The organism is Pseudomonas sp. BT-42-2, from assembly GCF_025847435.2.
GTDB classification, from domain to species: Bacteria; Pseudomonadota; Gammaproteobacteria; order Pseudomonadales; family Pseudomonadaceae; genus Aquipseudomonas; species Aquipseudomonas urmiensis.
Genome location: NZ_JAOYTM010000015.1, coordinates 115,344 through 171,683 on the forward strand (window position 1 = coordinate 115,344; position 56,340 = coordinate 171,683).

General features: G+C 61.0%; 52 protein-coding genes (1 of these 52 cut by a window edge). 14 read left to right on the forward strand and 38 right to left on the reverse strand.

The annotated features are described in order from the left end of the window. Together OIU19_RS18965 and OIU19_RS18970 are read right to left on the reverse strand one after the other, a co-directional pair. Positions 1-1,740 carry the 5' portion of a dermonecrotic toxin domain-containing protein gene (locus OIU19_RS18965; protein ID WP_264236315.1) on the reverse strand. 2,550 nt of this gene lie to the left of the window's left edge, so only the first 1,740 of its 4,290 coding nucleotides appear in the window; the start codon lies at positions 1,738-1,740; the stop codon falls past the left edge of the window. Between the two features lie 168 nt (positions 1,741-1,908). Further along, the gene (locus OIU19_RS18970; RefSeq protein ID WP_264236317.1) at positions 1,909-2,439 is read right to left on the reverse strand and encodes a hypothetical protein; all 531 of its coding nucleotides are present in this window, start codon (positions 2,437-2,439) and stop codon (positions 1,909-1,911) included. A 406-nt stretch (positions 2,440-2,845) separates the two neighbouring features. Between OIU19_RS18970 and OIU19_RS18975 the strand changes: the two genes are divergently transcribed. Continuing rightward, the gene (locus OIU19_RS18975; RefSeq protein WP_264236318.1) at positions 2,846-3,841 is read left to right on the forward strand and encodes an alpha/beta fold hydrolase; all 996 of its coding nucleotides are present in this window, start codon (positions 2,846-2,848) and stop codon (positions 3,839-3,841) included. Between the two features lie 34 nt (positions 3,842-3,875). On the opposite strand, the gene OIU19_RS18980 is transcribed toward OIU19_RS18975, so the two are convergent. From OIU19_RS18980 to OIU19_RS19010, 7 genes are all read right to left on the reverse strand, one after another. After that, positions 3,876-4,211, reverse strand: a complete 336-nt coding sequence (locus OIU19_RS18980) for a GlpM family protein (protein WP_264236320.1) — start codon at positions 4,209-4,211, stop codon at positions 3,876-3,878. Between the two features lie 25 nt (positions 4,212-4,236). Further along, positions 4,237-5,565: a sigma-54 dependent transcriptional regulator gene (locus OIU19_RS18985; protein ID WP_264236321.1), complete on the reverse strand. Its 1,329-nt coding sequence runs from the start codon at positions 5,563-5,565 to the stop codon at positions 4,237-4,239. Further along, on the reverse strand, positions 5,562-7,466 hold the full coding sequence (locus OIU19_RS18990; protein WP_264236322.1) for an ATP-binding protein: 1,905 nt from the start codon (positions 7,464-7,466) through the stop codon (positions 5,562-5,564). Before OIU19_RS18990 ends, OIU19_RS18985 begins: the two co-directional genes overlap by 4 nt. Positions 7,467-7,534: 68 nt before the next feature. After that, entirely contained in the window at positions 7,535-8,269 is a 735-nt protein-coding gene (locus OIU19_RS18995; RefSeq protein ID WP_119138855.1) for an amino acid ABC transporter ATP-binding protein, read from the reverse strand. Then, complete coding sequence (locus tag OIU19_RS19000; RefSeq protein WP_264236392.1) at positions 8,266-8,937, reverse strand: amino acid ABC transporter permease; 672 nt, start codon at positions 8,935-8,937, stop codon at positions 8,266-8,268. Before OIU19_RS19000 ends, OIU19_RS18995 begins: the two co-directional genes overlap by 4 nt. Beyond that, positions 8,937-9,683 carry an amino acid ABC transporter permease gene (locus tag OIU19_RS19005; RefSeq protein WP_186556195.1) on the reverse strand — a complete coding sequence of 249 codons (747 nt, stop codon included), beginning with the start codon at positions 9,681-9,683 and terminating at the stop codon, positions 8,937-8,939. The genes OIU19_RS19000 and OIU19_RS19005 overlap by 1 nt, the downstream gene beginning before the upstream one ends. A gap of 145 nt (positions 9,684-9,828) precedes the next feature. After that, entirely contained in the window at positions 9,829-10,749 is a 921-nt protein-coding gene (locus OIU19_RS19010; RefSeq protein WP_186556196.1) for a glutamate/aspartate ABC transporter substrate-binding protein, read from the reverse strand. A gap of 337 nt (positions 10,750-11,086) precedes the next feature. On the opposite strand from OIU19_RS19010, the gene OIU19_RS19015 reads away from it, so the two are divergent. Beyond that, on the forward strand, positions 11,087-15,475 hold the full coding sequence (locus OIU19_RS19015) for an NEL-type E3 ubiquitin ligase domain-containing protein (RefSeq protein WP_264236323.1): 4,389 nt from the start codon (positions 11,087-11,089) through the stop codon (positions 15,473-15,475). Between the two features lie 57 nt (positions 15,476-15,532). Here OIU19_RS19015 and glpD read toward each other — a convergent pair whose 3' ends face one another. The 4 genes from glpD to OIU19_RS19035 form a co-directional block, all read right to left on the reverse strand. After that, positions 15,533-17,071 (reverse strand): glycerol-3-phosphate dehydrogenase, encoded by a 1,539-nt coding sequence (gene glpD, locus OIU19_RS19020; protein ID WP_264236324.1) that lies wholly within the window; start codon positions 17,069-17,071, stop codon positions 15,533-15,535. A 203-nt stretch (positions 17,072-17,274) separates the two neighbouring features. Then, on the reverse strand, positions 17,275-18,030 hold the full coding sequence (locus OIU19_RS19025) for a DeoR/GlpR family transcriptional regulator (protein WP_264236325.1): 756 nt from the start codon (positions 18,028-18,030) through the stop codon (positions 17,275-17,277). A 170-nt stretch (positions 18,031-18,200) separates the two neighbouring features. After that, positions 18,201-19,700: a glycerol kinase GlpK gene (gene glpK / locus OIU19_RS19030; RefSeq protein WP_186556200.1), complete on the reverse strand. Its 1,500-nt coding sequence runs from the start codon at positions 19,698-19,700 to the stop codon at positions 18,201-18,203. Positions 19,701-19,775: 75 nt separating this feature from the next. After that, complete coding sequence (locus tag OIU19_RS19035; protein WP_264236326.1) at positions 19,776-20,627, reverse strand: MIP/aquaporin family protein; 852 nt, start codon at positions 20,625-20,627, stop codon at positions 19,776-19,778. 305 nt (positions 20,628-20,932) lie between these two features. Here OIU19_RS19035 and ybaK point away from each other — a divergent pair, with 305 nt between their 5' ends. Beyond that, on the forward strand, positions 20,933-21,403 hold the full coding sequence (gene ybaK, locus OIU19_RS19040) for a Cys-tRNA(Pro) deacylase (RefSeq protein WP_264236327.1): 471 nt from the start codon (positions 20,933-20,935) through the stop codon (positions 21,401-21,403). A gap of 82 nt (positions 21,404-21,485) precedes the next feature. Here the strand turns inward: ybaK and OIU19_RS19045 are convergent, their stop codons facing one another. Then, positions 21,486-22,595, reverse strand: coding sequence for an ABC transporter ATP-binding protein (locus OIU19_RS19045; RefSeq protein WP_186556203.1), 1,110 nt, complete (start codon positions 22,593-22,595; stop codon positions 21,486-21,488). Further along, positions 22,592-23,512, reverse strand: coding sequence for an ornithine carbamoyltransferase (gene argF / locus OIU19_RS19050; protein ID WP_264236328.1), 921 nt, complete (start codon positions 23,510-23,512; stop codon positions 22,592-22,594). Before argF ends, OIU19_RS19045 begins: the two co-directional genes overlap by 4 nt. A gap of 363 nt (positions 23,513-23,875) precedes the next feature. On the opposite strand from argF, the gene OIU19_RS19055 reads away from it, so the two are divergent. Next, positions 23,876-25,984, forward strand: coding sequence for a molybdopterin oxidoreductase family protein (locus OIU19_RS19055; RefSeq protein ID WP_264236329.1), 2,109 nt, complete (start codon positions 23,876-23,878; stop codon positions 25,982-25,984). A 361-nt stretch (positions 25,985-26,345) separates the two neighbouring features. After that, complete coding sequence (gene grxD / locus OIU19_RS19060) at positions 26,346-26,681, forward strand: Grx4 family monothiol glutaredoxin (RefSeq protein ID WP_054899444.1); 336 nt, start codon at positions 26,346-26,348, stop codon at positions 26,679-26,681. Positions 26,682-26,769: 88 nt separating this feature from the next. On the opposite strand, the gene bfr is transcribed toward grxD, so the two are convergent. Both bfr and OIU19_RS19070 read right to left on the reverse strand, forming a co-directional pair. After that, positions 26,770-27,243: a bacterioferritin gene (gene bfr, locus OIU19_RS19065; protein ID WP_186556206.1), complete on the reverse strand. Its 474-nt coding sequence runs from the start codon at positions 27,241-27,243 to the stop codon at positions 26,770-26,772. Between the two features lie 203 nt (positions 27,244-27,446). Beyond that, positions 27,447-27,668, reverse strand: a complete 222-nt coding sequence (locus OIU19_RS19070) for a bacterioferritin-associated ferredoxin (protein WP_186556207.1) — start codon at positions 27,666-27,668, stop codon at positions 27,447-27,449. A gap of 211 nt (positions 27,669-27,879) precedes the next feature. On the opposite strand from OIU19_RS19070, the gene OIU19_RS19075 reads away from it, so the two are divergent. Then, entirely contained in the window at positions 27,880-28,482 is a 603-nt protein-coding gene (locus tag OIU19_RS19075; RefSeq protein WP_112897608.1) for a peroxiredoxin, read from the forward strand. Between the two features lie 135 nt (positions 28,483-28,617). Here OIU19_RS19075 and rnt read toward each other — a convergent pair whose 3' ends face one another. Together rnt and pyrC are read right to left on the reverse strand one after the other, a co-directional pair. After that, positions 28,618-29,229: a ribonuclease T gene (rnt, locus tag OIU19_RS19080; protein WP_189661901.1), complete on the reverse strand. Its 612-nt coding sequence runs from the start codon at positions 29,227-29,229 to the stop codon at positions 28,618-28,620. A gap of 56 nt (positions 29,230-29,285) precedes the next feature. Further along, complete coding sequence (gene pyrC, locus OIU19_RS19085; RefSeq protein WP_264236330.1) at positions 29,286-30,332, reverse strand: dihydroorotase; 1,047 nt, start codon at positions 30,330-30,332, stop codon at positions 29,286-29,288. 130 nt (positions 30,333-30,462) lie between these two features. Here pyrC and OIU19_RS19090 point away from each other — a divergent pair, with 130 nt between their 5' ends. Beyond that, positions 30,463-31,410 carry an OmpA family protein gene (locus tag OIU19_RS19090; protein ID WP_264236331.1) on the forward strand — a complete coding sequence of 316 codons (948 nt, stop codon included), beginning with the start codon at positions 30,463-30,465 and terminating at the stop codon, positions 31,408-31,410. A gap of 152 nt (positions 31,411-31,562) precedes the next feature. Next, a complete protein-coding gene (locus OIU19_RS19095; protein WP_027594196.1) occupies positions 31,563-32,780 on the forward strand; it encodes an argininosuccinate synthase in 1,218 nt (405 codons plus the stop codon). Positions 32,781-33,024: 244 nt separating this feature from the next. Here the strand turns inward: OIU19_RS19095 and OIU19_RS19100 are convergent, their stop codons facing one another. After that, entirely contained in the window at positions 33,025-33,495 is a 471-nt protein-coding gene (locus OIU19_RS19100) for a hypothetical protein (RefSeq protein ID WP_264236332.1), read from the reverse strand. Between the two features lie 335 nt (positions 33,496-33,830). On the opposite strand from OIU19_RS19100, the gene OIU19_RS19105 reads away from it, so the two are divergent. Further along, positions 33,831-34,457: a response regulator transcription factor gene (locus tag OIU19_RS19105; RefSeq protein ID WP_186556212.1), complete on the forward strand. Its 627-nt coding sequence runs from the start codon at positions 33,831-33,833 to the stop codon at positions 34,455-34,457. A 110-nt stretch (positions 34,458-34,567) separates the two neighbouring features. Here the strand turns inward: OIU19_RS19105 and OIU19_RS19110 are convergent, their stop codons facing one another. The 7 genes from OIU19_RS19110 to metG form a co-directional block, all read right to left on the reverse strand. Next, positions 34,568-34,747, reverse strand: a complete 180-nt coding sequence (locus OIU19_RS19110) for a PA3496 family putative envelope integrity protein (protein ID WP_186556213.1) — start codon at positions 34,745-34,747, stop codon at positions 34,568-34,570. A 104-nt stretch (positions 34,748-34,851) separates the two neighbouring features. Continuing rightward, positions 34,852-35,490 (reverse strand): endonuclease III, encoded by a 639-nt coding sequence (nth, locus tag OIU19_RS19115; protein ID WP_186556214.1) that lies wholly within the window; start codon positions 35,488-35,490, stop codon positions 34,852-34,854. 4 nt (positions 35,491-35,494) lie between these two features. Beyond that, positions 35,495-36,019, reverse strand: a complete 525-nt coding sequence (locus OIU19_RS19120; protein ID WP_264236333.1) for an Rnf-Nqr domain containing protein — start codon at positions 36,017-36,019, stop codon at positions 35,495-35,497. Next, positions 36,012-36,614 (reverse strand): RnfABCDGE type electron transport complex subunit G, encoded by a 603-nt coding sequence (locus OIU19_RS19125; RefSeq protein ID WP_264236334.1) that lies wholly within the window; start codon positions 36,612-36,614, stop codon positions 36,012-36,014. The genes OIU19_RS19120 and OIU19_RS19125 overlap by 8 nt, the downstream gene beginning before the upstream one ends. Next, positions 36,611-37,582 carry an RnfABCDGE type electron transport complex subunit D gene (locus OIU19_RS19130; RefSeq protein WP_264236335.1) on the reverse strand — a complete coding sequence of 324 codons (972 nt, stop codon included), beginning with the start codon at positions 37,580-37,582 and terminating at the stop codon, positions 36,611-36,613. The genes OIU19_RS19125 and OIU19_RS19130 overlap by 4 nt, the downstream gene beginning before the upstream one ends. Then, a complete protein-coding gene (locus OIU19_RS19135) occupies positions 37,579-38,127 on the reverse strand; it encodes an Rnf-Nqr domain containing protein (protein WP_264236336.1) in 549 nt (182 codons plus the stop codon). Before OIU19_RS19135 ends, OIU19_RS19130 begins: the two co-directional genes overlap by 4 nt. Before the next feature lie 91 nt (positions 38,128-38,218). After that, positions 38,219-40,261, reverse strand: a complete 2,043-nt coding sequence (metG, locus tag OIU19_RS19140; RefSeq protein ID WP_264236337.1) for a methionine--tRNA ligase — start codon at positions 40,259-40,261, stop codon at positions 38,219-38,221. Positions 40,262-40,416: 155 nt separating this feature from the next. On the opposite strand from metG, the gene apbC reads away from it, so the two are divergent. Next, positions 40,417-41,511, forward strand: coding sequence for an iron-sulfur cluster carrier protein ApbC (gene apbC, locus OIU19_RS19145; protein WP_264236338.1), 1,095 nt, complete (start codon positions 40,417-40,419; stop codon positions 41,509-41,511). A 145-nt stretch (positions 41,512-41,656) separates the two neighbouring features. Here the strand turns inward: apbC and OIU19_RS19150 are convergent, their stop codons facing one another. Continuing rightward, complete coding sequence (locus tag OIU19_RS19150; RefSeq protein WP_043197576.1) at positions 41,657-41,866, reverse strand: cold-shock protein; 210 nt, start codon at positions 41,864-41,866, stop codon at positions 41,657-41,659. A 327-nt stretch (positions 41,867-42,193) separates the two neighbouring features. Here OIU19_RS19150 and dcd point away from each other — a divergent pair, with 327 nt between their 5' ends. Further along, positions 42,194-42,760 (forward strand): dCTP deaminase, encoded by a 567-nt coding sequence (gene dcd, locus OIU19_RS19155; protein ID WP_186556221.1) that lies wholly within the window; start codon positions 42,194-42,196, stop codon positions 42,758-42,760. A 97-nt stretch (positions 42,761-42,857) separates the two neighbouring features. Beyond that, positions 42,858-43,082 carry a hypothetical protein gene (locus tag OIU19_RS19160; RefSeq protein WP_186556222.1) on the forward strand — a complete coding sequence of 75 codons (225 nt, stop codon included), beginning with the start codon at positions 42,858-42,860 and terminating at the stop codon, positions 43,080-43,082. Here the strand turns inward: OIU19_RS19160 and pdeM are convergent, their stop codons facing one another. The 10 genes from pdeM to OIU19_RS19210 form a co-directional block, all read right to left on the reverse strand. Next, positions 43,083-43,742, reverse strand: coding sequence for a ligase-associated DNA damage response endonuclease PdeM (pdeM, locus tag OIU19_RS19165; RefSeq protein ID WP_264236341.1), 660 nt, complete (start codon positions 43,740-43,742; stop codon positions 43,083-43,085). Positions 43,743-43,803: 61 nt separating this feature from the next. After that, a complete protein-coding gene (locus tag OIU19_RS19170; RefSeq protein ID WP_264236343.1) occupies positions 43,804-46,254 on the reverse strand; it encodes a ligase-associated DNA damage response DEXH box helicase in 2,451 nt (816 codons plus the stop codon). A 64-nt stretch (positions 46,255-46,318) separates the two neighbouring features. Beyond that, positions 46,319-47,434 (reverse strand): succinylglutamate desuccinylase/aspartoacylase family protein, encoded by a 1,116-nt coding sequence (locus tag OIU19_RS19175; protein ID WP_264236344.1) that lies wholly within the window; start codon positions 47,432-47,434, stop codon positions 46,319-46,321. A gap of 97 nt (positions 47,435-47,531) precedes the next feature. After that, complete coding sequence (locus tag OIU19_RS19180; protein ID WP_264236345.1) at positions 47,532-49,190, reverse strand: ATP-dependent DNA ligase; 1,659 nt, start codon at positions 49,188-49,190, stop codon at positions 47,532-47,534. Further along, positions 49,187-50,203 (reverse strand): ligase-associated DNA damage response exonuclease, encoded by a 1,017-nt coding sequence (locus OIU19_RS19185; RefSeq protein WP_264236346.1) that lies wholly within the window; start codon positions 50,201-50,203, stop codon positions 49,187-49,189. Before OIU19_RS19185 ends, OIU19_RS19180 begins: the two co-directional genes overlap by 4 nt. Positions 50,204-50,391: 188 nt before the next feature. After that, complete coding sequence (locus tag OIU19_RS19190; RefSeq protein WP_264236348.1) at positions 50,392-52,830, reverse strand: penicillin acylase family protein; 2,439 nt, start codon at positions 52,828-52,830, stop codon at positions 50,392-50,394. Between the two features lie 179 nt (positions 52,831-53,009). Further along, positions 53,010-53,213: an SEC-C metal-binding domain-containing protein gene (locus OIU19_RS19195; protein WP_033694179.1), complete on the reverse strand. Its 204-nt coding sequence runs from the start codon at positions 53,211-53,213 to the stop codon at positions 53,010-53,012. Positions 53,214-53,219: 6 nt separating this feature from the next. Next, positions 53,220-53,693 carry an LEA type 2 family protein gene (locus OIU19_RS19200; RefSeq protein ID WP_186556229.1) on the reverse strand — a complete coding sequence of 158 codons (474 nt, stop codon included), beginning with the start codon at positions 53,691-53,693 and terminating at the stop codon, positions 53,220-53,222. A gap of 2 nt (positions 53,694-53,695) precedes the next feature. Continuing rightward, a complete protein-coding gene (locus OIU19_RS19205; protein WP_264236349.1) occupies positions 53,696-54,172 on the reverse strand; it encodes a YchJ family protein in 477 nt (158 codons plus the stop codon). 4 nt (positions 54,173-54,176) lie between these two features. Then, complete coding sequence (locus OIU19_RS19210) at positions 54,177-54,671, reverse strand: DUF6231 family protein (protein ID WP_264236350.1); 495 nt, start codon at positions 54,669-54,671, stop codon at positions 54,177-54,179. Positions 54,672-54,819: 148 nt separating this feature from the next. On the opposite strand from OIU19_RS19210, the gene OIU19_RS19215 reads away from it, so the two are divergent. Then, the gene (locus OIU19_RS19215) at positions 54,820-55,512 is read left to right on the forward strand and encodes an OmpA family protein (protein WP_264236352.1); all 693 of its coding nucleotides are present in this window, start codon (positions 54,820-54,822) and stop codon (positions 55,510-55,512) included. Positions 55,513-55,600: 88 nt separating this feature from the next. Further along, positions 55,601-56,323, forward strand: coding sequence for an OmpA family protein (locus OIU19_RS19220; RefSeq protein WP_264236353.1), 723 nt, complete (start codon positions 55,601-55,603; stop codon positions 56,321-56,323). Positions 56,324-56,340 lie beyond the last annotated feature (17 nt).

A 56,340-nucleotide genomic window follows, 5' to 3' on the forward strand; every position in this document is an offset into this window, starting at 1 on the left:
ACGGATGCGCGACATATGCGCCTGAAGGTCACCGTGCAGCGCCCTGCCGGCCAAGTAGTGGCTTTGCGTTTCTTCGCGACTGCGTTCGTAGAGACTGAGCCTGGCCGCCTCCAGGCTTGCATGCTGAGCCAACGGGTGGCTCGCATGCTCAGGCAGATACAACAGCGTAACGCCTGAGCGACGGTCTTCGATGAACATGACGCCGGACAAGGTGGTTGGACCAAAATCGGTGTCGGCGCCGCCTGAGGTCAGTGTCGCCGACAGCAGGCGGATGTCATAGCCGTTCGCTTGATAGGCCGAACGGCTGTCGGCCTGGATGGCGATCTGCAGGATGGCCAAGCCTTGATCATCCAATACGCCTTTTCCGTGCAACAGCAGGCCCTGCATACGCAGCATCAACTGCACCGGCATAGTCAAGCATTCGCGTCGATACTCGGCCTGCAAAGGGCTGTCGTCTAGACCTTTGTAGGCAGCAAGGATCTGCTGTTCATAGGCGTTGGCTAGGTCTAGCTCCTTGACCAGGGTTTGCAGGTACTTGGCATCAAGTCCCGCCGTTAGCATCGATTTCAGGGCAGTATCGTCGGAGGCTAAATCCAGGCGCAAATGGTTTAGCCGCCTCAGCATGTTCTCGTCGATGTTTTCCAACAGCAAGGTAACAAGGCTGATCGTTTCTCGTTCACGGCTGGGTCTGTAGACTTTTCGGGTCACCGTGCCTGGTGTGCCGCCAGTGACAATATCCGTGACCAGATCGACGCTACGTGGCAGGTTCAGGCCTATGTCGCTGTCGTCATAGAGTGGAAAGTCGCGTTTCAGGCGTTGCCTGATCAGCGGCCGGGCAAAAGCCTGGCACTCCTGTAGATCCTTGGTCAGTAACGCTTCGCTGCAGGTTACTGCGTGTATGTATTCGGGCATCAGACGGCTCAGCGCCTGGCAAGTAGTCGGTGACAGTCGAGTGAAGCGGGTTGCCTGCGCCGCAGCCATGCTCACCACCTGATCTTGCTCCTGGACAAGGCGAAGCGCCGCTTCGCGTGCGGCATGGCGAGGTATCTGCAAGCGTTGTTCGAGTGTTTCCTGCAGGCGCGGAAGCTGCGCGGCTAAGGCTTCCAGACCCTGCTCATTTTGTACCTGCTGCGTGAGCGTGCGCATATGGCTGAGCGTGGCGTTGAGGGTCTGCGCCAGCACATCACCGTTGATCTGCAGCAGCTCCAGCGACTGATGCGCTTCACTCAGGCCCAGGCAGCTGGCAAGGGCCAAGCGGTTCGGGCAATGCATAAGCCCGCCGTGTTCTCCTGGCCAGTACAGCAATATCGGACCGTCTGCTGCAGCGCTCAAGGTCGCTGCGTCGGTTACCAGTAGTACTTCGCGCAGGTGCTGTTCACCGGCGCTGTCAGCGAATTCACCATGAGCTTGCTGTTTTAGCAGTGGATAGGCCGCGCGCACATTGCTGTCGCTGGCAGGAAAATCCCCGCCCAGATCGAGAATGGATTGCACAGCGCTAAGTTGCGCACTACTGATTTGCCCGAGCAGCTGCTGGATTTGCGCGTGAACTTGCAGTCCTTGGCGATGGGCCTGGAGCAATGCCGGGTTGGTTTGCAGGTTGGCGGCGGCCGAGTGCCAACGGGGCGAGTGCAACAGCGTCTGCGTGGCTTGCCTGGCGTTTTCCTGTTGTTCTTGTAAGGACTTTTGCAGCGACTCAAGTTTTTTTGCGTCGCTGTCGCTCAATTCGTCGATCAACTGCATCTGCCTGGCAACTTGGGCCGACGCGGCTGTGTCTGAACTTTCCGGGCCCAGGCCACCTAGGTCAAACAGCGACAACTGCGCTGGGTGTTCGTTAGTTTGCGCGAGGGCAGGGCTTGGCTCAGTGAAAAACAGCTGCGGGTTAGGATGTGCCGTTTCCCACGCTAGCGCCTAGCTGAGGGCCACCGAGGCGAGGTTGCCAGGGTTATCTGCGCTGGCGTTTTCTAGGTTGTCGAGTGCGGCTTGCAGATAGTTATCGAGCAAAACGCTAAAGCCCTGGGCTACATCATCCAGCACTCGATAGGTGATGCTGCCTGTGTGGTCGGGCAGTTGGTTTTCCAGGTCTTGGCGTGTGGCATGGCTGCTAAAGGCTGCTGCACGTCCAGGCAGGTAGAGCAGCTGTGGCGCTTCACCCTGGACCGTGAATACCAGGGCCCCAGAGGCGCCGGAGGGGCTTTCGATGGTAATGGGTTTGCCGTCGAGCATTTTCCATTCAGGATCGTTCTGCAAGCCGCTGACTGGCCGTAGCTGAGCCTCATTGATCTGTGTGTCAGCCCAAGCCAGGCTCAGCGCGGCGTGAAAGTAAATGTCATAGTATTGCTGTGCATGTTGTTGACGGCTCAAGGGCGTGCCCTGCGCGCGGCCCTGCCAGTAAGTCTGCCAGCGTTGGCGCAGGGTGTCTGGCAGATTCATGTCCGCCATTGTCAGTTCGTTCGGATCAGTTGCAGGTTTAGCGTCAAGCAGCGAGCGAATGATCAAACTGAGCCGTGGAGCTTGCTTGAGCAGCGCGTGGCAAATGTCTCGTGCTTTGTGGCAAGTGGCTTTTGCTTGCAGCGTCGTGCGGGTTAGGGGTAGCGGCTGGGCCGCGATGAAAGGTGAGGCGATAACTGAGGGAAGAGTGTCGGTCATCGAGGGTATCCATGAGTGCGCCTAAGCCGAAATTGGCCTGAGCATTAGAAAAGCCGCGATGCAGACCAGGGAGGTAGATAGTTATCCGAAAGACCGTTGGGCGAGGTTCATCAAACTGTCACTGAACTGTGGCAGCGCGATTGAACAATTTTCATCAGACTCGCGCTCTACTGGGGATCTGCATTCTGGTGTTTATTTCATGCGGGCTTTTCTGCTGTTTTTATTTTTCCTGTTCAGTGTGCCGGGTGCTTTCGCCGCCCAGCGTTGCGACGCTCAGGTACCGGTACAGCGGGCCGAGCTTGGCCAGGTCAGCTTGGTCTATCAAAGCGTTGGCAAGCCTAGCGATCCGGTGTTGCTACTGGTCATGGGCTTGGGCGGACAGCTCATTCACTGGCCCGACGATGTGGTCCAAGCGCTGTGCATGCAGGGTTTTCGGGTGATTCGCTACGACAACCGCGATGTCGGGCTGTCGCGCTGGAACCAGCTACCGCCCTCGGCCAATCTGACGGTCGAGCTGTTGCGCTACAAATTCGGCTTGTCGGTGTCGGCGCCTTACACCCTGACCGATATGGCCGGCGATGGCCTGCGTCTGATGGATACGTTGCAGGTCGAGCAGTTTCATGTGCTGGGGGTGAGTATGGGCGGCATGATCGCCCAGCACCTGGCGGCGATGGCCCCAGAGCGGGTGCGCAGTTTGACCTTAGTCATGTCCAGCTCTGGCGCTGCCGGATTACCCGCGCCGAGCCCGGCATTGGTGCAGTTGCTGGCGCGGCGCAGTGCGCCGAGTCGTGAAGTGGCGATCGAGCAGCAGGCTGATCTGTTGGCTGCGCTGGGGAGCCCGCAGGTGCGCGATGATCGGGCGGTGCTGTTGCAGCAAGCGGCTTTGGCCTATGACCGGGCGTTCAATCCAGAAGGGGCCAAGCGCCAGATCATGGCGATTCTGGCCGAGCCGAGCCGGGTCGAGCTGTTGAATCAGTTGCGGGTGCCGACGCTGGTGGTGCATGGCACGGCTGATCCGTTGCTGCCGGTGATGCATGGGGTGCATCTGGCGGCGCATATCCAGGGCAGTCAACTGCGCTTGATACCGGGGTTGGCCCATCGGTTTCAGGAGCAGTTCAAGGCGCCGCTGTTGGGGGCGGTATTGCCTTACCTGAAGGCGCATCGCGAAGATCTGACCCATTTGGCCCGGCTGTAGATTGTCGAGGGCCGCAAAGCGGTCCCAGACAATCTCAGTGGAAACGCACCCAAAGGCTGACCAGCACTGTCGCGGCCACCAACCAGGCAACCGTGGCCAGCGCCAACGACGCTTCCAAGCGCATCCGATCGACCAGCACATACAACGTCGCCAGATACACGAAATACGGAATGATCGACCACATGCCAAACAAGATGGTGGTCTTCAGATCCTCTAGCGAGCGCCCCTTGCCAACGATGTAGTGCGCAATCAGGGCGAAGGTGGGGAACAGCGGCACCAGCCCGGCAATGTAGTAGTTGCGCGTCTTCGACAGTATCGCCAGCAGTACCACCACGCCCGCGCCCAAGGCGGCTTTGAATAGCAGATCCACAATGTCATCCAGGTTGAGATCGAGTTCAGCCGAGGCCGTATTTTTTCACTTTGTCGAACAGCGTGGTCTTGGCCATGCCCAGCTCCAGGCTGGCCTGGCTGAGGTTGCCGCCGCTGCGCTGCAAGGCATCGCTGAGCAGGTTGCGCTCGAACGCCTCGACCGCCTCGGCAAAGCCCAGGCCCTGGCTGGCGCCACTGGTGCCGGATTTCTTGAACGCCGGCAAGCCCAGGGCATAGCGCTCGGCGACGTTACGCAGCTCACGCACGTTGCCCGGCCAGTCGTGGGCCATCAGCCGCGACAGGGTCTGACTGTCCAGCTCCGGCGCTTCGCGGTCAAAGCGCAGGGCCGATTGCTGCAAGAAGTGTTCGAACAGCTGCAGGATATCTTCCCGACGCTCGCGCAGGGGCGGTAGCTCCAGGGTCACCACGTTCAGGCGGTAATACAGGTCGCTGCGGAACTGGCCGCTCTGACCCATGGCGTCGAGGTCGGACTTGGTCGCGGCGATCACCCGGCAGTCGACCGGGATGCTCTGGTTCGAGCCAAGCCGCTCCAAGGTGCGTTCCTGTAGCACGCGCAGCAGTTTGATTTGCAGGTTCAGCGGCATGCTCTCGACTTCATCGAGGAACAACGTGCCGCCGTTGGCGTGCTCGATCTTGCCGATGCGGCGCTTGCCGGCGCCGGTAAAGGCGTTGGCTTCGTGGCCGAAGATCTCGCTTTCGAACAGGTTCTCAGGCAGGCCGCCGCAGTTCAGCGCTACGAACGGCTGGCCCTGGCGCCGACTGAAGTCGTGCAGGCAGCGGGCTACCAGTTCTTTGCCGGTACCGGTCTCGCCTTCGATCAACACGTTGGCCGAGGTATCGGCGACGTTGGCGATCAGTTCGCGCAGGTTTTGCATGGACGGTGAGCGGCCGATGATGCGCCCTTCCAGGGTGCTTTGGCCGGCCAACTGGCGGCGCAGCGAAAACACCTCGCGGGCCAGGCCACGTTGCTCCAGGGCGCGGCGCACCACTTCGACCAGGCGTTCTGGCGAGAAGGGTTTTTCCATGAAGTCGTAGGCGCCGTTGCGCATGGCGCCAACGGCCATGTCGATATCGCCGTGGCCAGTAATCAGCACCACCGGCAGGCTGCGGTCGCGCGCCTTGAGGCGGCTGAGCAGCTCCAGGCCATCGATGCCCGGTAGGCGGATATCGCTGACGACGATGCCGGCAAAGTCATCGCCAATGCGTTCCAAGGCCTGTTCGGCACTGCCGACGCCTTCGCAGGCGATGTCTTCCAGGGCCAATGCCTGTTGGCAGCCGAGCAGTACATGCGGGTCGTCTTCGACGATCAGTACAGTTAAAGGCGCTTGGTTCATGAATGCTCAGCCGTTTCGCTAGGGGCGTTGACCAAGGGCAGGGAGAGGACGAACGCGGTACCGCCAGTGGCGGGGTGTTCGACGCTCAGAGAGCCTTTGGCGGCGGCGGCCAGGCTCGCCGACAAGGTCAGGCCCAGGCCCAGGCCATGCTCGCCCGGTTTGGTGGTGAAGAAAGGTTCGAACAGGTGCTTGCGCGCCTCGGCATCGATGCCGTGGCCATTGTCGCGCACGCGCAGGCGATACTTGTCGCCCTGCAGCTCGCCCTCCAACCACAGCTGGGGGTGCGGCTGAGTGGCCATGGCGTCCAGGGCGTTGCCAATCAGGTTGACCAGGATCTGCTCCAGGCGGGTCTGATCGATGGCCAACTGCTGGTCATCATACTGGCTGTGCAGTTGCAGGTGGCAACCGGCGATGCGATTGCCCAGCACTTGCAGGCTGGCGTCGATCGCTTTGCTCAGCGAGGCTTGGCCGCTGTCGTCGCCGCGGCGGGCGAACGAACGCAGGCTGGCGGTGATGCGGCCCATGCGGTCGATCAGGTCGTTCATGGTGCGCAGGTTGGTGCTGGCCGTTTCCAGCGCGCCGCGCTCCAGAAAACGCACGGTGTTGCCGGACAAGGTGCGCAGCGCCGCCAGCGGTTGGTTCAGCTCATGGGCAATGCTGGTCGACATCTGGCCGATGGCCGCCAACTTGCCGGCCTGGACCAGTTCGTCCTGGGCGTGGCGCAGGGTCTGCTCGGCATGCCGGCGTTCGCGGATCTGGCCCTTAAGACGCTCGTTGCTGGCGCGTAGGTCGGCGGTGCGTTCGGCGATCTTGCGCTCCAGATGGCTGTTGGCTTCTTCCAGCGCTTCACGTGCGGCCAACCGCGTGGCGATGACTTTGCGTCGTTCGTTCCAGGCAATCGCCAGGATCGCCAGCAGGGCGAAGGCCACCCCGACCAGGATGCCCTGGACCATCGACTCGCGGCGCAGGTCCTGCAGCGGCGTCAACAGGGTGAAATGCCAGGGGGTGTCGGCCAGGCGCCGAGTCTGCGCCAGGTAGGACACTTCATGGGGCTTGCCTTGGGCGGTTTCGCTGTTTGCCGGGAAAGTCAGCTTCTCGACGCCATCGGCCAGGGTTTCCCGGGCCAGGGGCTGCAACTCGTTCAGTGGCCACCAATAGTATTGCAGGCTACGGGCCAGGCGTTCTTTGGTCTGCGGGGTCAGCGGGCGTACCGACTTGAGGCGTCTGGCCGGGTCGCTGGAGAGGATGATGATGCCGTTCTCGTCGCTGACGAAAGCTTCCAGCCGCGCACGTTGCCAGCGCTCTTCAAGGGTGTCCAGGCGCACCTTGATCACCGCTACGCCAATGATCTTGCCGTGTTCTTCCAGGCCGTGGGCCAGGTAATAGCCGGCTTCGCCGGTGGTACTGCCGATGCCGTAGAAGCGTCCAGGCTCGCCGCGCACGGCATCCTGGAAATAGGCACGAAACGACAGGTCTTCGCCGAGGAACGAGTCGGCATCGCGCCAGTTGCTGGTGGCTTGTACCCGGCCGCTGGTGTCGAGGACGAAGATCGCCCGGCTGCGACTGCGGCGGTTCAAGCCTTCCAAGTATTCGTTGACGGTCTGGCGGGAGCCGCCGTCGGTGTCGGTCAGCAAGTGCGAGACGCTGTCTTCGAGCTCCAGCAGGCTGGGCAGGTAGGTGTACTTGCTGATTTCACTCTCGACCGTGCGCGCGTGCAGCTCCAGCTGGCGCTCGCCATTCTCGCTCAACGCGCGCACGCCATTGCTCTCGCTGACCAGATAGCCAAGCAGGCCCAGGCCGACCATCAGCAGGACGATCAAGGGGGGCAGCAGCAATTGACGGATCAGGCGGGATTTCACGGCGGGTTGGGCAGGGCGCAGGAGCGAGGGGTCGCATTTCATCACAGTGGCCTTGTCACGACCAGCATCGGCTGCCCGGTGGGGACCGGACAGCCGCTGCCGTGGCCGACTTAGTGTTGCAGGATCTTGCTGAGGAAGTGCTGGGTGCGTTGGTCGCGGGCCGTCTGGTCGCCGAAGAACTCTTCCTTGGTGCAGTCTTCGATGATGTTGCCCTTGTCCATGAAGATCACCCGGTTGGCGACCTTGCGGGCAAAGCCCATTTCGTGGGTCACGCACATCATGGTCATGCCTTCGTGGGCCAGTTGCACCATCACATCGAGCACTTCACTGACCATTTCCGGGTCCAGCGCCGAGGTCGGTTCGTCGAACAGCATGACGATCGGGTCCATCGACAGCGCGCGGGCGATCGCCACACGTTGCTGTTGGCCGCCGGAGAGCTGGCCAGGGTGCTTGTGCGCGTGCGCCGACAGGCCGACTCGCTCAAGCAATGCCAGGCCTTTCTTGGTGGCTTCTTCCTTGCTGCGACCGAGCACCTTGATCTGCGCGATGGTCAGGTTCTCGGTGATGGTCAGGTGTGGGAACAGCTCGAAGTGCTGGAACACCATGCCGACCCGCGAGCGCAGCTTGGGCAGGTTGGTCTTGGGGTCGGAGATCGACGTGCCGTCGACCACGATGTCGCCTTTCTGGAACGGCTCCAGGGCGTTGACGCACTTGATCAGGGTGGATTTACCCGAGCCGGATGGGCCGCAGACCACCACCACTTCACCCTTTTTGACATCGGTGGTGCAGTCGGTGAGCACCTGGAAGTCGCCGTACCACTTGTTGACGTTCTTGATGGAAATCATACGGTGATCCTTTTTTGCAGGCGCTTGACCAGCCATGAAGCGGAGAAGCTGATGAGGAAGTAGACGACACCGGCGAAGATCAGGAACTCATGCGAGCGGCCAATGATGTCGCCGTTCGAGCGTGCCGAGTTGAGGAAGTCGACCAGGCCCACGGTGTACACCAGCGAGGTGTCCTGGAACAGGATGATGCTCTGCTGCAGCAGCAGTGGGGTCATCTTGCGAAACGCCTGCGGCAGGATGATCAGGCGCATGGTCTGGCTGTAGTTCATGCCCAGGGCTTGGGCGGCGCCCATCTGGCCCTTGGAGATCGACTGCACGCCAGCACGGACGATTTCGCAGAAGTAGGCGGCCTCGAACATCATAAATGCCACCACGCACGAGGTGAAGGCGCCCACCGGGGTGTCTTCGCCGGTGATCCAGCGCAGCACGAACGGCACTGCCAGGTAGAACCAGGTGATCACCAACAGCAGCGGGATCGAGCGGAAGTAGTTGACGTAGGCGCCGGCGAGATTGGACATCAGTTTGTTCGACGACAGGCGCATCAGCGCCAGGATGGTGCCCAGGGCGATACCGCCAACCACGCCCATGACCATCAGCTTGAGGGTCATGACCATGCCTTCCCAGAGGGCCGGCAGGGCAGGGATGATTTCACTGAAATCCATTTCCATCATTTACCCCCCACGGAGATCAGGCCGGGCACCGAGACTTTCTTCTCGACCATGCGCATCAGCAGCATCAGGCCCATGTTCAGGGTGAAGTAGATCAGGGTAGCCAGGGTGAACGCCTCGAACAGGTTGGCGGAGAACTCGGCGGTTTGCTTGGTCTGCGCCAGCAGCTCCATCAGGCCAATCAGCGAGGCCACCGAAGAGTTCTTGAACACGTTCAAGAATTCCGAGGTAAGCGGCGGAATGATGATCCGGTAGGCTTGCGGCAGCAGCACGTTGTTGTAGATCTGCGCCAGGCTGAAGCCCATCGCCCGGGCGGCGGCTTCTTGGCCGCGGGGCAGTGCCTGGATCCCGGTACGCACCTGTTCGCAGACCCGCGCAGCGGTGAACAGGCCCAGGCAAATGACCACGCTGATCAGCGCCGAGGTGGTCGGGTTGAGGTCTTGCTTGAACCATTCCTGCAGGCCTTCTGGAAGCAGGTCCGGTACCAGGAAGTACCAGATGAACAGCTGCACCAGCAGCGGTACGTTACGGAACAGCTCGACGTAGGCGGTGGCAATCCCTGACACCAGGCGGTTTGGCACGGTACGCATCACGCCGAGCAGCGAGCCCAGCAGCAAGGCGATGATCCAGGCGGTGATGGCAATGGCGATGGTCCAGCCTAGACCGGTGATGTACCAGTCCAGGTAGGTTTCGCTACCCACGCCGGTGGACTTGAAGAATACGCCCCAGTCCCAGTTGTAATTCATCGGGATTTCCCCTCAGACGGTTGTTTCACGGGCACCTTCGAACATCCAAGGGCGGCGAGCGCCCTCGGATGAAAGGTTAGACACTAACGAGTGGCCTGCAGGGTTAATTCATGCGCATGTTGAGCGCCAGGCCACTATTTGCGACTCAGGACTTCTTCTCGTCCGCCGCTTTGTCGGTCGGGTTGGCGATCAGTTCCTTGAGCTCGTCACTCATCGGGAACTGCAGGTTCAGGCCTTTTGGCGGGATTGGCTGAGAGAACCACTTGTCGTAGATCTTGTTGATCTCGCCCGACTTGTACAGTGCAACGATGGCTTCATCGACGGCTTTCTTGAACGCGTCGTCACCCTTGCGCACCATGCAGCCGTAGATTTCGTAGGACTGTGGAGTACCGGTGATGACCCAGTCGGCAGGCTTGCGCGCCTTGGCCATTTCGCCGGCGAGCAGGGCGTCGTCCATCATGAAGGCTACGGCGCGGCCGCTTTCGAGCATGTTGAAGGCTTCGCCGTGGTCTTTTGCCGAGATCACGTTCATCTTCATCTGCTTGTCGGCGTTCATCGCCTTGAGGATACGCTCGGAGGTGGTACCAGCGGTGGTCACCACGTTCTTGCCAGCCAGGTCGGGGAAGTCTTTGTAGGCCGGTTGACCGTCCTTGACCTTGGTCAGCAGGCGGGTACCGACTTCGAAGATGCCGACCGAGAAGCCGACTTGCTGCTGGCGTTCGACGTTGTTGGTGGTCGAGCCGCACTCGACGTCGACAGTGCCGTTTTGTACCAGTGGGATACGGGTCTGCGAGGTGACCAGGTTGTAGCGGGCCTTGAGGTTAGGAGCGTCGAGTTGCTTTTTCAGGTGCTCGACGATGGCCAGCTGGATGTCGTGGGAGTAGCCCACGGGTTCCGGCTTGCCTGCCAGGTAGGAAAATGGAATGGAGGAGTCACGGTGCCCCAGGGTGATGGTGCCCGAATCCTTGATCTTCTTCAGGGTGCCGGTCAGCTCTTCAGCCATGGCCGGCGAAGCGATCACAGCGGCCGCGATGGCGGCGCCCAGCAATTGACGAACGATACGCATCAAATTTTCCTCGACGTGTTTGTTTTTTTTATGGAGCCGTTGGCGGACTCTTTCGTTCAACGAATACAGCATGAAGCGGTGCATTCGGCTTCCAAGTGTAGAGCATGAGTCGTGCCAAGCTCTGTCAGAGATCATAACGCCCCGCAGACGCAGGCGATCAACAGTTTAGCGGTTGCCCTGTAACAGTTTTTTGTACGGATCTCCGAATGAATTGCGGCTGAGTCGTTCGGGAATCCGAATGGATTCGTTCAAGCAGGGCTCAGTCCTATCTAATTAACACCTTGTCCCAGGCCGTTCGAGGCTTGCTGTTCGCTTCTCAAGAATAGAGAGGCACCCTATGAACGATACCCCTGAGCAGGCTGTTCACGAACTTCCCTCCGACTCAATAGATGCGTTGATCGCCAAGCAGTTACCCGATTGGCTGAAAAATGCCCCCGGTGATGCGCTCGAGGAGCTACATCTTGCGTTGATTGGGCAGCAGCAAAGTGCCGAACGATTGAAACGGCTGCTGAGTGGTCTCCCCGAGCTGGCAGCGTTTTGCGCACCGCTGTTGGAGCAAGCCCTTACCCAGAAATACAACTTCCATGTCGATGTAAGGTCGGCGCAGCTGTGTACAGTGGTACGCAAGTTTTATCCAAGCATTTTTCCTCTGCCCCCTTTGGAGATCACGGTGCGCACAGACTCAGTGCCACTGCTGTCTGCGGCAATGCACAACTTTGCTGCAGATGAAATTGTCGCCAGGCCGCGTGTCCGCCGGCGGGTAGAGGCTGCATCAGGCACCTTGCTGCCCATTTCGTTTGCGTTGTTCGCCAAGCTTTGCCGTCAGCTGGACTTAGGCGGCAACTATCAAAGGGTATTGCGTGAGCACTTGCTGCCGGCTGACAAGGAGGGCGGCACCCCAGGGCATGCTCGGCGAGAGATCGAGATAGTGTTTGAAGAGGCGCAGCGCACGGCATTGGATGCTGCGGTACGTATCGCCTTTTTCAAAGCAGACATTGATGAGCGCAGCTATCTACAGATGCTCAGAGTTGTCGCGCCAAAGCCGATCGTAGCTGCCGACACCACGGTGCTTGTCTGTAGGCAGCTGTTCGTGCTTGGTAAATGTGTCAAAGGGGTGGTGGTGGTCGAAACGCGTGACCACAGAGATGCTGCCCCTAGCGGTCTAATCGTTTGGATTCCTGGCGATGCTGACAAGCCGGTTCGGCAGTATGCCTCCTGGGCCGCACTCTATGCAGATTTGGGACAGCGCTTGCGTGAGTCGAGTTATGAGACGTTTTTTATGCGTTTCATTGGCGAGCGCGAGCGTATGGACTTCAGTGCCAAACTTGAGCGTCTTCGGGCCAAGACCGCGACAGGCACCGCACTTGAACTCGATGGTCGCCATTTTCCCCTAGACCAACCGTTGTTTGCTCATCTTCGAGCCTTGTACATCGACAAGATATTCGACGATGCCAGGGTGCTGGTGGTGCCCACAGACGATGAAGATGCCGCCAGCCGACGTCGGCGCCTGGCCAACTATGAAAATACCGGCCTGGCGCTGTTGGGCTTGGCCGGGCTATTCATACCTGTACTGGGCGAGCTGATGCTGGGTGTTGCAGCGTTTCAGGTCGCCGACGAAGTCTACGAAGGCTATCAGGATTGGCGGCTAGGCGACCGTGAGGCTGCCCTGGGTCATGTGTTTGCGGTTGCGCAAAACCTGGCGCTGGGAGCGGCGGTGGGGGTCGGGGTGACCTTTTTGCGCAAATTGACCCCTGTGTTAGTTGAGAGTGGGCGATTGAAACTGTGCTCGTTTGACATGACGCCTTACCAGGTCGACCAATCTCTGGGCCTGTCGCCGGGGCAGGGCGAGAGTTACCTGGGACGAACTCAAGTGCAATTCCACGAGGGCACCTTCCAGATGGCGCGTTCGCAAAACGGCAAGGATTTGGTGATCCGCCATCCAAAGCGCGATGGTGCATACAGGCCGTTGCTTGAACGCAATGGCAGTGGTGGGTGGCGTCATGCGCTGGAGCTGCCTCAGGAATGGACAGGTGAACTGCAATTGTTGCGTCGGCTGGCAGCAGCATTTTTTGACATGAAGCCGGAACAGGCAACAGCGGTACTCGATTGCACAGGTTTTGACGAGGAGCGGCTGCGCCAATTGCATGTGGAGCACGCCCCGGCGCCTGCTCGGCTACTGGATGCGTATGATCGCCATCACCTGCACGCCCTCCATCCCGCCATGGAGGCGGATGCATTCGAGCTGCTGGTCGCTGCGGCCCAAGAGGTGGAGGAAGTTGAAGATGCATTGATCCGACGATCATTTCCTGGGCTTTCGGTGCGAGGGGCAAAGGAGATACGCAAGCAGGTCGACAATCTGCACCTTGAACAACTGCGCTCCAGCGGGCGCGTACCGTTGGTGATGGCTGAGAGAATTCGCTGGTTCCTGCATGACAGTCGGCTGGATCGTGCATGCGCCGGTTTGCGTCAGCAGCAGGCGATCAATGGCGATACTGAAAGGCTGGCGATCGGCTTGGTCCATGAGCTTGCTCCCTGGCCAGATAGGCTGCGTATCGAACTTCGTGTTGGTTCAACGCAGGGCCTCTTGCAGGGGCAGGTGGGCTCAGGGGTGGCACAACAAACCCGTTACATCGTGCGGGAAGGGCACGGCTACAGCGTTCATGACGCTACCGTAGACTCCCGCCGTCCGGCAACACCCAGCAACAGCCTGATGCACGCTCTTCTTCTGTGCATGAGCGATGAGCAGAAAGTGCGCCTAGGCAATGCCATGCTGGACGATCAGCAATTGACCGACCGGCTGGCGGGGCACGCGCGAGTTCACCGTGACTTGGCATCGAGGCTCATAGGGCAGACGCCTATCGCCGGTGGTGTTCGCCCCCCCTTGCGCTTTGCCGATGGTCGGCTCGGCTACCCGCTCAGTGGGCGGGGCGAAACCCGAACCGCGGCTGCCAGGCGCGGAATTCTGCAAGTATTCCCAACCCTCGACGATACGCAATTGCAGCGGTACATGCTCAATTTGACTGCCCAAGGTGTTGATCCGTGGACTCACTACCAAGCGTTGCATGAGCAATGGATGGCATTGAGCGAAGCGCTGACGACTTGGCAGTCCGATTATGGAAACGTATTGGATCTTCTCAGGCGCAGCAGGGTGGCCAGCGCTATCAGGCGCTGCTGGCGGCGCAAGTTGCGACTGCGGATGGATGGCAGCTATGAGCTGGAAATCCGTGGCGAGCGTGTAGCAAGCCTGCCTGACTTGCCTTCAGACATTACCTTCAACCATGTGACACGCCTGGCGTTGCTCGATATGGATCTGGAGACTGTCGATGCTGATTTTCTCGGGCGTTTTCCGAACCTTACGGAGCTCTATCTGAGCAGCAATCGGCTGGTGTCTATCCCGTCGGGTGTAGAGCAATTGACCGAGCTTCGCATTTTACGCCTCGATAACAACCAGATAGTGATGACGCCAGCGGACAGCCAACGGCTCAGTACGTTGTTGCATTTGGAGATACTTGGGCTCAATTACAACCCGTTGCGAGATGCACCGCAGGTGAGGCACTTACTCAACTTGCGTTGGGTACAGATGCGTGGGGCGGCCATTACAGAGCTGCCAGCTGAGGTTCAGCAGTTGCCTTGGCGAGGCATTGCCGATCTGCGAGAGAACCAGATTCGCGAAGTCAATCGCGACCTTCAGGGGCTGCAGGCCCGCTTGCGGCAAATGGCACTGCACGACAATCCATTGAATGAGGCCAGTGAGGCTCTGCTGAATGAACAACCGGCTCCATCGACTGCGTCTGGTCATGCTGTTCAACACAGTCCTTATTATCGGCATCACCTGATTCTGCAAGCTGAGATGTCTAGATGGCTGGTAGGTTCGTCCTCAGCATTGCGCGCTGAGCGCGAAGCGTTATGGAGTAACCTGCGCAGTGAGCCTGGAGCGAATGACTTTTTCCGCTTTTTGCGTGATTTCGCACGATCTTCTGATTATCTGAAACATCCCGCGTACTACCGGGCAAGGGTGTGGAACATCATCGAGGCATGCGAGCAAAATGGCGAGTTGCGCGAGCTATTGTTCGAACAGGCGGGCGGAATGGCCACCTGTGAGGACAGGCTGCTATGGCTACTCAGCCAGATGGAAATCCGTGTACTGGTTCATCGCGAGATGGCAGGTTTGGCCCAGATGCAGAGTGAGGCCGCTTTGATAAGGCTTGGGCGTTCGCTGTTTCGCTTGCAGCAGGTGGACAGGATTGCTGCACGTAAACTGAAGTGGCTGAGGGAGGTGAACGCGAACGAGCCGCGCAACCTGGAGCGGATCGACGACATCGAAACTTACCTGGCATACCGAACAAGGCTGGCCACGCGGCTGAAGTTGCCAGCTCAACCGCTGCGTATGCACTTTGAGGATCATTCTTTTGTGACGGCGGAAGATATCGACAGTGCCAGGGTCGAAATTCTTTCTGCGGAATCCACCGAGCAACTGGTGCAATCGCTGGCAGATCAGCCCTTCTGGCAGGATTACCTGCGACAGATCTATTTCTTGCAATTCAGAGCATTGGTCGATGCTCAGCAGCAAACGCTGGAGCAGTACGCATTACAAGTGGAGAGTAATCAGATTGATGAGAACACGTACCTGGAGCGGTGTAATGAGTTAAAGCAGCAGTTGGAAACGCAGGAAACCGCACTCATCAAGCGTTTGACGGTAGAGGCGTATGCGCGTTGGCCCTTGTAAGGTGCTCAGGTATTGACGCAGCACGTCGCGATAGGCGAAGCGCTGCGTCAATTCCCGTCAGGCAGCGCGGATCCCCGCGCTGTGATCTGCTACTTGCTTCAGGTAATCGACCAGCGCCTGTTGCTCCGCCGTAGAGGTGAACAGGCCCAGCTTGGTGCGGCGCCAAAGAATATCTTCGGCAGTCACGGCCCATTCTTGGTTGCGTAGGTAGTCTACCTCGCGTGTGAACAAGCCGCCGCCGATCGTCTGGCCCAGGTCAGCCGGCCCTTGAGTATCTTCCAGCAGCCGCCATACGCGGCTGCCATAGGTGCTTGCCCAACGTTTGGCGATGTCCACAGGCAGCCAGTCATGGTGTGCGAGGAGGGAATCGACCAGGGCTTGTGTTTCGGTCATGTTCTCGCCGCCGGGCAGGGGGCTCTCGGCGGTCCAGCTTTCGCGCATCTGAGTGAAGAAGGGCTTGAGTTCGGTCATGGCCGACTCAGCCAGTTTACGGTAGGTGGTAAGCTTGCCGCCAAATACTGACAGCAGTGGCGCCAGGCCTTCACTGGCGGACAACGCTAGGGTGTAGTCACGGGTCACTGCCGAAGGGTTATCCGATTCGTCATTGCACAGCGGGCGCACGCCGGAGTAGGTGTGCAGGATGTCGGCACGGCTGAGTTGGTGGTTGAAATGCTGGTTCACCACCTTTAGCAGGTAGTCGGTTTCGGCTTCGGTGATTTTCACTTGCGCCGGATCGCCGCTGTATTCACGGTCGGTGGTGCCGATCAGGGTGAAACGCCCGAGGTAGGGGATAGCGAAAACAATGCGCTGATCTTCATTCTGCAGGATGTAGGCGTGCTCGCCTTCGTATAGGCGCGGCACGATGATGTGGCTGCCTTGAATCAAGCGGATACCGTATGGCGCATCGAGCTTGAGATCGTCTTTGATGAAGCTGGCGACCCAGGGGCCTGCGGCATTGACCAAGGCGCGGGCGCGGATGGTCCGCAGGCTGCCATCGGCGTGCTGCAATTCAACTTGCCACAGGCCATCGATGCGCTCGGCACGCAGGCAGCGGGTGCGGGTATGAATATCGGCGCCTTTTTCACGCGCAGCCATGGCGTTGAGTACCACCAGGCGCGCATCGTCGACGGCGCAGTCGGCATATTCGAAACCGCGGGTGATGGCCGGATTGAGCGGGTTGCCAGGGCCAAAGCGCAGGCTGCGCGAAGCGCCCAGGCGTTTACGCTTGCCCAGGTGATCGTAAAGGAACAGGCCGGCGCGAATCATCCAGGCCGGGCGCAGGTGCGGGCGATGAGGCAGGACGAAACGCATCGGCTTGACGATATGCGGCGCCTTGGCCAGCAACACTTCACGCTCGGCCAAGGCCTCACGCACCAGGCGAAACTCGTAGTGCTCCAGGTAACGCAAGCCGCCATGGATCAGTTTGCTGCTGGCGGAGGAGGTATGCTGGGCCAGATCGTCCTTTTCGCAAAGGAACACTTTCAGGCCACGTCCGGCTGCATCGGCGGCAATGCCCACGCCATTGATACCGCCACCGATCACGGCAAGATCGTAGCAGTCGGCGAGGGTAGGCTGGGACGAAACGGGCTGGGACACGGGCAGGCCTCCTGAAGGCTGTTCACATCGAATATGAACATCAATGTTCGTTTCCGAAAATACTAGCGCAACAGAACGGCTATCGCCAGTCAGTCTTCATAGAAAAAACTGATCAGATGACAAGAAAGTGAACATTTATGAACATTTGCGACGAGCGTGCTTGAGCCCAGGATCTTGGGGCCGCAAAGCGGCCCCAACGCCGCTCACACCACTTCGAGGCGAATCTTGTGCTGGGCCAGTAACTGGTTCAACGCGGGGGAGGGGGGCTGGTCGGTCACCAGGCAGTCGACCAGGTTGATCGAACCCAGGCGGACCATGGCATTGCGTCCGTACTTGCTGGAGTCGGCGGCGAGGATGACCTGGCGTGCATTGGCGATGATCGCCTGGGATACGCGCACTTCCTGGTAATCGAAATCGAGCAGGCTGCCATCTTCATCGATACCGCTGATGCCCACCAGGGCGAAGTCGACCTTGAACTGGTTGATGAAGTCGACGCTGGCCTGACCGACCACCCCCCCATCGCGGCGCACCGTGCCGCCGGCCACCAAGACTTCGAAATCGTCCTTGGTGCTGAGGATCGAGGCGACGTGCAGGTTATTGGTGATGACCTTGAGGTGGTTGTGATTGAGCAGCGCGCGGGCGATCGATTCGGTGGTGGTGCCGATATTGATGAACACCGAAGCGTGATCGGGAATCTGCAGGGCCACGGCTTCAGCGATACGCTGTTTCTCATCGCGCATCTGGTCTGCGCGCATGGCGTAGGCCGTGTTCTCGATGCTTGAGTCGTACGCCGCACCACCGTGGTAACGGCGCAGCAGGTTGATCTCGGCCAGTTGGTTGATGTCGCGGCGGATGGTTTGCGGGGTAACGACGAACAACTGCGCCATTTCTTCGATACTGACGTAGCCGCGTTCGCGCACCAGTTCGAGGATTTGTTGTTGGCGGGGGGGCAGATTCATGGGCGGTCCTTTGGGGCTGCCGGACAAATGCTGCAATGATGCCGTAGGAAAGGGATGACGGCCAGCAAAGGAAGCTCGCCCAGGTCATCGCGGGCCAGCCCGCTCCCACGTGTTCAGCATAAGCGCACGTGGGAGCGGGCTTGCCCCGCGATTGGTCGATGAAGGCTGAATCAGGCCTCGTGATCTTCCCAATCACGGGTACGCTCGATGGCTTTCTTCCAGCCAGCATAGAGCTTCTCTTTCTGCGTCTCATCCAGCTGTGGGCTGAATTCGCGCTCGATGATCGCCTTGTCGCGCAACTCGTCCAGGCCGCTCCAGAAACCGCATGCCAGGCCCGCCAGGTAAGCGGCGCCCAGGGCGGTGGTCTCGCGCATCTGCGGCCGCTCGACACAGGTGCCGAGGATATCGGCCTGGAACTGCATGAGGAAGTTGTTGGCCACCGCGCCGCCGTCCACGCGCAGCTCGCTCAGGCGCTGGCCGCAGTCTTGCTGCATGGCGTCGAGCACGTCGCGGGTTTGGTAGGCGATCGACTCGAGCGCTGCGCGGATGATGTGATCGACCTTGACTCCACGGGTCAGGCCGAACAACGCGCCACGGGCATACGGATCCCAGTACGGCGCGCCCAGGCCGGTAAAGGCCGGTACCAGGTAGACGCCGTTGCTGTCCTTGACCTTGCTGGCAAAGTACTCGGTGTCCAGCGCATCGTTGACGATCTTCAGTTCGTCACGCAGCCACTGAACGGTCGAGCCGCCATTGAAGACCGCGCCCTCCAGCGCATAGGCCACTTCGCCGCGCGGGCCGCAGGCGATGGTGGTGAGCAGGCCATGCGACGAGGTCACGGCTTTGTCGCCCGTGTTCATCAGCAGGAAACAGCCGGTGCCGTAGGTGTTCTTGGCCTGACCGGCCTCCACGCACATCTGGCCGAACAACGCCGACTGCTGGTCACCAGCGATACCGGCGATGTCGATGCCGCTCTTGGTCTGGCCGTAGACCTCGGAGGAGGAGCGCACCTGCGGCAGCATCTGGCGCGGTACGCCGAGCAGTTGCAGGAGTTTCTCGTCCCATTGCAGGGTATGGATGTTGAACATCAAGGTGCGCGAGGCGTTGGTGTAGTCGGTGACATGCACCTTGCCGCCGGAGAATTTCCAGATCAGCCAGGTATCGACAGTGCCGAACAGCAACTCGCCACGCTCGGCGCGCTCGCGTACACCTTCGACGTTATCCAGGATCCATTTGAGCTTGGTGCCAGAAAAGTACGGGTCGGTGACCAGGCCGGTGGTCTCGCGGATATAGCTTTCATGGCCGTCGCGCTTGAGCTGGGCGCAGATCTCGGTGCTGCGTCGGCACTGCCAGACGATAGCGTTGTAGACCGGGCGGCCGGTTTCCTTGTCCCAGACCACGGTGGTTTCGCGCTGGTTGGTGATGCCGATTGCAGCGACCTGGGCGTGACTGATACCCGCCTGGGCCAGGGCCTCGACCATGGTCGCGCTCTGGGTGGCGAAGATTTCCATTGGGTCGTGCTCGACCCAGCCGGCCTGTGGGTAGTGCTGGGCGAACTCGCGCTGGGAGGTGCCGACCACATTGGCGTCACGGTCGAAAATGATGGCCCGCGAACTGGTGGTGCCCTGGTCCAGGGCGATGATGTAGTTCTTGTCCTGGGTGTCTGTCATGTCGGTGGCCTTGCACAAAAAGGGTTAGGTCAGGCTGGCCGGGGAATCGGCCCGGCATGCGTTTAGGTGTCCGAATCAGGACACCTGCGCATCGCTCTGGGGATTATCGTCTGTTTGCAGGTTCGCGGTTTGCGCCATCGGCAAATTGCGCGCGATCAGGCCGCGGTAAACCGCCGCGCCCAGGCATGCGCCCACGATCGGTGCGAACACCGGAACCAGGAAATAGGGAATGTCGCGCCCGCCGGTAAAGGCGATTTCGCCCCAGCCAGCGAGGAAAGTCATCAGTTTTGGGCCGAAATCTCGGGCAGGGTTCATCGCAAAGCCGGTGAGCGGGCCCATGGCACTGCCAATAACCGCAATCAGTAGGCCGATCAGCAGTGGCGCCATCGCCCCGCGGGGCAGGCCGTTGTTGTCATCGGTCAGGGCCATGATCACCGCCATGAGAATGGCCGTGATGATCATTTCGACCAAAAATGCCTGGCCGATCGACAGGGCTGGATGGGCATAGGTGGAGAACACCGAGGCCAGTTCCAGGCTTGCCTCGCTGCCACGCAACATGGCGTGGGCCTGTTCGAAATCGAAGAACAGAGTGCTGTACAGGGTGTAGACCAGGGCGGCGCCGCAGAAGGCGCCACAGACCTGAGCAAGGATATAGAAGGGCAGTTTGCGCTTGTCGAAGCCCGCGAACAGGCTCAAGGCAATGCTCACCGCTGGGTTCAAGTGCGCGCCGGAAACCCCGGCGGTGAGGTAGATCGCCATGCTCACGCCGACCCCCCAGATGATGCTGATTTCCCACAGGCCGAAGCTGGCGCCAGCGACCTTGAGCGCAGCGACGCAACCTGTGCCGAAAAAGATAAGTAGGGCCGTGCCCAGGAATTCGGCCATGCATTGGCCGGAAAGCGTTGGTTCGCGTAGAGCAGTCGTCATGTATGACCTCGGTTCTTGTTGTTGTGAGGCGCAAGGCGCTCGACAGCAAGGCCCAGAGTCGATCCCCATTGACCCCGGGCGGATAAGCGAAAGCGCACCTTAAAAGTGCACCATTTATTCAGAAACGAAAAAATATAGGCAAGAAACGCTCATGTCAAAGGTCGAAAGTGAACGGTCAGCCATAATCTGACTAACTGCAACAAGAGTGACTATTCCGATAACTCGCCGCGATCTGGCGACAGACTGGCTGGCTCAAGCCTTTTCACCTAAAGTAGCCGCCGACCTGTACTTGCTCGGAGCCCTGCATGACCCCCGCTCTCGATCTGCTGAAAAAGGCCCGCGCCGAACACCGCGTGCACAGCTATGAACATGATCCCAAATCTGCTTCTTATGGCCTGGAAGCGGCGGAAAAGCTTGGGCTAGACCCGGTGCAGGTATTCAAGACACTACTGGCCAGCAGCGAGAAAGGTGAGTTATTGGTGGCGGTGGTGCCGGTGGGTGGCACCTTGGACCTCAAAGCGTTGGCGCAGGCGGCCCGGGTCAAGAAGTGCGAGATGGCTGATCCGGCTGCGGCACAGCGGGCCACCGGATACCTGGTTGGCGGGATCAGCCCGTTGGGGCAGAAGAAGCGTTTGCGCACGTTTATCGATCAATCAGCGCAACAGTTCGAAACGATTCACGTCAGTGCTGGGCGGCGTGGGTTGGAGGTGGAGCTGGCTGCAGCAGTGCTGGCTGAGCATACCCAAGGCACCTTTGCCGAGATTGGCCGGGGCTAGTCATGGATAACGGCCTGCTGCGCAGGCCATTGCAGGCAAAGCCAGCTGCTCCTATAGGCTCAGCGTTGTAAGGAGCGGCTTGTCAGGTTGCCGAGCTGTAGCGGCGAACGCCATTCTCCTGACGTGGCAACTGCGCCGCGACACTGCCAGGCACAGCGAACAACACCAGGTGATCGGCCTTCACTGCAATCCCCACATCCTGGCCGACCTGATGATCGACATGGCTGGGGAAAATCGCCTCGAGCTGGCTACCGGTAGCCAGTTGCAGGCGGTACAAGGTCGACGCACCGAGGAAGCTCTTGCCGACGATGCTCGCGCGCAGTTCGCTGTCTGGCGCATGGACGATGTCGTCCGGGCGCAGCAGCACGTCCACCGAGCTGCCCGGCGCCATGATATAGGCACGGTTGCCGCACAGTTCGCCCAGTTCAGTATTGACTGCCTCATGGCTGATCATCTGGCCACGGATGAAGTAGCCCTGGCCGATGAAGCTGGCAACGAAGGGCGTCTGCGGTTCGTGGTAGAGGTTGTAGGGCGTGTCCCACTGCTCCAGGCGACCTTCCTTGAACACTCCGACCTGATCGCTGACGGCGAATGCCTCTTCCTGGTCATGGGTGACCAGAATGGCGCTGGTGCCGCGGCTTTTGAGAATGTCGCGCACTTCATGGCTCAGGCGCCGACGCAGTTCGACGTCGAGGTTGGAAAAAGGCTCATCGAGCAGCAGCAATTGCGGCTCAGGGGCCAACGCGCGGGCCAGGGCCACGCGCTGTTGCTGGCCACCGGACAACTCATGCGGATAGCGCCCACCGAGGCCACCGAGCTTGACCAGCTCGAGCATCTCCTCGACCACTTCACCCTGGCGCGGGTGCTTGCCAATGCCGAAGGCAATGTTCTGCGCCACGGTCAGGTGGGGGAACAGCGCGTAGTCCTGGAACACCATGCCGATCCGGCGTTTTTCCGGCGACAGGGTAAAGCCTGCGCGCGAGATCACTTCGCCCGCGAGCTGGATCTCACCCTCGTGCACTGGCTCGAAGCCGGCAATGGCACGCAGGGTGGTGGTCTTGCCGCAACCCGAGGACCCCAGCAGGCAACCGATGTCGCCTGCATTGAGGTGCAAGTTGAGGTTCTGGACGATGCGCTGGTTGCCATAGCCGCAGGCCAGGTTGCGCAGGTTAAGCAGTAGCGGTTGACTCATGCGTGGTGGTAAGCCGGTTCGACAAGGAATTCGAGAAGGGCCTTCTGCGCATGCAGGCGGTTTTCAGCCTGGTCCCAAGCGACCGAACGCGGGTCGTCGAGCAGGTCCTGGCTGATTTCCTCGCCACGGTGGGCGGGCAGGCAATGCATGAACAGGGCATCGGGTGCTGCCAGGTCGAGCAGTTCGCGGGTGACCTGGTAAGGCGCGAAATGCGCCAGGCGCCGTGCAGTTTCCTCTTCTTGGCCCATGGAAGTCCAGACATCGGTAGTTACCAGGTGCGCGCCAGCGACGGCTTGCTTGGGATCACGAACGATCTGCACACGCTCGCCGGCCAATGCCAGCAAGCGTGGATCGGGCTCGTAGCCCTCGGGACAGGCGATGCGCAGCTGGAAGTCGAACTGCTGGGCGGCTTCGATATAGGAGTTGCACATGTTGTAGCCATCGCCGATCCAGGCCACGGTCTTGCCCTGGATCGAGCCGCGGTGCTCCAGATAGGTTTGCATGTCGGCCAGCAGTTGGCAGGGGTGCGACTCATCGGACAGGCCATTGATCACCGGCACCCGCGAATGTGCGGCGAACTCGGTGAGGATGCTGTGGTGATGGGTACGGATCATCACAGCATCGAGCATGCGCGACATGACGATGGCGCTATCGGAAATCGGCTCGCCACGGCCCAGTTGAGTGTCACGAGGCGACAGGAAGATAGCCTGGCCGCCGAGCTGGATCATGCCGGCTTCGAACGACAGGCGGGTACGGGTCGATGATTTTTCGAAAATCATCCCAAGCACGCGGTTCTTCAGCGGCTCGAACAGCACGCCGCGACTACGCAGGTCCTTCAGCTCGATGCCTCGACGGATCACGCCGAGCAATTCGTCAGCAGTGAAATCCATCAGGGAGAGAAAGTGCCTAGCGCTCATGATTGACTACCTTATCTGCAACGGTTTGCAGGTCGACCGTATGGTTTTATTGACAACGGGAGTGACCTGCGGCGTAAGCCGCACGGGGCGGACGAAATAGGGGAAAGGCGCAATACTATAATTAAATGTCGCCTGAAACCAAGAGGGGAAACCGCGTCTCTGTATCAACGGGTGTCGTAACCCTCTGGTGGGTACTGTTTTTTATTTACTACAGGGGTTGTACACGGGGCGCGGGGGCGTTGGCAAACCCTGTGTCGCGAATCGTATGCCTGATGGCGTGCGATTCACGCGGCAAAGCCGGCTGGCGAGAGGTTGAGGGTGGGCGCATAGTCGAAGGCTCACAACAACAAGGCAGAGGCGACCATGTCCACGACCCTGCATCACCGAGCCTGTCACCTGTGCGAGGCCATTTGCGGCCTGAACATCGAGATTGCCCATGAAAGCGACGGCCAGGCGCGCATTGCCTCGATCAAGGGCGACCCTCAGGATCCGTTCAGCCGTGGCCATATCTGCCCCAAGGCGGTAGCGCTGCAGGATATCCAGCAAGACCCTGACCGCCTGCGCCAGCCGCACAGGCGTGTGGGCGAACGCTGGGAGCCCATCGGCTGGGACCAGGCGTTTGCCTTGGCCGCCGACAAACTGTGGGACATCCAGCAACGTCATGGGCGCAATGCGGTGGGCGTGTACCAGGGCAACCCCAGCGTGCACAACTACGGCTTGATGACCCACAGCAATTACTTCCTCGGCCTGCTGAAGACGCGCAATCGCTTTTCGGCCACTTCGGTGGACCAGTTGCCTCAGCACCTGACCAGCTTTCTGATGTACGGCCACGGCCTGTTGCTGCCGATCCCGGATATCGACCACACCGATTACATGCTGATTCTGGGGGGGAATCCGCTGGCCTCCAACGGCAGCATCATGACCGTGCCGGATGTTGAGAAACGCTTGAAGGCCTTACGGGCGCGGGGCGGGCGGCTTGTGGTGGTCGACCCTCGACGCAGCGAAACAGCCAACATGGCTGATCGGCATCTGTTCATTCGTCCAGGCGGTGACGCCGCGTTGCTGTGCGGCCTGCTCAATACCCTGTTCAGCGAAGATCTGGCCAAGGGCTCGCATTTGCCGGTCAATGGCCTGGAGCAGGTACGCCAGGCGATTGCGCCGTTCAGCGCTGAGCGCATGAGCCCATTGTGCGGGGTAGCCGCCGAGCAGATTCGCCTGCTGGCGCGTGAGTTCGCTGGCGCCGGGCGGGCCGTCTGTTACGGGCGCATGGGCGTCTCGACCCAGGCCTTTGGCAGCTTGTGCCATTGGCTGGTACAGGTGATCAACCTGGTCACCGGCAATCTTGACCGCCAGGGCGGGGCGTTGTGCACCGAACCTGCGGTGGATCTGGTCGCCAGTACCGCCGGTGGGCACTTCAATGCCTGGCAGAGTCGCGTGTCTGGCTTGCCTGAGTATGGCGGTGAGTTACCGGTGGCAGCCTTGGCAGAAGAGCTGCTCGAGCCTGGCGAGGGGCAGGTGCGGGCCTTGGTAACGGTAGCCGGCAACCCGGTGTTGTCCACGCCCAATGGCCGACAGCTGGACCAGGCGCTGGCGGGCCTAGAGTTCATGCTTAGCATCGATCTGTATATCAACGAGACTACCCGCCATGCCGACCTGATCCTGCCGTCCACCTCGGCGTTGGAGAACGATCACTACGACACTACCTTCAACCTGCTGGCCGTGCGTAACGTTACGCGCTTCAACCGGGCGATCCTGGCCAAGCCTGAGGGCGCACTGCACGACTGGGAGATCTTCGTCGGCCTGGCCAAGGCCTTCGCTGAGCGCGCGGGTGTGGAGCTCAAGCCGACCTTGCCGCCCGCCCAGATGATCGATCTGGCTTTGCGTAAAGGCCGTCATGGTGAGGGCTCGCCATGGCGCTTGTCGTTGGAAACCCTCGATCAGTTTCCTCACGGGCTCGACCTCGGGCCGTTACAGCCGAACCTGGCGGCGCGTTTGCGCACCCCCAGCCAGGCCGTCGAAGCGGCGCCGCAGTTGCTACTGGACGATCTGCGCCGGTTGGCTGAGCAGGTGCCACCGGCGGTTGACGAGCTGCTGTTGATAGGACGTCGACATGTGCGCAGCAACAACTCCTGGATGCATAACTTCCACCGCTTGGTTAAAGGCAAGCCACGTCATCAGTTACTGATGCACCCGCAGGACCTCGCCCAGCGGCAGCTCACGGACGGTCAATGGGTGCGGATCCGTTCGCGGACTGGGGTCGTCGAGGTTCAGGTGCAATCGAGTGAGGAAATGATGCCGGGCGTGGTCAGCTTGCCACATGGTTATGGGCATGGCCGTCAGGGCGTGCAGCTGCACATCGCCGGGGCGCAGCCTGGAGTGAGTGCCAATGACCTGACCGATGAGCATTTGCGCGATGCAGTGTCGGGCAATGCAGCGTTGAATGGGGTGCCGGTGAAGGTGGAGGCGGCTTGATTCTTCTGCTATCGGGTTGGCTCTTCTGTTAGCTAACGTGGGTGCACGTGGGAGCGGGCTAGCCCCGCGATAGCGTTGTTTGCGATGACGCTATCGCGGGGCAAGCCCGCTCCCACATTGCTAGGCGTTGCTAGGCGTTGCTAAAGACTGAACCGTCCACAAATGCTGCCCTAACTGCTCCAACTCAGGTGCTGTAAGGTCTACGAGCGCTTGCGTGGAAGCGAGCTTGCCCCGCGATAACATTGACGGCTACAACGCATTGGTCGATCTGTCCGCACGCTGGTCGACCCACCGCTGAGCTTTCCGATACAATGCGTCACCGTGCCGACCATCGAGTCGGAAAGTTCAGACGAGGTGTTCCATGGATATCATCGAAACAATCAAAGAGCAGATTGCCAACAACACCATTCTGCTTTACATGAAAGGCTCGCCGAACGCCCCGCAGTGCGGCTTCTCGTCCCGTGCCTCGCAGGCCGTCATGCAGTGCGGCGAGAAGTTCGCCTACGTCGACATCCTGCAGAACCCAGAAATTCGCGCCAACCTGCCCAAGTACGCCAACTGGCCGACCTTCCCGCAACTGTGGGTGGCCGGTGAGCTGGTCGGCGGCAGCGACATCGTGCTCGAGATGTTCGAGAAGGGTGAGCTGCAAACGCTGATCAAGGAAGCAGCCGCCAAGGCCAAGGCTTCCGAAGCCTGATACACGCTGATGCCGGAGCGGTCACGCCGCTCTGGCAGATACGAAAAAGCCCCGCACTTGGCGGGGCTTTTTCGTATCTGGAAGAAGATTATTCTTCGCCCATCTGCGATTGCAGGTAGTTCTCGATGCCAATCTTGTCGATCAGGCTCAGCTGGGTTTCCAGCCAATCGATGTGCTCTTCCTCGGATTCGAGGATGTCTTCGAGCATTTCACGCGAGCCGAAGTCGCCGACCGTTTCGCAATGGGCGATGGCGGCCTTGAGGTCGGTCAGGCCTTTTTGCTCGATCTTCAGGTCACACTCAAGCATTTCCTTGGTGTGCTCACCGATCAGCAATTTGCCCAGGTCTTGAACGTTCGGGATGCCTTCGAGGAAGAGAATACGCTTGATCAGTTTGTCAGCGTGCTTCATCTCATCGATCGATTCCTTGTACTCGTGCTTGCCGAGCTTGTTCAGGCCCCAATCTTCGTACATGCGGGCGTGCAGGAAGTACTGGTTGATCGCGACCAGCTCGTTTCCGAGGATCTTGTTGAGATGCTGGATGACGCTTACGTCGCCTTTCATGTCCGGGTTCCTGCCCTGTGAGGTATGCCAATACAGAGAAGTTTGAGCCCCACAAGTACCACTGTCAAACCTAAGTTATTGAATAATAAATGAAATTTAATCGGAATAAGAATGTTTGTGAACCGCGTTAGAGCGCTAACTTATTGAATTACTGGCATAAAAAAACCGGACACGAGGTCCGGTTCTTCAAATTCGCTGGTATTTCAGGCCGCATTAAATTCAACGGGGTAGGGCAGGGCGGCTTGTTGGCTGACCTGAAGGTCGGTCAGGGTCTCGCGGACCACCTGCTTGGCGAGGCAGGCACACTTGCCACATTGGCTGGCCACATTGGTGGCGGCTCGAACTTCCTTGTAGCTGCAGCATCCTTCGTAGATCGCATCGCGGATCTGTCCGTCGGTCACGCCGACACAAAGACACACATACATAGGGCTGACCATCGCGGGTTGAGTCGATGGATTGGAGCTTAATGGTAATGAGAATGCTTGTCAAAGTGCTTTCTGAAAGCGCCCGCCTTGAGCGACCGGCGGTTGGATTCGGACTGTCACTCGAACCTGTGTATGATGGGCGGCCTTTGTTGGATGCCTGGCGCTGTCAGCGTGCGGGCAACGATTCTTCACCATCATCAGGAGTTAACGAATGAGCGTACTCGTTGGTAAACAAGCCCCCGACTTCACCGTTCCAGCTGTACTGGGCAACGGCGAAATCGTCGACAGCTTCAACCTGGCCTCGGCCATCAAGGGCAAGTACGGCCTGGTGTTCTTCTACCCGCTGGACTTCACCTTCGTCTGCCCGTCCGAGCTGATCGCCCTGGACAACCGCATCCCAGACTTCGCTGCCCGCGGCGTGGAAGTGATCGGCGTGTCGATCGACTCGCACTTCACCCACAACGCCTGGCGTAACACCCCGGTCAACAACGGCGGCATCGGCCAGGTCAAGTACACCCTGGCAGCTGACATCACCCACGAAATCTGCAAAGCCTACGACGTCGAGTCCGAAGGCGGCGTAGCTTTCCGTGGCGCCTTCCTGATCGACAAGAACGGCGTTGTTCGTTCGCAGATCGTCAATGACTTGCCGCTGGGCCGTAACATGGACGAGCTGCTGCGTCTGGTTGACGCCCTGCAATTCCACGAAGAGCACGGTGAAGTTTGCCCTGCCAACTGGAAAAAAGGCGACAAAGGCATGAACGCTTCGCCAGAAGGCGTTGCTGCCTACCTGAGCGAGAATGCTGGCAAGCTGTAAGCGCCACGCATAAAAAAACCGGCCCAAGTGGCCGGTTTTTTTATGCGTGCTCAAAGCCCCATCGCGCAGCACGGCTACTCCCACTCTCGTAATGAATATGTGGCAGCGGCCCGGCCCTGCAGTGCGGCCTTTGGATCAATCGTTGAAGTCGCGCCAGCCGCCCATCTCTTTCCAGCGGTTGACGATGCCGCAGAACAGCTCGGCGGTCTTCTCGGTGTCATAACGGGCCGAATGCGCCTCACGACCATCGAAGTCGATGTCCGCGCTCTGGCACGCTCGCGCCAGCACGGTCTGACCATAGGCAAGGCCGGCCAGGGTGGCGGTGTCGAAGCTGGAGAACGGATGGAACGGGTTGCGCTTGAGGTCGTTGCGCGCCACTGCTGCGTTGAGGAAGCCCAGGTCGAAGCTACTGTTGTGACCAACCAGGATCGCCCGCTTACAGCCGTTGGCCTTGAGCGCCTTGCGCACGCCACGGAAGATATCGGTCAGCGCGCTTTCCTCACTCACGGCCATGCGCAGTGGGTGATCGAGCTTGATCCCGGTGAACTCCAGGGCGGCCGCTTCGATATTGGCGCCTTCGAACGGCTCGACGCGGAAGAAATAGGTGTGTTCCGGGAACAGGAAGCCCTTCTCATCCATGCCGATGGTAACTGCGGCGATCTCCAGCAGTGCGTCGGTAGCGCTGTTGAAGCCGCCAGTCTCGACATCCACCACTACTGGCAGGTAACCACGAAAGCGCTCGGCCATCGGGTGGCGAGGACCGCCGGTTTGACCTTCCTGGTCGTCTTCGTACAGATCTTCGCTCACGCGTTTTCCTCCAGCAGGCGCCAGCGCAGTTTTTCACCGGCGCGCAGCGGAATCACAGTATTGTCGCCAAACGGCAGGCTGCTTGGCGCAGTCCACTCTTCGCGGACCAGGGTAATGGTGTCGGTGTTCGCCGGCAGGCCATAGAAGGCCGGGCCGTGCAAGCTGGCAAAGCCTTCGAGCTTGTCCAGCGCATTGCGCTGCTCGAACGCCTCGGCGTACATCTCGATGGCCGCATAGGCGGTGTAGCAACCGGCGCAGCCACAGGCGGCTTCCTTGGCATGTTGGGCGTGCGGCGCCGAGTCGGTGCCGAGGAAGAACTTGGGATTGCCACTGGTAGCGGCGTCCAGCAGCGCCACCTGATGGGTGTTGCGCTTGAGGATCGGCAGGCAGTAGAAATGCGGGCGAATGCCGCCGACCAGCATGTGGTTGCGGTTGTACAACAGGTGCTGGGCGGTAATGGTCGCGCCAACGTTGGCTGGGGCCTCGGTGACGAACTGCGCAGCATCGGCCGTGGTGATGTGCTCGAACACCACCTTGAGCGTCGGGAAACGCTCGACCAGACGCCGCATATGCTCGTCGATGAAGCGTTTTTCGCGGTCGAACACGTCGATCTCGGCCCGGGTCACCTCGCCGTGTACCAGCAATGGCATGCCGGTTTCGGCCAAGGCTTCGATAGCCGGGAAGATGTTATCGATGCTGGTCACGCCGGAATCGGAGTTGGTCGTAGCGCCAGCCGGGTAAAGCTTGGCGGCGTACACGAAGCCACTGGCCTTGGCCGCGCGGATGTCGTCAGGGCTGGTGCGATCGGTGAGGTACAGCACCATCAGCGGCTCGAAGCGGCTGCCTGCCGGGCGAGCGGCAAGGATGCGCTCGCGGTAGGCGCCAGCCTCGGCGGCGTCGCGCACCGGCGGGACCAGGTTGGGCATGATGATGGCACGGGCGAAGGTGCGCGCCACGTCACCAACGGTGTGGGGCAAGACGGCACCATCGCGCAGATGGATGTGCCAGTCGTCGGGACGCAGGAGGGTCAGGCGGTCGGACATTGGGAATTCCAGGCGGGTCGAACTCAAGGGTGAATGCTACCGGAAAACCCTTGGGCGAGCACGGCTATCAAGTTTTCCGCCAGCCGACCGATAGCCTGCAGGTAAGCCGTCAGAATTTGTGGAGCCGCCCGTGCGCCAGCGTTACCTAGCCCTGTTCACTCTGTTTGCCAGCCTGCCGGCCGGTGCACTGACCTTCCAGACGCGGATGGAGAACATCGCCTGGACGGTCGAGGGTGACCAGTTCGAGTGCCGATTGGTCCAGCCGATCGAAGGCTTTGGCAGCGGCGAGTTCGTGCGGCGCGCCGGCGAGCAGCCGACCTTCCAGCTGCGTTCCAACAGCAACGTGTTGGGAGCGGGTTCGGCCACTTTGCTCGCTGCTGCAGCGCCCTGGCAGCCTGGGCGTGGCGATATCAACCTGGGCGCCGTGCGTATGGCGCGTACCGGCGTGCTGTTCACCTCCTCCCAGGGCCAGGCCAGTCGTCTGATCAATGGCCTGCTCGATGGACGCAGCACAGTGGTGCGCAACTACACCGGCGAAGGCGGCCGGGCCATGGAAGTGCGAGTACTGCCGGTAAGCTTCGCCAAGGCCTACAGCGATTATCAGGCGTGTGCCGGTAAGTTGCTGCCAATGAACTACGACCAGATTCGCCAGACCCAGGTCGGCTTCCCCACCGGGGTCGATCTGGACAGCAATGCCCGGGCGCGACTGGATGTGATCCTCGATTACCTCAAGGCAGACCCGTCGGTAAATCACATCGAGCTCAACGGCCACTCCGACAACAGCGGCAATCGCCTGACCAATCGGGAAAATTCGCGGCGCCGCGCCCTGGCCGTAGCTGATTACCTGAAGGCGCATGGCGTGCCGGAAGAGCAGATCACCGTGCGATTCCATGGCGAGCGGTACCCGCTTGCCAAGAACAACAGCGCCGCCAATCGTGCGCGCAACCGTCGAGTGAATATTGAGCTGGATCGGGTTACGCCGGTTGCCAAGCCGGTCGAGAAGCCGCTTGAGCAGGCGCCTGCTGCGCCGGCTTCGACATCAGCGCCAGCTGCTGCGCCTGCCGCCAAACAGCTCTAGTCGCCACTAAACTCGGATAACCGCCACCAACCCATAGTCGCGCCGTCGACAGTTCCTGTCGCTTTGTCGTCAGAAGCTGTCGCCCCACTGTAAATTTGTCACTGACGCCGGTAGAATCAATCGCTTTCCGTACAACCCCGTGGAGTGATGGCATGGCGGACGTAAATAAGGTCGTACTGGCGTATTCCGGCGGCCTTGATACTTCGGTGATTCTCAAGTGGCTGCAGGATACCTACAACTGCGAAGTGGTGACCTTCACCGCTGACCTGGGGCAGGGCGAGGAGGTCGAACCGGCCCGCGCGAAGGCTCAGGCGATGGGCGTGAAAGAAATCTACATCGACGACCTGCGCGAAGAATTCGTGCGTGACTTCGTATTCCCGATGTTCCGCGCCAACACCGTCTACGAAGGCGAGTACCTGCTGGGTACTTCCATCGCTCGTCCGCTGATTGCCAAGCGCTTGATCGAAATCGCCAACGAAACCGGCGCCGACGCTATCTCCCACGGCGCTACGGGTAAAGGCAACGACCAGGTGCGCTTCGAGCTGGGTGCCTATGCGCTCAAGCCTGGTGTCAAGGTCATCGCCCCATGGCGTGAGTGGGACTTGCTGTCCCGCGAAAAACTGATGGACTATGCCGAGAAGCACGGCATCCCGATCGAGCGCCACGGCAAGAAAAAATCACCGTACTCGATGGACGCCAACCTGCTGCACATCTCCTACGAAGGCGGTGTCCTGGAAGATACCTGGACCGAGCACGAAGAGGACATGTGGCGTTGGAGCGTCTCGCCAGAGAACGCACCAGACCAGGCAACCTACATCGAGCTGACCTACCGCAATGGCGACATCGTTGCCATCGACGGCGTCGAGAAGTCCCCGGCTACCGTGCTGGCTGACCTGAACCGCATCGGCGGCGCCAACGGCATCGGTCGTCTGGACATCGTCGAAAACCGTTACGTGGGCATGAAGTCGCGTGGCTGCTACGAGACCCCAGGCGGCACCATCATGCTGCGCGCTCACCGCGCCATCGAGTCGATCACCCTCGACCGTGAAGTCGCTCACCTCAAAGATGAGCTGATGCCAAAATACGCCAGCCTGATCTACACCGGTTACTGGTGGAGCCCAGAGCGGGTCATGCTGCAGCAGATGATCGATGCGTCCCAGGTCAACGTCAATGGCGTGGTTCGCCTGAAGTTGTACAAGGGCAACGTCACTGTTGTTGGTCGCAAGTCGGACGATTCACTGTTCGATGCTAACATCGCGACTTTCGAAGAAGACGGCGGCGCCTACAATCAGGCCGATGCTGCTGGCTTCATCAAGCTCAACGCCCTGCGTATGCGGATTGCCGCTAACAAGGGCCGCTCGCTACTGTAATAACGCGCTGTTTTGAAAAAACCCGGCCTTGCGCCGTAATGCTGTTCACTTAAGGCCCTTGTCGCCTGCTTTGGGGCCGCTCTGCGCCCCTTCGCGGGCAAGCCCGCTCCCACAGGTACGGCGCCGACCAACCGAGCGGCGCTATACCTGTGGGAGCGGGCTTGCCCGCGAAGGGCGCAGAGCGGCCCCAAAATCATCTTAAGTGAACAGTATTACGGCCTTGCACCGGGTTTTTTTGTCTCTGTCAAAAGTCAGCCAGTTCCTCGTCTTCGGCAACCGGGTGAACAATCAACTTGATGCGCATGCGTGTATCCAAATTACACAAGGTCCAACTCCGGGGCTGCGCGTGAGGGTGGCTGAGAGTCCGCAAAATGTGAGTTTCGATGAACTTCTGCGCTTCAGGGCCAGACAAGGCAATAATTTGACTGTTTTGGTCTGGGGCCTGTAATGAAGGCTGCGCAGTAATGTTCGCAGGGGGCACAGAGTGTCTGTCGGCGGTGGAGGTTGAGGGGGGCTGGTATAGAGAGCGGTGATTGAAATTCAGCGTCAGAAAAAACAGCACCGTTAAGAAGAAGGGGAAGCCGACCAAAAACCAAGTGTAGATTGTCTGACTGCTTTCAGAGAGAAACGGCAGCGAAGCCAAGGCCGAGGCTTCAACGATGCCGGCAAAGATGGCGATGAGCGTCAATGGACCCAGGCCCTTTTCAATGTTCATGACTGCAGCCTTACATTGGATTTTTTTATATGTACCTGTAATGACGTTTAAAAACAAAAGGAAGTCATTCCCATGGGCAGGTGGGGATGGCGGGTGCCGATTGATTTCTGGCTTCTGCTGCTTCGGTTGAGTGAGTGCTACCAGGCGAGTGCTTAGAGATGTTGGACCTAATTATCAATGGTTGAACAACTTGCCCACTCCTTGTTTGTAGGACTATTCCTTATTTTATGTAGTCCTCATCTCTGCATGCGTTTAAAGGGCAATTCATAGACCCATTGAAGGTTCTCCTCGGTTATTGTTACGCCTGCAAAAAATAACGAATCAATGGATATCGCATGAATAAAGTGCTTATCGTGGATGATCATCCTGTTATCCGCCTGGCCGTGCGCATGCTGATGGAACGGCATGGCTATGAGGTGGTGGCGGAAACTGATAATGGTGTGGATGCCCTGCAATTGACACGGGAGCATCTACCCGACATCGTCGTGCTGGATATCGGCATCCCCAAACTGGATGGGCTCGAGGTGATTGCGCGGATGACCTTGGCCAGTCCTGGCAGTAAAGTGCTGGTACTCACCTCGCAGGCACCTGGGCATTTTTCGATGCGTTGCATGCAGGCTGGCGCCGCCGGATATGTGTGTAAACAACAAGAGCTGACTGAACTGCTCAGTGCCATAAAGGCGGTATTGTCCGGCTACAGCTACTTTCCCAATCAGGCGTTGCACAAGACCCGTGGAAGTCTGAATAACGGTAGTGAGGTGGAAATGGTCGAGCGTCTATCGGCCAGGGAAATGATGGTGCTGCAGCAATTGGCGCGGGGTAAAAGCAACAAGGACATTGCCGATAGCATGTTTCTGAGTAACAAGACCGTCAGTACCTACAAAACACGTTTGCTGCTCAAGCTCAACGCTCGCTCGTTGGTCGATCTGATAGAACTGGCACAGCGTCATGGCCTGGCCTGACTAAGCAACTAGAGCCCAAGCCAAGGGGCCGCTGCGCGGCCCGATCGCAGTCTGCGATTGGGCTGCACGCAGCCCCAGCTACAGGCTTGCGCAGAGTAAGATTCGATGCGTTACAAGTCGTAGTCGTAGTCGGACAGCTGGCGCTGCAGGCGGCGCTCCTCGAGCATGTTATCAATGGTGCGGCGTTTACTCAGGTTGGTCTTTGCGGTTTCCACTTGAGGCTCTGCTTCGTCATCAGCGGAAGCGGTGAAATCATCGTCGATCGACAGCTCGTCTTTATCGGTGCTCATGAGTTACTCCAAGCCAAAGGGCCATTGGGCGTCCTTATAACGAGAAACTCGATCGCGGTAAAAAAGATTTTTTCAATCGTACAACGGTGTTTTCACCTATTGGCTCAATCATCGGAGGTCTTGTGCTTGTACTCGCACAGGTCCTCGATCCGACAGCTACCACAGCGCGGCTTGCGCGCCTGGCAGACATAGCGGCCGTGCAGGATCAGCCAGTGATGAGCATCGAGCAGGTAATCTTTGGGAACGAATTTCATCAGTTTCTTTTCCACTTCCAACACGGTCTTGCCCGGTGCGATACCCGTTCGATTGCTGACCCGAAAGATATGCGTGTCGACAGCCATCGCCGGTTGGCGAAAAGCGGTATTGAGCACCACATTGGCGGTCTTGCGGCCAACTCCGGGGAGTGCTTCGAGCGCTTCACGGGTTTGCGGCACCTCGCTGCCATGCAGCTCAATCAACAAACGACAGGTCTCGATAACGTTTTTGGCTTTGCTGTTGAACAGGCCGATGGTGCGGATGTACTCGCTCAAGCCTTCGACCCCCAGCGCATAGATCGCCTCAGGTGTATTGGCAACTGGATACAGGCGTGCAGTGGCCTTGTTGACACCGACATCAGTGGCTTGGGCAGACAGGATCACTGCGATGAGCAGCTCGAAGGGCGTGGTGTAGGCCAGTTCAGTCTTCGGATCAGGATTGTCTTCGTGCAGCCTGCGAAAAATCTCCAGGCGTTTGGCAGCATTCATGGGGTCAACGAATTCCTTGACGACGTGAAGGGGCAGGCCCCGGACGCAGGCGATTGTACAAGGCAAGCAGCAGGCCGAGCAGTATCAATGCACCTGGAGCCAGATTGGCCAGGTACAGATCAGTGCTGCTCGTCAGCCACTGGCGCAGCGCACCGAGCAACAGGCCGGCTGTGACGAAGCCAGCTAGATGCAGGGCCAATGAGCGCCATCGTGCTTGCTGGGGTAATAGATGATCGGCTGCCAGGCATTGCACGCTGAGCAATAGCGGGTAGTGACCGAGCGCCAAGGCCGGCGGTAGTGCCCAGGCATGCAGGCTCATATGTAGGCAGCTGGTCAGTGCTGCGATCAGCAGGACGCTCGCCAGCAGGTAGAGATAGCCGCCCAGCTGCCGGCGCAAGGGCGTCAACAAGGCTTGATGCGAGACCATCAGCAGAACCGCACAGCCGCAGATTGCCGCCGCCTGGAACAGTGTGCGGGTCGCGCCCAGCAAGGGCACCAGACTGACGCTGAAAAACCACAATCTATTCATCAGGATTGCCTTCGATCAGGGCGGCGCGGTGTTCGTCGAAGTAGCGCAAGGCATCTTGCAAGGCATCAATCACCGCGCGAGAGGTAACCGTAGCCCCTGCCAGCTGATCGAAATCCCCCTGATCACGTTTGATCGCCCAGGCATCCGAGTGCGTGCGGCCGATAAATTGATCCAGCCAGCGCAGAGCAGGGTCGACCAGGCGATCACCCAATCCAGGGCTTTCCTGCTGGTGCAATACCTCAATGCCAAGCAGCCGCCCATTTGCCGCAACGGCAATGGCCAGCTCTATCGGCCCGGCATAGCCTTGCGTACGGCTGCGCAACACCACTGCTATCGGTTTTGCCGACAGGGTGGCGCGAAAGCCCGCAAGTAGCTGGCTGTGGGCAAGCTGGATATTTTCCAGGTGCAGTGGGGCCTGCAAAGGATCGTTGTCGTAGCTGTCAGACGGCAATACCGCCAGCCACTGACGGCTCTGCAACTCGCGCTGTGCTTGCTCGATGGGCTTCTCTGTGAGCTGCCACCAGGTCACCGTCACCGCCAGCGACAAACTGCCGACCAGTGTCAGCACCAAGGCCTGACGTGCCACGCTGTTCATGAAGTCGCCTGCTGCCGGCGCATCGCCAGACGCTCAAGGGACGGCGCTGCAAGGTTCATCAGTAAAATGGCGAAGGCGCTGCCGTCAGGGTAGTTGCCCCAAGTCCTGATCAGATAGATCAACACCCCGGTGCCAAGGCCGAACATTAGCCGCGCCAGCGCGGGCTTGGGGCCGGACACGGGCTCGGTGGCGATAAAGAAGGCGGCCAGCATGGTCGAGCCGCTGAACAGGTGCAACAGTGGTGAGCCATGGGAGTCGGAGCCCGAACCGTTCCAGCCCAGCAGGCTGAACACCAACAGCCCACCCAGTAGGCCCACTGGCGCGTGCCAGCTGAAGACCTTGCGCTGCAGCAAAAAAAGCCCACCGAGCAGAAATGCCAGGTTGACCCATTCGCCAGGGCGGCCGCCAATGCTGCCAAATCCCGGATGCCTGGCGAACAGCTCTTCGATGGTCAAGCTGCGGTTGTGGCGCAGGCCATCGAGTACGGTGGGCTGGGCCCAGGCATCGATGCTGGCGTTGCCAAACACCAGTTGCAGGCTTTCTGGTAATCCCGGTATCGGTCCCGGCCAATGGTTCATCTGCAGCGGGAAGCTCAAGAGCACGAAGGCGTAACCGACCATTGCCGGATTGAACAGGTTGCGTCCAACTCCGCCAAAGGCTTGCTTGCCAATGCCGATGGCGACACTTGCGCCAAGCACTGGAAGCCACCACGGCGCATAGGGCGGTAAGGCCGCTGCCAGTAGCACTGCCGTGACCAAGGCGCTGCCATCGACTAGCGAAGGCAACAGCTGTTGCCCGCGCAGCTTGAGTAGCAAGGCTTCGCTGGCGCTGGCAGCGCAGGCGCACAAGATCAGATTGAACAGTACGCCCCAGCCCTGTAGCCAGAGCAGTGCCAACAGGCCCGGCACGCAGGCGAGCAACACCTGGCCCATGGCCGTGCGCAGTCGTGGGTCAGGCGCCGGGGTCATGTGGTGAACAATCCATTGAGGCCAGAAAACGCCATGGCCATGATTCCGGCGGCCAACAGCTCGATGGGCAGGCCGCGCAGCGTGACGGGCACGTCTTCATGCTGGCAGCGCTGGCGCAGGTCGTCGAACAAGGCCAGGGCCAGCCAAAATCCCAGCCCACCGAGCAGTCCCCAGACGAGGGTTGTCACCCAGTCACTGTGCTCGGCGCTAAGCTGCAAGGCCAAGCCAAGGGCCGTTACATTCAAAAGCAATGCCGGGCGCATCTGTGCGATGGGCCATGCTGGCCTTAGGCGGGCAAGCAGGGTTGGCCAGCCCCAGGCAATACTCGCCAGCAGCGGCAGCAGCGCCAACAGTTGCAGGTGCTGTATCTGCAAGGGTGTGAAAATGAGGCTCTCGAGCAGCTTCGCACCGAGCAACCCAAGTAGTATCAGCACCGCGCTGGAGAAGCCGAACGCATGCACTTGCAGCTGCGAGTCTGCACCCTTGTGCAAGAACAGGTGATTGACCAGCGCAGCGCTGACCAGAACCAGGACGTAGTCGCTCATGAGAATGCCGAAAGCCGTGGGCTGCACTGAGTATATCTGGCACTGCGGCGGGGTATGAAAAAGCCCCGGCGCAAAGGCCGGGGCTGGAGACTTACTTGATGCGTTGACCCGGCTTGGCGCCGCTGTCTGGGCTGAGCAGGTAGATCTCTTCACCGCCAGGGCCGGCAGCCATGACCATCCCTTCGGACATGCCAAAGCGCATTTTACGCGGCTTGAGGTTGGCGACCATCATGGTCAGGCGGCCTTCCAGCTTGGATGGGTCAGGGTAGGCCGACTTGATGCCGGAGAATACGTTACGGCGCTCGTCACCGATGTCCAGGGTCAGTTGCAGCAGCTTGTCAGCGCCTGGTACAGCCTCGGCCTTGACGATCAACGCTACGCGCAGGTCGACGGCGGCGAAGGTATCGAACTCGATTTCTGCCGACAGTGGCTCTTTGCTCAGCTCGCCGTTCCCGGCAGGTGCGCTGGAAGTCTGCGAGGCGAGCAGGTCTTCCTTGCTGGCAGCGACCATGGCTTCGACCTTGGCTGGCTCGATCCGGCTCATCAGTGGTTTGAAGGCGTTCAACTGATGGTTTTCCAGGCGCGACAGGTGATCGTTCCAGGTCAGTGGTGCGACATTCAGGAACGCCTCGGCATCGGCTGCCAATACCGGCAGTACTGGCTTGAGGAAGATCACCAACTGACGGAACAGGTTGACGCCCTGGGCGCAGATCGCCTGCACTTCGTCCTGTTTACCTTCTTGCTTGGCCAGCGACCATGGCGCCTTGTCGGCGATCCAGGCGTTGGCGCGGTCGGCCAGGCCCATGATCTCGCGCATGGCGCGGGCAAAATCGCGCGCTTCATAGGCTTCGGCGATCGACGGCGCCGCGGCGAGGAACGCCTCGCTCAGCTCCGGCGCGGCGTCGCCCGCTACCAGTACACCTTGGTTGCCCTTGTGGATGAAGCCTGCGCAGCGGCTGGCGATGTTCACCACTTTGCCGACCAGGTCAGAGTTGACCTTCTGCACGAAGTCTTCCAGGTTCAGGTCCAGGTCATCGACGCCACGGCCCAGTTTGGATGCGTAGTAGTAGCGCAGGTATTCCGGGGCCAGGTGATCGAGATAGGTGCGCGCCTTGATGAAGGTGCCGCGCGACTTGGACATCTTCGCGCCGTTGACGGTCAGGTAACCATGCACGTTGATCGCGGTAGGCTTGCGGAAGCCTGCGCCTTCAAGCATGGCTGGCCAGAACAAGGCGTGGAAGTTGACGATGTCCTTGCCGATGAAGTGGTACAGCTCGGCGCGGGAGTCTTCTTTCCAGAACGCATCGAAGTCCAGTTCCGGACGGCGTGCGCAGAGGTTCTTGAAGCTGGCCATGTAGCCGATCGGTGCGTCCAGCCAGACATAGAAGTACTTGCCAGGCTCGCCAGGGATCTCGAAGCCGAAGTAGGGGGCATCGCGGGAGATGTCCCACTCTTGCAGGCCCGAGTCCAACCATTCGGCGAGTTTGTTGGCGACCGCATCCTGCAAGGTGCCGCTCCGGGTCCATTGCTGCAGCATGGCCTGGAAGTCTGGCAGCTTGAAGAAGAAGTGCTGGGAGTCTTTAAGGACCGGAGTGGCACCAGAGATGGCCGACTTGGGGTTCTTCAGCTCGGTGGGCGCGTAGGTGGCGCCGCACTTTTCGCAGTTGTCGCCGTACTGGTCTTCGGCCGCACATTTAGGGCAGGTGCCCTTGATGAAGCGGTCGGCCAGGAACATACCCTTCTCAGGGTCGAAATACTGGGTGACCGAGCGATTGGCGATGTGGCCGGCTTCGCGCAGACGGGTGTAGATCAGGCTCGACAGCTCGCGGTTTTCTTCGCTGTGGGTCGAGTGGAAGTTGTCGAAGTCGACCAGAAACTCGGCGAAGTCGCCGCTGTGCTCGGCCTGGACGTTGGCAATCAGCTGCTCTGGGGTGATGCCTTCTTTTTCGGCACGGAGCATGATCGCCGAGCCATGGGCATCGTCAGCACAGACATAGATGCACTGGTTGCCACGTAGCTTCTGGAAGCGAACCCACATGTCCGTCTGGATGTACTCCAGCATATGGCCAAGGTGGATTGAACCATTGGCATAGGGCAGGGCGCTGGTGACGAGAATCTGACGTGGCTCGGACATGGTGGCTCGGCTACTTATCTGGCTACGGAAAAAAATGGATGATCGGCCACTATAAAGGGCTGGCGAATATATTTCACCCCAAGCACGCATCTCTAGACGATTGACGGGTTAGCATAAGCGTCTGTTCCATATTCAGTTTGCCAATGGGAGTCTCCATGAGTACCGTCACACGTGCCGCCGTCGAAGGCGTGCTCCGCCAGTACACCGACCCATACCTGAACCAAGACCCGGTCAGTGCCGGTTGCGTGCGCGCCATCGATATCCAGGGCGGGCAGGTCAAGGTCCAGCTGCAGCTGGGTTATGCCGCAGGCCTGTTCAAGAACGGCTGGGCCCAGGTATTGGAAACGGCCATTGGCAATCTTGACGGGGTGGAGGCTGCGCACGTGGCCATCGACTGCGTGATCGCTGCGCACAAGGCCCAGGCGCAAGTCCCGGGCATGGCCAACGTCAAGAACATCATCGCCGTGGCATCGGGCAAGGGGGGGGTGGGTAAATCGACCACTGCCGCCAACCTTGCCTTGGCCCTGGCCCGCGAAGGTGCCCGGGTAGGTATTCTGGACGCCGACATCTATGGCCCGAGCCAAGGGGTGATGTTCGGTATCGCCGAAGGTACCCGTCCGCAGATCCGTGACCAGAAGTGGTTCGTGCCGCTCAACGCCCACGGCGTCGAAGTGATGTCCATGGCGTTTCTGACCGACGACAACACACCGATGGTCTGGCGTGGTCCGATGGTGTCCGGAGCGCTGCTGCAGCTGGTGACCCAGACCGCCTGGGATGATCTTGATTACCTGGTGATCGACATGCCACCCGGCACCGGCGACATCCAGCTGACCCTGGCGCAGAAAGTGCCGGTGGCAGGTTCGGTGATCGTCACCACCCCGCAAGACCTGGCGCTGCTCGATGCCAAGAAGGGTGTGGAAATGTTCCGCAAGGTCAACATTCCGGTGTTGGGTGTGGTCGAGAACATGGCCGTGCATATCTGCTCGAACTGCGGGCATGCCGAGCATCTGTTCGGTGAAGGCGGTGGCGCCAAGCTGGCCGCCCAGTACGGGGTCGAAGTGCTGGCCTCGCTGCCGCTGTCGATGCTGATCCGTGAGCAGGCCGATAGCGGCAAGCCTACTGCGATCGCTGAGCCTGAAAGCCAGATCGCCATGGTCTATCAAGAGCTGGCGCGGCACGTCGGTGCGCGGATCGTGCAGCAGGAAGCCGCAGCACCGGCAATGCCCAATATCACCATCAGCGAAGACTGACCGTGGGAGCGGGCTTGCCCCGCGATAGCGTCGCACGTGCTGACGCTGTCGTAGGCCAGCCCGCTGCTACTGCCCAGCAGCTGGATGTTTTTGCAGGCACAAAAAAACCCGCCAAAAGGCGGGTTTTTCTTGAAGCTAAACTGGATTAGGCCAGTTGAACTTCTTCAGCCTGCATGCCTTTCTGGCCGCGGGTAGCGACGAAAGTAACAGCTTGGCCTTCTTTCAGGGTCTTGAAGCCGTCAGCTTGGATGGCTTTGAAGTGCACGAACAGGTCGTCACCCGACTGAGGGGTGATGAAGCCGTAGCCTTTCTCATCGTTGAACCACTTGACGGTACCGGATTGACGGTTGGACATGTGTCTGTCTCCTTGGACAAAGTAAATTTCGGCACAGGAAACGCCCTGGCCGGACTGAGTGCAAAGAGTAGGAAAATTCAGCGATGGGCCGATGGAAATCGTGCATCAAACTAGAGATTCTCGGTGTCACGTGCAGCACAGTGGCGTCACCTTAACCCACTTTCCGCGACCTGCCAATGGTCAAAAGCCGGTTTGATGAAATTCGGATCGACGGCGGCCGCAAGCCCCGTCCGGCGCGGGATACGGCATGGAACTTTAACCCAGACGCCGGGACCGGTAAGATGCGCATCTTGTTTTTTACCTCGCACTCTCAGGACACCCCCCGCCATGAGCATCAAATCGGATAAGTGGATTCGCCGCATGGCGCAGGAACACGGCATGATCGAACCGTTCGTCGAGCGCCAGATGCGCGGCGAAGCAGATAGCCGGGTGATCTCCTTCGGCGTCTCCAGCTATGGCTACGACGTACGCTGCGCTGACGAATTCAAGGTCTTCACCAACATCAATTCGGCCACCGTCGATCCGAAGAACTTCGATGCCGGCAGCTTTGTCGACGTCAAGAGCGACGTCTGCATCATCCCGCCCAACTCCTTTGCCTTGGCCCGCACCGTCGAGTACTTCCGCATTCCACGCAATGTGCTGACCATCTGCCTGGGCAAGAGCACCTATGCCCGCTGCGGCATCATCGTCAACGTCACCCCGCTCGAGCCCGAGTGGGAAGGCCATGTGACCCTCGAGTTCTCCAACACCACCACGCTGCCGGCGAAGATCTACGCCAATGAAGGCGTGGCGCAGATGCTGTTCCTGGAGTCCGACGAAGAGTGTGAAGTGTCCTACAAGGACCGCGGTGGCAAGTACCAGGGCCAGCGTGGCGTCACCCTGCCGCGCACCTGAGCCGACGAGCGCGGGGAATTCCTGCCCCGCCTGGCACTCCAACGAGTGAACAGTTCCAGCGCGCATGACGTGCGCTGGCTCTCGTCAGGAGCTGTCTATGAAACTCAATCCCGCAATCAGTGCGAAGCTGGCCGTCCTGCAGCCCAACCAGATCGGGTTGCTTGCATGGTCACTGCTGGCCCATCCGCCGCTGCAAGCCGGTGGCGTGCCGCACCAGCCTGATCCCGACACCCCGCAGCCGCCCGAACCTGGTGAGCATCCACCGATGGAACCGGGCGAGCCAACCTTGCCCGATGAGCCGCCTCCTGCCCCTGTAGCCTGATCAGCGCTGCAGCGCCCAGACCTGCTCAGCCCCCGCGACGAACACGCGGGTGGCGGCGTGTGGCTCGACCGTCCAGCCGCCGGTGAATTCACCGAAGGCGGGCAATAGGCTGACATTGTCATCGATCAGAAAACACGGCAGGCGCAAGCGCTGTCGGGCTCTGCCGCGCAGTATGAAGACCGGATGAATGTGCCCCGCCAGCACGGGGTGGGTTGGGTTCGCAGTCGGTTCGTGCTGCAAGGCGAAGGGCGGCAGAAGCCAGGGTTCATCCTTGATCGCGATGTCCAGCTCTGCTGGCGGATCCCCAGCGTGGCGGTCGTGATTGCCGCGCACCAATACCATTTGCAGCTGGCGATGGCGCTGGCGCCAAGCCGTGAGCTTGGCGACGATTGTGGGTGCGCGCGCCGGGCGCGCATGGAGAAAGTCGCCCAGCACGATCAGCTGCTCGCAATCGTAGGCATCGAGCAACGCATCCAGTCGGGCAAGCGTGGCGTCGGTGGTGCCGCGAGGCACCGGTTGATGCAGCGCGCGAAAGCTTGCGGCTTTTCCGATGTGCACGTCGGCCACCAGCAAGGCGCGTCGGGCAGGCCAATACAGGGCCTTGTCCGGTAGCAGCCAGAGGGTTTCGCCACAGTGTTCGATTACCAGGTGCTGGCCCATGACACTCCTTCAGGATCGTTGACGATGTCCAACACTTGGTAGCTCGTCGGTCTGGCGCCCCTCAGCCTCTATCTGCCACTTTTTCCAGGTCAGCTACCATCCGCGCAATGCGATCGGCCAGTTTCTCGGTGCTCAACGTCTCGCGCATGCCTTCGACCAACAGCGCAAACGCCAGCGGCCCGGGCCGGCGCAGAGCGCGTAAATCCAGGCGCAGCCTGCTCATCTTCAGCAGTTGCCGATGCAGCCGTTCGATCTCCAACTCCTCGCGCAACACTTCATCGCGCGCCTGGCCCAGCAGCAGATTACCCGCGTCATGCTTGCGAAACACTTCATAGAACAGGCCGCTGGATGCCTGAATCTGCCGGGTACTTTTTTGCGCCGCCGGATAGCCGCCAAACACCAAGCCGGCGATCTGGGCGATTTCGCGAAAGCGCCGCAGGGCCATTTCGCCGGCGTTCAGACTGGCCAACACGTCCTCCAGCAGGTTATCGGTGGACAGCGCCGGAGGTAGGTAGCTGGCCCAATCGACAGCGCTCGGGCTGAGCAGCTCGAAGCCATAGTCGCTAACGGCGATCGACACCGACAGTGGCTGCTCCCGGCTGACTCGCCAGGCCAGCAGATTGGCCAGGCCCAGGTTGGCCATGCGTCCAGCGAAGGGGTAGAGGAACAGGTGAGAGCCCTGGCGCGAGGTGAGCGTCTCGGCCAACAGCGTCTGCTCGGTGGGCAGCGCTGACCACGTGTGTTGCAAGGTCAGCAAGGGACGCACGGCGCGCATCTCCGGGCCGTTGAAGTGGCCGTGGGCGGCGGCGTCCAGCTGGGCGACCAGGGCATCGGCCAGTTCGCTGGAAAGCGGCATGCGCCCGCCATTCCAGCGCGCTACCGCGGCCTTGCGCGAGGTGCTGCGACGCACGTAGGCGGTCATGTTCTCGACCCGCACCAGCTCCAGCACGCGGCCAGCGAACACCAGGGTATCGCCGGGGCGCAAGCGGGCGATGAAGGCCTCTTCGACACTGCCCAGGCTTTTGCCACCGCCACCCTTGCTCCAGTACTTGAGGTTGATACTGGCCTCACTGACGATGGTGCCGATGCCCATCCGGTGGCGGCGGGCCAAGCGCTCGCTGGCCACTCGCCAGACACCATCCGGGTGGGCGACTACGCGCTGGTAGTCAGGGTAAGCGCTGAGTGAGTCGCCACCGTGGCGGACAAAGTCCAGCGCCCATTGCCACTGGCTATCGCGCAAATCGCGAAACGCCCAGGTGCTGCGCACTTCCTGGAGCAATTGCTCCGGTCGAAAGCCACTGCCCAACGCCATGCTGACCACATGCTGGACCAGCACATCCATGCTTAAGCGCGGCGACTGACGAGCCTCGATCTGGCCGGCTGCCAGGGCGTGACGGGCTGCTGCGGCTTCCACCAGTTCCAGGCTGTGGGTAGGCACCAGGGTAATCCGCGAGGCCCGCCCCGGCGCATGCCCGGAACGCCCCGCGCGCTGCAGTAGCCGGGCTATGCCCTTGGCCGAGCCAATCTGCAGCACACGCTCTACCGGTAGAAAGTCCACGCCCAGATCGAGGCTTGAGGTGCAGATGACCGCCTTGAGCGTGCCCTGCTTGAGACTGCGCTCGACCCAGTCGCGGGTCTGTCGTGCCAGCGAGGCGTGGTGCAGGGCAATCAGTCCAGCCCAGTCGGGGCGCTGCTCGAGCAGGGCCTGATACCAGAGTTCGGCTTGCGCGCGGGTATTGGTGAACACCAGGCAACTGGCGCTGGCTTCAATTTGCGCGCTGACCTGAGCGAGCATCTTCAGGCCCATATGGCCCGCCCAGGGGAAGCGTTCGATGGCCTCCGGCAGCAGGGTGTCGACCTCAAAACGCTTGTCTTGCCTGCCCTTTATCAGTACGCCGGCGCCAGGCAGCAAGACTTCGCGGGCGTGCTCCAGGTTGCCGAGGGTGGCCGACAGCCCCCAGACCACCAGCTCCGGCCGCCAGCGGCGCAAGCGCGCCAAGGCCAGTTGCAACTGCACGCCACGCTTGTTGCCGAGCAGTTCGTGCCATTCGTCGACGACTACCATGCGCAGTGCAGAAAAGTCTTCAACCGCATGTTCGCGGGTCAGCAACAGGGTGAGGCTTTCGGGTGTGGTGATCAGGGTGCTGGGCAAGCGTCGAGCTTGGCGCGCTCGCTCCGAAGCGCTGGTATCGCCACTGCGCACGCCCACGCTCCAGTTCAGCTCCAGGTCGTCCAATGGCGTCTGTAAGGCGCGCGCGGTGTCTGCTGCCAGGGCGCGCATAGGGGTGACCCACAGGACCTGTAGCGGCGCTGGTTGGCGTGCAGTGCCTGCTTGGGCAAAGGCGCGCAGTGCCGCCAGCCACACCGCATAGGTCTTGCCAGCGCCAGTGCTGGCATGCACCAGGCCTGACTCACCTCGCTCGACCGCCGCCCATACCTGGCGCTGGAAAGCGAACGGTTTCCAGCCGCGGGCGGTAAACCAGGCGTTGGCAAGGTCGGTCGAGGCGCTCATGCGGCGGATCCGTCGAAGGCTGTGCTTCTACAGACCGTTGGCCGCGGCGATTGGTTTTACTCGATCAATTACCCAGCAGGTAGCCGCTACGGCAGATCTCTTCGCCGGCGACATGAGCGATGACCATTCCGCTGGTAGCCATGCGCCGCACGCTACGTGCGTACAACAGCCCGGCCTGGCTGTTGCGTAGCGCGGTCACGCGATCGCTGAGTGGATCAATCACCTCGGCGATCAGTTGCCCGGCTTCCAAGTACTGGCCAGGTTTGGCGTGGAACACCAGCAGGCCGCCCAGCGGCGCGGTGACCAGCTCAACCGCAGCCAGCGGCGAGGCTGGGTAGGGTAGTGCAGGCAGCGGCGCGGGCTGGCCATCGATGACGCCGGCATGGGTGAGGAAGTCGATGATCGCCTGGCTGTCCTTGCTCGCCAGTTCGTGGCTGACATCGGCCTGGCCGCGCAGCTCGACAGTCACCGAGAAGCTGCCCTGCGGGATCGGGAAGCGTTTGCCGAAACGTTGCTGCAACTGCCACCAGACCAGGCTGAAGCATTCATCGAACGACTGGCCGCCAGAGTCGGTGGCCAGCAGGCTGGCCTGGGCGCCGAGGTAGCGTGCCAGCGGCTCGACCTTGGGCCAGGCCTCTGGGGTGGTGTAGAGATGCTCAACCGCTTCGAAATCGCAGTGCAAGTCGAGCACCATGTCGGCATCGCAGGCTAGCCGTTGCAGGCACAGGCGCTGCGACTGCAGCGGCGTGCGCGCCGGGTGAGCGTCCAGGCCGCGGCGCAGGTACTCGCGGATCAAGGCCAGGTTATGCGCCGGGTCATCGGTCAAATGGCCTTCGATCTGGTCACCGATGCTGTCTGACAGATCAACGAAATTGCGGTTGAAGTTCTCCCCGCTCTGTAGCTCGAAGCGCCCCAGTGGGGCGTCGAGCAGCACCTGCTCCAGACCCACCGGATTGGCCACTGGCACCAAGGCAATCGCCTGGCGCAGTCGGCCTTGCTGCTCAAGCTCCAGCAGACGCTGCTTCAAGTGCCAGGCCACCAGCATGCCGGGCAGCTCGTCGGCGTGCAGCGAGGCCTGGATGTAGACCTTGCCGCCCCCGCGTGGGCCGAAGTGGAAACTGTGCAACTGGCGGGTGATGCCCGGAACGGGCGACAGCAGGTCGTGGGTCGAGTGGTGCATGGTGGTCCTGGTATGCGTTGGGTTGAACGGTCTGCGATTGAAGATAGAAGCATAAACTTGGCGATTGCGCATGTTGTCAGTGGCTTTGCGCTGTCAATCAGGCCAGCAATGCTTGCAGGGTGCCCAGGTCATCCGCCTCATCCACCGGCTTGTCCAATCGCCAGCGCAGCATTCGCGGAAAGCGCACGGCAATTCCGCTCTTGTGCCGCTTGGACAGGGCGATGCCCTCGAAGCCCAGTTCGAACACCAGGGTAGGGGTTACGCTGCGCACCGGCCCGAAGGTTTCCACCGTCGTCTTGCGAATGATCGCGTCAACCTTGCGCATCTCTTCGTCACTAAGCCCCGAGTAGGCCTTGGCGAAGGGCACCAAGCTGCGCTGGGCAGTGCCAGCAGGCGCATCCCAGACGGCAAAGGTGTAGTCGCTGTACAGGCTGGCGCGCCGGCCATGGCCGCGTTGGGCATAGATCAGTACCGCATCGACGCTGAATGGATCGATCTTCCACTTCCACCACACGCCCATGTCCTTGGTTCGCCCGACCCCGTAGAGCGCCTCGCGCTGCTTGAGCATCAAGCCTTCCACTCCTAGGCTGCGTGACTGCTCACGCTGGCGGGCGAGATCGGCCCAGTCATCCCCTTGCAACAAGGGCGAGAGCAGGACAGGTGCCAGTGGGTATTGCTCCACCAGCCGTTCCAGCTGCGCGCGACGCTCGTGCTGGGGCCGGTTGCGCCAGTCCTGGTCCTGCCATTCGAGCAGGTCGTACGCTTGCAGTACCACCGGCGCATCGGCCAACAGTTTCTTGCCCAGGGTCTTGCGGCCGAGGCGCTGCTGCAACAAAGCGAATGGTTGCACTGCCACTTCTGCGGCCGTTGCGCCAGGTTTCCAGACCAGGATCTCGCCGTCGAGCACGCAGCCATCGGGCAAGGTCGAGGCGAGGCTGTGCAGTTCGGGGAAGCGCTCGGTCACCAATTCCTCGCCCCGCGACCAGATCCACAACTGGCCATCACGCTTGACCACCTGGGCGCGGATGCCATCCCATTTCCACTCCACTTGCCAGTCGCTGGGCGGGCCGAGCAGCCCAGCGAACTGCTCGGTAGGTGCCTGCAACGCGTGGGCGAGAAAGAACGGGTAGGGCTGCCCGCCACGCTGGCTGTGCTCATCGGCAGACTCGGCAGCGATCAGCTTCAGGTAACTGTCGGCGCTCGGTTTATGGCTCAGGTCGGTATAGCCGACCATCCGCTGCGCTACGCGCTTGGCATCGAGCTCGGCGAGCTGAGCCAGGGCGCGGGTGACCAGCAGCTTGGAGACGCCAACCCGAAAGCTGCCGGTGATCAGCTTCAGGCACAGCATCAGGCTTTGCCGGTCGAGCTGTGCCCACAGCTGTGGCAGGCGTTCGCGCACCGCCTCCGGGGGCTGGCCACGCAGCGGCAGCAAATGCTGCTCGACCCATTCGGCCAGACCTTGCTCGCTGCCGTGGGGGTTGTCCGGCAGCAGCAGGGAAATGGTCTCGGCCAAGTCTCCCACTGCTTGGTAGCTTTCTTCGAACAGCCAGTCCGGCAGGCGCGACAGCTCGATGGCAAGTTCACGCAACAGCCGCGTCGGCACCAACTGCCGGGGGCGGCCGCCGGCGAGAAAATACACCGCCCACGCCGCATCCTTGGCCGGGGCCTGGCTGAAGTAGTCGCGCAGGGCCTGCAGCTTGGCATTGCTGGAAGTGGTCGCGTCCAGGCGCAGGTAGAGCTCGGCGAAGGCCTTCATGGCGAAGCCTGCTCGGTGCTGGCGTCGTCTTCGTCGCCGTATTCGGTGACGAACCCGCGGGCATCCAGCCCGCGTTCACTCAGGTAGCGCACTAGCACGTTGACCGAGCCATGGGTCACCATCACCCGCTCGGCCCCGGTTTGCTCGATGGCCCAGAGTAATCCAGGCCAGTCGGCGTGGTCAGACAAGACGAAACCACGATCCACCCCGCGCCGCCGACGGGTGCCGCGCAGGAGCATCCAGCCGCTGGCGAAGGCGTCGCTGTAGTCGCCAAACCGTTTCATCCAGCTGCTGCCGCCAGCAGACGGTGGCGCCAGTACGATGGCCTGACGCAGCAGCGGATCGCTACGGATAAAGTCACCGGCATAGTGGGTTTCGGGCAGGGCCACCCCGGCTTCGCGGTAGACCCGGTTCAGCGGCTCGACTGCGCCATGCACAAGAATCGGCCCTATGCTCGCATCCAGCCCATGCAGGATGCGTTGCGCTTTGCCGAAGGCGTAGCAGAACAGCACGCTGGCCTTGCCCTGATCGCGATTGGCCCGCCACCAGCTGTTGATCTGCTCGAATATCACCGCCTGTGGCGGCCAGCGGTAGATCGGCAGGCCGAAGGTCGATTCGGTAATGAAGGTGTGGCAACGCACCGCCTCGAAGGGCGCGCAGGTGGCGTCGGGCTCGACCTTGTAGTCGCCGGAGGCCACCCACACCTCGCCCTGGTATTCCAGGCGCACCTGGGCCGAGCCGAGCACGTGCCCAGCAGGATGCAAGCTCAAGGTAACGCCGTGGTGATCGAGGCGCTCGCCGTAGGCCAGGGTCTGCAGGTTGATGTCCGCGCCCAGGCGGCTGCGCAGAACCCCCGCGCCGGGTTCGGCAGTCAGGTAGCGCGCATTGCCGGTGCGCGCGTGGTCGCCATGGCCATGGGTGATCACCGCGCGCTCGACCGGGCGCCACGGGTCGATGTAGAAATCACCGGGCGGGCAGTACAGGCCTTCGGGGCGGGCGATCACAAGATCCATGGCAGGCGCGCTGGCTAGGGGTTACCAAGTAGGAGCGTGGGCTGACAGGGGAAGTTCGCTTGGGTTGGCAGATTTTGGGGCCGCTTTGCGCCCCTTCGCGCCGAACCGCCGCGAAGGGGCGCAAAGCGGCCCCAAAGCAGGCGACAAGGGCCTTAAGTGAACAGCATTACGCCCATTTCGTTGTCTGCTTACTTGCCCGGCACCAAGGTCAGGCGCTGGCTGCCATAGGCCCGAGCAAAGTTCTGCGGCTGGATGGGCAGGCTCATGAACCGCCCCTTGAACCAGGCATCCAGGCCATCAGCGTAATGCCGGCTGGCCGGATTACCGGACTGGCCACTGCTGGTCAGCAGCTGCAAGGGCTCTGCCTGGCCGAAGTCGACGATCATCCGCGCCGAGGCCGGCAGTTGCGTGTCGAAGTTGCGCCCCCAGCCATACGGGGTCATCGCCAAGGTGCTGAAATCACCACCGGCGGCGATTGGCGCCCGGCTGATGGCATCGCCCAGGCCATGGTAGTTGGCCGCTGGCCAGCGGTACTGGTGCAACTTGCCCCATTGCCAGGCGCGACGGTCAGCGCCCAGTTGCGCAGTGCCGGCATCCACTGCGCCGGCCAGGCTGCGAGCGAGGATGGTGGGTTTGTCTTCTTTGCCTGAAGTGCTGCGGTCATCCCAGAACGGGCTGTCTTCACGGCCCAGCAGATGGTCGGCCTGGGCCGAATAGGACAACTGGGCGTTGCTGACGAATGCCTGCCAGGCGGGGCTGGACTCAGGGCCAAGCTCGTCGAGGAAGGCTTGCCGGGCCACTTCCTGCAAGAACAGCGCGTACAGCGCGGCATCCGCCGACACCGGGCTCAGGCGGCCATCGAAGGCCTTGAGCCGGGCCAGGGCGTCGCGGGCCTTGTCGCGTTGTGCTCCGGGCAGGGCATCGATGGCCTGCTTGAGCGGTTGGGCCATGCCTGGAGCGTCGAACATCTGCTTGAGTTTGTCCGCAAGCAAGGTGACCTGGTCATTCTGCAGCGCCATCAGGCTGCGGCTGTCATGACGGCCGTTACCTGCCAACTGCGCCAGGCGCTCGGCGCGCTCCGGGTAGTACCAGGTGTTGGACAGCTGCATGCCATAGCCCTTGGGCAGGCTGCGCTGGTTGGCGTGGCCGATCCAGCCTGCTGGCGGGTCCTGATCGTAGGGGTGCAGCATCGGGTCGGCATAGCCGTCCCAGTCATACCGCCCGTCCCAGCCTGGCGAGGGCAGCAGGCCCTGGCCTTCACGGCGATTGGGGTAGCGGCCGCTGACCTGCCAGCCAATGTGCTGGGGCTCGGCGAAGACAAAGTTCAGGGCGGCTGCACCGACCTCGCGGGTGCTGTCGAAGGCGCGCTCAACGTTGGCCGCACGGGTCAGGTCAAACAGCGCATCGAGGCTGCGATCACCCTTGAGCTGCGGCAGGCTCAGGGCCAGGCCCAGGCCGTTAGTGCCCGGTTGGCCGAGCAGGGTGCCGTGGCGGGTGTCGTACATGACTTCGCGCAGCGGGCGCTGGCCGCGGGCGAAGAAGGTTTCGCTACGGGCGCGGGCTTGCAGCCACTTGCCGTCGGCCAGGTAGGTCAGTTGCGTGCCCTGGCGGCGGACCTGTTCCAGGTACAGGTCCTGGTTGTCGGCCATGACCGCACTGCTGCTCCAGGCCAGCTTGCCGTTGTAGCCGCCGAGCAGAATCGGCAAGCCCGGCAGCGACAGGCCGGCGACCTGGTACTTGCCGGTATGGATCTGGACCGGGCTCAGCGCCCAGGCGGCGCGGCTATCACTGGCCAACAGGCTCTTGCCACTGCGGCTGCGCTGCGGGCCCAGGGCAAGGTTGGCCGAGCCTGGGCTGCCAAGCAGGCCGAGGTCGGCCAGCTTCTGGCTGGCACTGGCCAAGGCTGCCAGGCCTGGCAGTTGGCTAGCCAGATTAAGGCCCTTAAGCTTGTCGACTTCAGCTTCGGCCAGCGGTTCGTCCGGTGCCCCCGGCAGCAGCCAGGCCAGCTTGTCGCTGCCGACTTTTTGCGCAAGGGTCAGGGCTGCCAGCTCTTCCTGGACATTCACCGATTGGCTAAAGGCATACAAGCTGAATACAAGGGCCGAATCCTCGGGCTTCCAGTATTCCGGGCGATAGCCACTGCGGGCGAGCTCGGCCGGTAGTTTGTCGCGGTAGCGGAACAGGTAGGCGTTGACCCCGCGCGCATAGACCTCGAAGAAGCGCTTGAGCCGCGGCGACGCATCGGCGTACAGCTGGGCTGCGTTCTGCTTGAGATTGGCGGCGCGCATCAAGCGGTCGATATCCAGCGCCTCGGGGCCTGCGAGTTCGGCCAAACGGCCCTGGGCCAGCAAGCGCATGCTGATCATCTGCTCGATGCGATCACCGGCATGCACGTAGCCCAGGCTGAACAGCGCATCGTGGAAGTTGCTGCTCTCGATCAGCGGCGCGCCCATGGCGTTGCGGCGTACCGAAACGTTCTGCGCCAGGCCCTTGAGTGGCTGCACGCCAGTGGTCGGTGGCACGCTGTCCTGATAGCCGCCCATCTGGCAGCCGGCGAGACCGAACAGGCTGAGCAGCGCCATGGCGGCGAAGCGGGGACGGATGGGAGGAAAGGCGGGCGCGGCCATGACAAGGCTCCTGCAAGGCGTGGCGGGGTTCGAAAGGCGCTAAGGTAGTGAGCGAGGGGGCGCCATGCAAGGTGCTGCAAAGCTTTATTTTCGTGGGGCTGCCCAGTGGTCGCCGGGCGGGAGATCGAGCTGCGCTCGTTCGCGGGTAAACCCGCGAAGAGGCTAGTACCGGGTGTGGATCAGGCGCCGTGGCACTTCTTGAATTTTTTTTCGCTACCGCACGGGCATGGGTCGTTGCGGCCAACGTCCTTCAGGGCGTTGCGCACCGGCTCCTGGTGGCCGTGGTTGCAGTGCGGGCCGTGCACATGGCCATGGTCGTGATCGTGGTGGTGATCATGATCGTGGTTGCAGTCAGGGCCATGGACATGGGGTTGTTGAGTCATTGCGGGTCACTCCGGGTTGAAATCGCCGGGCATTATCTCACCACTGCGCGACAAGTGCAGGCTTCGCCAGATGATCAGCCCGGTATTGAGCTCAGCCTGCAGTTGATAGCGCAGCGGCTGGCGGCTCTTGAGTAGCTTGGCCAGGGGCTTGAGGTGCTGCCAGAGGTTGGTTCGCGCGGTGATCTTGAAGGTCCGCCGGGCGTGCCCGCCGACACTGCGCCAGACGCTGGTTTCATCCTCCACCAGGGTCAGCTGATTGAGCCGCAGCGAATACCCCAGGTTGCGAATGAACAGGCGACTGTCGTTAGGGTTGTCGACCCGCAGGTGCAGCACGAACTCCTGCTGGTGCAAACGCGCCTTGACGGTCTCGACCTTGACCAGATGCACCTCAGGTTCGCGCCAGTCGTCGCCCCCCCAGCTGGCACAACCGGCTACCAGCAGCACCAGGCTGAGCAGCAGCAGGCGGGCCAGGGCGCTCATGCTCAGCTACCGACGTAACTGGAACAGCATTTCTTGAATTTCTGCCCGCTGGCGCAGGGGCAGGGGTCGTTGCGCGTGGCCTTCAGGCCTACGGTCGGGTCGATGAAGTACCAGCGCCCATCCCGTTGGACGAAGGCCGAGCGTTCGCGATGGGCATGCTCGCCTTGTGCATCGTGCCAGCGCGCGGTGAAGGTGACGAAGGCATGCTCGGGTTGGCCGCCGAGCACCTCGGCGCTCTCCACTTCCAGGCCCAGCCAGGTACTTTGCGCGCTCCACGCCGCGATGGCGTCGCGATCCAGGCCCGCTTGCTGGGCAGGCAGGGTGGTCGCCACCAGGTAGTCGATCAGGCCCAGTACATAGGCGCTGTAGCGCGAACGCATCAACGCCTGCGCGTCGGGGGCCGGGGTACCGGAATGATAATGCCCGCAGCAGGCGTCGAGCAGGTTGCCGCTGCCACAGGGGCAGACCGAGACACTCATCAAATCACCACCAATACTTGCCAAAATTTTCAGGGTTGGCCCAGAACCTGGCGTTGAGCCAGTCCGGGACTTGCTTGTAGTCATGTAGATCATAGGTGAACAGGCTCAATACCTGTTGGTCACGGCGGAATTTCTCGCTCGCCGACATTGCCAGGGAGAAAAAATCGGTGTCGTGCCAGCCGCAGGCGGCCAGGTCGGCCAATACCGCGACCCGGCTGGCATTGAGGTTGCGGATGCCGCCGAGCAGTTGCAGGCCGTTGCGCTTGGACAGGTGCTCCAGGCAATCGACCAGCACGGCCAGATCGTAACGTTGCGCCGCTACTGGAGCCGGCAATGCGCCAGGTTCGGCCACTTCTATCGTGACCTCGGGGTGGGCCTGGGCGAACGCGTCCAAGGCGGGAAAGCGCGTGCCCACCAGCAATAGTCGCTGCGGCGTGAAGCGTTCCAGCAAGGCTGCCAGTGCCTGCTGCGGGGTGCGTTGGGAAAAACCGTCGGTCATTGCCAATCCTCGTTGGGGGTGTTCAAGACTAGCCGTCCCCGGCGCGCGGGCAAAGCGCATCGTGGCTTATCGCTGGCAGAGAGGAAATGTGCGGTCTTTACTCCCAGGGATCGGCCATCTGCCGATTCCCCCTAGGAGACGCAACAAAATGAGCATAGTACGCACAGCGATACCCCTGGTACTGCTCACCAGTGTGTTGACTGGTTGTGCAGGTTTGCAAAAAACCGACTGGCCGAAGTGTGCTGCCGTCGGGGGTGTGGGCGGCGCAGCGCTTGGCGCCATCGAGAGTTCCAGCTGGGCGGGTTGGGGCGCGCTACTGGGCGGTGGCCTGGCGGCAGGTTACTGCTGGGCCCACGGCGATGGTGACGAAGATGGTGATGGCGTGCCGGACAGCCGCGACAAGTGCCCCGGTACCCCACGTGGGGTGCAGGTCGACGCCAATGGCTGCCCGCCTGAGCCGGTTGCCGTGGTCGAGGAGGTGGTGGTCGAGAAGGAAGAGGTCATTGTCATTCGCGATGTTCACTTCGAGTTCGACTCCGCGCGCCTGACCGCCGCCGACAAGGAGCGCTTGAACACCATCGCGACACGATTGAAGCAAGAGGCGGCCAGCGCTCGCTTGAGCGTTACCGGGCACACCGATAGCGTCGGCTCCGACAGCTACAACCAGAAACTGTCTGAGCGTCGGGCCCATTCGGTCACCGATTACCTGGTTGAAAGTGGAGTGCCGCGCAGCAGCTTCGTCTCGGTGGTTGGCGCTGGCGAAACCCAGCCAGTGGCCGACAACGCTACCGCTGATGGGCGGGCCATGAACCGGCGTACGGAAATCAAGATCCAGCGTTGATGGCACGTGCCCGCGCCTTGAGAAGTGGCGCGGGCGCGTCTTTACTCCTGTCAGACCGGTAGCGGCCGGTGACACAGGAGCATTCACCATGAGTGTTATGTCGAAGGCGGCTTTGCCGTTGCTGTTGGCGTCAAGTCTGCTCACAGGCTGCGCAACCCACAGTGACGGCAGTGCGCCCCTCAATCAAAGGACGTGGCCTCTGTGCAGCCTGCTTGGCGGGCTGGCCGGCGGTGGCCTGGGCGCTATCGAGAGTTCCAGTTGGGCGGCCGGGCTTGGCGCGGCCGGGGCGATCGCGGGCGGTCTGATCTGCTATGCCCAGGATGGCGACGAGGATGGCGACGGCGTCTTCGACCGCCGCGACCGCTGCCCGGATACGCCGGCTGGCACCCAGGTCGATCATATGGGCTGTCCGTTCGTGGGCTATCCACCTGCCAGCGGAACGCCGCAAGAGCCTGTAGCCACTTCCCAGGTGATCACCCTGGACGACCAAGGCCAGGTGCTGTTCGCGTTCAACTCGGCCACCCTCACGCCTGCCGCCCAGCAACGAGTGCATGATGTGCTGCCCAAGCTCAATGACCCCAGCGTGACGAGCATCAAGGTCATAGGCCATACCGACGCAGTAGGCTCCGACAGCTATAACCAGACCTTGTCCGAACGCCGTGCCAGCAGTGTCGCCGAATACCTGATCAGCCAGGGAGTGGCGGCCAGCAAGGTGACCAGCCAAGGCCGCGGCAAGAGCGAAGCGGTGGCCGACAACGACACCGAGGAAGGCCGCGCGCTCAACCGACGGGTGGAACTGCACCTGAACTGAACCCCTCTGGCGCGCTT

Coding starts and splice junctions, on each gene's coding strand:
- OIU19_RS18970 (WP_264236317.1), bottom strand. CDS start 2,439: ATGGCGGACATGAATCTGCCAGACACCCTGCGCCAACGCTGGCAGACT.
- OIU19_RS18975 (WP_264236318.1), top strand. CDS start 2,846: ATGCGGGCTTTTCTGCTGTTTTTATTTTTCCTGTTCAGTGTGCCGGGT.
- OIU19_RS18985 (WP_264236321.1), bottom strand. CDS start 5,565: ATGAACCAAGCGCCTTTAACTGTACTGATCGTCGAAGACGACCCGCAT.
- OIU19_RS18990 (WP_264236322.1), bottom strand. CDS start 7,466: ATGAAATGCGACCCCTCGCTCCTGCGCCCTGCCCAACCCGCCGTGAAA.
- OIU19_RS18995 (WP_119138855.1), bottom strand. CDS start 8,269: ATGATTTCCATCAAGAACGTCAACAAGTGGTACGGCGACTTCCAGGTG.
- OIU19_RS19000 (WP_264236392.1), bottom strand. CDS start 8,937: ATGGAAATGGATTTCAGTGAAATCATCCCTGCCCTGCCGGCCCTCTGG.
- OIU19_RS19005 (WP_186556195.1), bottom strand. CDS start 9,683: ATGAATTACAACTGGGACTGGGGCGTATTCTTCAAGTCCACCGGCGTG.
- OIU19_RS19010 (WP_186556196.1), bottom strand. CDS start 10,749: ATGCGTATCGTTCGTCAATTGCTGGGCGCCGCCATCGCGGCCGCTGTG.
- OIU19_RS19015 (WP_264236323.1), top strand. CDS start 11,087: ATGAACGATACCCCTGAGCAGGCTGTTCACGAACTTCCCTCCGACTCA.
- OIU19_RS19025 (WP_264236325.1), bottom strand. CDS start 18,030: ATGAATCTGCCCCCCCGCCAACAACAAATCCTCGAACTGGTGCGCGAA.
- glpK (WP_186556200.1), bottom strand. CDS start 19,700: ATGACAGACACCCAGGACAAGAACTACATCATCGCCCTGGACCAGGGC.
- OIU19_RS19035 (WP_264236326.1), bottom strand. CDS start 20,627: ATGACGACTGCTCTACGCGAACCAACGCTTTCCGGCCAATGCATGGCC.
- ybaK (WP_264236327.1), top strand. CDS start 20,933: ATGACCCCCGCTCTCGATCTGCTGAAAAAGGCCCGCGCCGAACACCGC.
- OIU19_RS19045 (WP_186556203.1), bottom strand. CDS start 22,595: ATGAGTCAACCGCTACTGCTTAACCTGCGCAACCTGGCCTGCGGCTAT.
- argF (WP_264236328.1), bottom strand. CDS start 23,512: ATGAGCGCTAGGCACTTTCTCTCCCTGATGGATTTCACTGCTGACGAA.
- OIU19_RS19055 (WP_264236329.1), top strand. CDS start 23,876: ATGTCCACGACCCTGCATCACCGAGCCTGTCACCTGTGCGAGGCCATT.
- grxD (WP_054899444.1), top strand. CDS start 26,346: ATGGATATCATCGAAACAATCAAAGAGCAGATTGCCAACAACACCATT.
- bfr (WP_186556206.1), bottom strand. CDS start 27,243: ATGAAAGGCGACGTAAGCGTCATCCAGCATCTCAACAAGATCCTCGGA.
- OIU19_RS19070 (WP_186556207.1), bottom strand. CDS start 27,668: ATGTATGTGTGTCTTTGTGTCGGCGTGACCGACGGACAGATCCGCGAT.
- OIU19_RS19075 (WP_112897608.1), top strand. CDS start 27,880: ATGAGCGTACTCGTTGGTAAACAAGCCCCCGACTTCACCGTTCCAGCT.
- rnt (WP_189661901.1), bottom strand. CDS start 29,229: ATGGCCGAGCGCTTTCGTGGTTACCTGCCAGTAGTGGTGGATGTCGAG.
- pyrC (WP_264236330.1), bottom strand. CDS start 30,332: ATGTCCGACCGCCTGACCCTCCTGCGTCCCGACGACTGGCACATCCAT.
- OIU19_RS19095 (WP_027594196.1), top strand. CDS start 31,563: ATGGCGGACGTAAATAAGGTCGTACTGGCGTATTCCGGCGGCCTTGAT.
- OIU19_RS19100 (WP_264236332.1), bottom strand. CDS start 33,495: ATGAACATTGAAAAGGGCCTGGGTCCATTGACGCTCATCGCCATCTTT.
- OIU19_RS19105 (WP_186556212.1), top strand. CDS start 33,831: ATGAATAAAGTGCTTATCGTGGATGATCATCCTGTTATCCGCCTGGCC.
- OIU19_RS19110 (WP_186556213.1), bottom strand. CDS start 34,747: ATGAGCACCGATAAAGACGAGCTGTCGATCGACGATGATTTCACCGCT.
- nth (WP_186556214.1), bottom strand. CDS start 35,490: ATGAATGCTGCCAAACGCCTGGAGATTTTTCGCAGGCTGCACGAAGAC.
- OIU19_RS19120 (WP_264236333.1), bottom strand. CDS start 36,019: ATGAATAGATTGTGGTTTTTCAGCGTCAGTCTGGTGCCCTTGCTGGGC.
- OIU19_RS19125 (WP_264236334.1), bottom strand. CDS start 36,614: ATGAACAGCGTGGCACGTCAGGCCTTGGTGCTGACACTGGTCGGCAGT.
- OIU19_RS19130 (WP_264236335.1), bottom strand. CDS start 37,582: ATGACCCCGGCGCCTGACCCACGACTGCGCACGGCCATGGGCCAGGTG.
- OIU19_RS19135 (WP_264236336.1), bottom strand. CDS start 38,127: ATGAGCGACTACGTCCTGGTTCTGGTCAGCGCTGCGCTGGTCAATCAC.
- metG (WP_264236337.1), bottom strand. CDS start 40,261: ATGTCCGAGCCACGTCAGATTCTCGTCACCAGCGCCCTGCCCTATGCC.
- apbC (WP_264236338.1), top strand. CDS start 40,417: ATGAGTACCGTCACACGTGCCGCCGTCGAAGGCGTGCTCCGCCAGTAC.
- OIU19_RS19150 (WP_043197576.1), bottom strand. CDS start 41,866: ATGTCCAACCGTCAATCCGGTACCGTCAAGTGGTTCAACGATGAGAAA.
- dcd (WP_186556221.1), top strand. CDS start 42,194: ATGAGCATCAAATCGGATAAGTGGATTCGCCGCATGGCGCAGGAACAC.
- OIU19_RS19160 (WP_186556222.1), top strand. CDS start 42,858: ATGAAACTCAATCCCGCAATCAGTGCGAAGCTGGCCGTCCTGCAGCCC.
- pdeM (WP_264236341.1), bottom strand. CDS start 43,742: ATGGGCCAGCACCTGGTAATCGAACACTGTGGCGAAACCCTCTGGCTG.
- OIU19_RS19170 (WP_264236343.1), bottom strand. CDS start 46,254: ATGAGCGCCTCGACCGACCTTGCCAACGCCTGGTTTACCGCCCGCGGC.
- OIU19_RS19175 (WP_264236344.1), bottom strand. CDS start 47,434: ATGCACCACTCGACCCACGACCTGCTGTCGCCCGTTCCGGGCATCACC.
- OIU19_RS19180 (WP_264236345.1), bottom strand. CDS start 49,190: ATGAAGGCCTTCGCCGAGCTCTACCTGCGCCTGGACGCGACCACTTCC.
- OIU19_RS19185 (WP_264236346.1), bottom strand. CDS start 50,203: ATGGATCTTGTGATCGCCCGCCCCGAAGGCCTGTACTGCCCGCCCGGT.
- OIU19_RS19190 (WP_264236348.1), bottom strand. CDS start 52,830: ATGGCCGCGCCCGCCTTTCCTCCCATCCGTCCCCGCTTCGCCGCCATG.
- OIU19_RS19195 (WP_033694179.1), bottom strand. CDS start 53,213: ATGACTCAACAACCCCATGTCCATGGCCCTGACTGCAACCACGATCAT.
- OIU19_RS19200 (WP_186556229.1), bottom strand. CDS start 53,693: ATGAGCGCCCTGGCCCGCCTGCTGCTGCTCAGCCTGGTGCTGCTGGTA.
- OIU19_RS19205 (WP_264236349.1), bottom strand. CDS start 54,172: ATGAGTGTCTCGGTCTGCCCCTGTGGCAGCGGCAACCTGCTCGACGCC.
- OIU19_RS19210 (WP_264236350.1), bottom strand. CDS start 54,671: ATGACCGACGGTTTTTCCCAACGCACCCCGCAGCAGGCACTGGCAGCC.
- OIU19_RS19215 (WP_264236352.1), top strand. CDS start 54,820: ATGAGCATAGTACGCACAGCGATACCCCTGGTACTGCTCACCAGTGTG.
- OIU19_RS19220 (WP_264236353.1), top strand. CDS start 55,601: ATGAGTGTTATGTCGAAGGCGGCTTTGCCGTTGCTGTTGGCGTCAAGT.